Raw genomic sequence first — 57,671 nt, 5'->3', positions numbered from 1 at the left:
CAAAACATGCTTGGGAGTTCTAGAACTATTTCCGATAAAGGAGACGAATGAGTTATTGATTATTGGGAGCTTAGAGGGCGGACTCAAGGTTGGGGATTGTCTGCAATTTTGCAATCCCGATCAAGGTATGGACGCTCTTGGTTCTGTAGTCGTGAAAAAACTCATTAATCAAAATAAGGATGTAGATGTTCTCACGGATGAATCTCTAGCTCATTTGGTAATCGATTTGGAAACTTCCTTGGTTAATCTTAAAAAGGGAAGTGTTCTCTATAGTTATGGTGTCGATGAGGAACAACGGCTATCAAGCTATAGAGATGCTCTTTATAACGCGTTTGTAATTGTCCAAAAAGGTCAAATGTCCAATGAAGACTATCAAGCTGCTAGTCTTGATGATAGCATAGAAATATTGCGCCTCTTTTTATGGGAGTGCCGTCAAAATCAGAAAACTGAAAGTGAAGAAAGCTATCAAGCTAACACTCGAAAGCTAGAACGCCTAGCAGAAATCGTCAAGGACAAGTTGTTAGCAGCAGATTCGATTTACGCGGTCTTTTCAGAAAAAACGGGGGAAGCGTATCTTTTCTCAACGACCTATGATAGAGGTGAAGAGGGTTATCTCTGTTCAGACCCGATGATCATGCTATATACGCCGCGTTGGTATCACCAATTTAAGGAAACCATTGATAGTCGACCAAATTCAGTTGTGAAACTGATTGAAAATACAGCAAATAAAAAAGGAATTGAGAATTTTCTTGGGACAGCCTTTTACTTAAATGGAGCTTTGGGAGCAACCTTTAATACCAAGGAAGTCAGCATTAGTGCTTCTGTTTTGGTTCATAAACCAGATTTTTCGAACCTACCAGAGATACAAGTTCCTGTTATGAATCCTGATATTGTAAGATGGATGCTGTTGATGGGGCAGATGGATAAGCCTACGACAGATGACGAAGAAATAATATATAACCTCTATTATAAATTCTTCTCAGCAGCCATGCCAAAAGCCAAACTCCTCATTCCTTTAAATGCTACTTCGGGATTCCCCGATAAGAGTCAGGGAGTCAACTCCTTTGTATTGAAAGAAGACGCTAAGTTCAGCATCCCAGTCAGAGAAGGAAAAGATGGGCGCAACTCTGTGCCGGTATTTACTGATTGGAAACGTCTGCGAATGGTCTTTGATGAAAAGTGGAATGGCATGATTGAAGAAGCTGGTGGCATGATTGAAGGCTTTGACTATGCCATAAACCCAACTGAATTCTATGAAGCAGGTGCCTATGTTAGCCTAACAGCTTTTAAGGAAATGCAAAAGTTTAGTGAGGAACTAGAAGGCAGAGATAAAGATTAGAGAGTTTCTTTCATTGGGAAACTATATAGTTTTATCTACATCTTACCTGAACCACTAACCTTTTTCAAAGATTTTGAAAGGAAATGGAATGGCGAATAGAAGTTATATTTACTTAAAAAACGGAGATGAAGCTCGTATCTTAACAGAGGGAATTTACACGATACCTTATTTTTGGCAATTGTTTTGGGATGAAGAAGATTTAAAAGCTCCTATTGCTCTCTGGGAAACAGCAGAAGAACTTGAAGAAGATGAAGAACAAGCAGAAAGATTTTACCAAGAGCAGAATGTAGATATCTTGCTTCCTATTGAAAAATTCCAGCAAAACGCCCTCCAAAATCGGTCTTTTTTAGAAGAAAATGCTTCTCAGACCTTACAATTATATGATGCCTTTGTTCGTTATATTCTTGCAAACGTAAAAGATGGTGATGTGCTCGGATTTGATGTCTTAGATGTTGTTTTTATGGACCAAGTGTCTGTTGTTTCTGATAAACTGTTAAAAAATATACGAGCTATTCGGGAAAATCAACCCAAAGATTTAGATTTTTCTTTGACAGAAAAGAACTTAATTGGTCTTGCTATGGGCTTTCCTGATTATTATGCTTCAGAATTATTGCCAGAAGACAATATTCTAGATTCGGTTGCCTATCAGGGTGAACTGAAGAAAATGAACCCCCAAGAAGATAAGAAAGCGATCGATATGACTGGAGCCGATTCACAAGGGAACAAGTCTCGTGTTCTTTTAGTGTTTTGGATTGTGTTGGCACTAGGAATTATGTGGGTTTTATATATTGTTTTTAGCTAATAAATAGAAAAGAGAATACATGAGAATTGCAGATTATAGCGTGACCAAGGCAGTGCTGGAGCGTCACGGTTTTACCTTTAAAAAATCCTTCGGTCAGAACTTCTTGACCGATACCAACATCCTTCAAAAAATTGTGGATACGGCTGAGATTGATAAGCAGGTCAATGTCATCGAAATCGGTCCCGGAATTGGAGCTCTCACTGAGTTTTTGGCAGAAAATGCGGCAGAAGTGATGGCCTTTGAGATTGATGACCGCTTAGTTCCCATCTTAGCGGATACCTTGCGTGATTTTGATAATGTGACGGTTGTCAACCAAGACATCCTCAAGGTGGATCTCAACCAGTACATCGCAGAGTTTAAAAATCCAGAACTTCCAATTAAGGTAGTAGCCAACCTTCCATACTACATCACGACTCCCATCCTCATGCACTTGATTGAGTCTAAAATTCCTTTCCAAGAATTTGTGGTCATGATGCAAAAAGAGGTGGCCGACCGTATTTCAGCTGAGCCCAACACCAAGGCTTATGGTTCTTTATCCATTGCAGTCCAATACTATATGACTGCCAAGGTAGCCTTTATCGTGCCTCGCACCGTCTTTGTGCCAGCACCAAACGTCGACTCTGCCATTTTGAAGATGGTCCGTCGCGAAGAACCAGCAGTAGCAGTCAAGGATGAAGATTTCTTCTTCTCTGTCAGCAAGGCTAGCTTTGTCCACCGACGCAAAACGCTTTGGAACAACTTGACCAGTCGCTTTGGCAAGACCGAAGAAATCAAAGCCAAGCTGGAAGCAGGAATCCAAGCTGCAGGCCTGCAACCTTCTGTACGAGGAGAAGCTCTCAGCTTAGAAGACTTCGCCCGCCTAGCAGATAGCCTTCTAGAAGCAGGAATAAAATAACAGAAAAGACATGAGCTTCATAGCTCATGTCTTGTTTGTTGTAGAAGGAAAGGACGGGATTTGAACCCGCGCGTGAATAAAATCCACTTGCCGGATTTCGAGTCCGGTGCCGTACCGAGCTGGGCCACCTTTCCAAGATGCGGAGAAAGGGATTTGAACCCTCACGCCCGAAGGGGCACATGCGCCTGAAGCATGCGTGTCTGCCGTTCCACCACCTCCGCATAGTTCTATTATACACTTTTTAGGAAAAATGCCAAGGAAAAAAAGGAAGGTGCCCTTTCCCGAATTCTGCTAAAAGACAAGTCATAACAGATACTCCGTCTTCTGTTTCTATCCATTTAAAAAACGAACCTATTCGTTTCTAAAAGTGTCCGGAGAGGTTCACTTTTCGTTTTTTCTTATCAAGCAATCCAGCCTTATTTCTCATTTTTTGGTATAATAGATAGTATTAATCTCAAAGGAGTACGATTTGCAAGGAACAATCGTCAAGGCCTTGGCTGGCTTCTACTACGTGGAGTCAGATGGTCACATTTACCAGACACGGGCTCGTGGAAATTTTAGAAAAAAAGGACAGACTCCTTATGTGGGGGATCAGGTGGAGTTCTCTGCTGAAGAGAATTCAGAAGGCTACATTTTGAGCATTGCGCCTCGAAAAAATAGCCTCGTGCGCCCTCCTATTGTCAATATTGATCAGGCAGTAGTGATCATGTCAGCTAAGGAGCCACATTTCAACGCCAATCTTTTAGATCGTTTTCTAGTTCTTTTGGAGCATAAGGGGATTCATCCCATTGTCTATATTTCAAAACTGGACTTGTTAGAAGATATGGAAGACATCCACTACTACCAAGGAATCTACCAGGCTATTGGCTATGATTTTGTCTTGTCGATTGAGGAACTCTTGCCCCTTTTGACCAATCAAACCACGGTCTTTATGGGGCAGACCGGTGTAGGAAAATCGACCTTGCTCAATAAAATCGCTCCGGATCTGGAGCTTGAAACGGGTGAGATTTCAGATAGTCTGGGGCGCGGTCGACACACGACCCGAGCTGTCAGCTTTTACCATTTAAATGGAGGAAAGATCGCAGATACGCCTGGCTTCTCTTCCCTTGATTATGAAGTGACGACCAGTGAAGACTTAAATCAAGCTTTTCCGGAGATCGCCGATGTGAGCCACTCTTGTAAATTTCGTACCTGTACCCACACGCATGAGCCAGCTTGTGCGGTGAAACCAGCCGTTGAAAGAGAGGAAATTGCACCTTTCCGTTATAAGGATTACTTGCAATTTCTAAGTGAGATTGAAAACCGTCGCGAAACCTATAAAAAAGTTTCGAAAAAAATGCCAAAATAGGAGACACTACAACGATGAAAACAATGAAAATTGCACCCTCAATTTTGAGTGCCGATTATGCCAATTTTGAAAGTGAATTGAAACGCTTAGAAGCAGCAGGAGCTGACTATGCCCATATCGATGTCATGGATGGCCATTTTGTGCCCAATATCAGCTTTGGAGCTGGTGTCGTAGAGAGCATGCGTCCACATAGCAAGTTGGTCTTTGATTGCCACTTGATGGTCACCAATCCTGAACACCATATCGAAGAATTTGCCCGTGCAGGTGCTGACATCATCAGCATCCATGTGGAAGCTACTCCCCATATTCACGGAGCTCTTCAAAAAATTCGTCAAGCAGGTGTGAAGGCTAGTGTCGTGATCAATCCAGGAACTCCTGTAGTCAGTATCAAACATGTCTTGAACTTGGTAGATCAAGTCTTGGTCATGACCGTTAATCCAGGATTCGGTGGCCAAGCCTTCTTGCCTGAAACCATGGACAAGGTGCGCGAATTAGCCGCGCTTCGTGAAGAAAAAGGCTTAGGCTTTGATATCGAAGTCGATGGAGGAATTGATGGCCAAACTATTTCCCAAGCAAAAGAAGCCGGGGCCAATGTCTTTGTAGCAGGCTCTTATGTCTTTAATGGAGATGTTAATGAGCGTGTTCAAACGCTCCGAGATGCTGTAAATGGGTAAGATCGCAATACTGGCAGGAGGGGACAGCACGCTTTTGCCAAGAAATCATGACGCTTATGTAGGCGTTGATGGTGGCTGTTTGAAGTTACTGGAACAAGGCCTGCCATTAGATATAGCTGTGGGGGATTTCGATTCCGTCTCTGAGACTGATTTGAATAAGATCCGTATCCAAGCCAAGCAGGTTATTCAATCCATCCCTGAAAAGAACGATACGGATTTGGAATTGGCCTTGAAAGCAGTCTTTGAAGCCTATCCAGAGGCTATTATCACCGTTTATGGTGCCTTTGGCGGTCGCTTGGATCACTTCTTGTCTAATATCTTTTTACCGACCGATCCAGACCTAGCTCCCTACATGGATCAGATCCAATTAGTCGATGGTCAAAACCGCTTAATCTACAGACCAGCTGGCTGCCATGAGATTCAGCCAGATCCAGCCATGTCCTATGTTGGTTTTATGCCTGTCGGACAAGGCCACTTAGAGATCACAGGGGCCAAGTATCCGCTCCATCAGGATAATTATTTTTTGAAGGCCATGTATGGCTCCAATGAATTTTTGGATCAACCGATTCAAGTGAGTCTTGACCGTGGCTATCTTGTCATTGTTTATAGTAAAGACAGAGGTTAATATGAATATCATTCTGCTTCTGATTGGCCTGCTCAATCTGGGCCTCCTCATCTATCTCTTGCAACGGTCAGATGATACTAGACCGGCTTTACGAGAGATGCTGGAAGACCATGAGGATCATTTGACAGACCAGTTGGACTATCGTTTTGAAAAAGAAAGACAAGCAAGCCAGATTGCCAATCAGCAGTTAGAGATCGCCCTGACAGATCGCTTAACCGAGATGCGAGTGGAGATCCACCAGCAGACGACGGCTCTGCGCGCTGAGATGAACGAGCACTTTACTAAAAATCGGGACAAAACAGATGAGCGTATGCGCCAGATTCAAGAGTCCAATGAAGTGCGGCTAGAACAGATGCGCCAAACGGTAGAAGAAAAATTGGAGAAAACCTTGCAGCACCGCTTGCAGACCTCCTTTGAGACGGTTTCAAAACAATTGGAGTCGGTCAACAAAGGGTTGGGAGAAATGCAGACGGTGGCGAGGGATGTCGGAACCCTTAATAAAGTTCTCTCCAATACCAAGACGCGTGGGATTATGGGCGAATTGCAGCTGGGCCAAATCATTGAAGATATCTTGACTCCAGCCCAGTATGAGCGGGAGTTTGTCACCGTTCCCCAATCCAGTGAGCGCGTGGAATATGCCATTAAGCTTCCGGGGCAAGGAGAGGAACCAGTCTATCTACCGATTGACTCTAAATTCCCACTGGAAGACTACTATCGTCTGGAAGAAGCTTATGAATCAGGAGAGAAAGAGGAGATCGAGCGTTACCGCAAGGCCCTTCTTGCTAGTATCAAGCGTTTTGCTAAAGATATTCAACAAAAATACCTCTTTCCACCAGCGACGACTAATTTCGGAATTCTCTTTTTGCCAACTGAAGGCCTCTATTCCGAAGTGGTTCGCAATCCAGCATTCTTCGATCGCTTGCGTCGGGACGAACAAATTTTAGTGGCTGGTCCAAGCACGCTATCAGCCCTCTTGAACTCCTTGTCTGTTGGCTTTAAAACGCTTAACATCCAAAAGAGTGCAGACGATATTAGTAAAGTGTTGGGATCGGTCAAATCAGAATTCCACAAGTTTGGAGGGATTCTGGCCAAGACCCAGCGCCATTTAAAAAATGCTTCCAATAATATTGATGATTTGCTAACCAGACGGACTAGTGCCATCGAGCGGACACTCCGCCAAATCGAAAGCGATGAGGACCTGCTGGGACTAGATGTATATATAGAAGATGGAGAAGATGATGGTCAAAATTAGCCAAATGAAAAAAGATGAATTGTTCGAAGGATTCTATTTAATCAAGTCAGCAGAAGTGCGTCAAACGCGGGCCGGGAAAAACTACCTCGCCTTTGTCTTCCAGGATGAGACCGGTACGATCGAAGGCAAATTATGGGATGCCCAACCCCACAATGTAGAGAGCTTTACAGCTGGGCGCGTGGTCCATATGTCTGGACGTCGAGAAGTTTACAATAATACTCCGCAAGTCAACCAATTAAACATGCGCTTGCCCCAAGCAGGAGAGCCCAACAATCCAGCAGACTTTAAGGAAAAACCACCAGTAGATCCCAAAGAATTGCATGAATACTTGTCAAACATGATTTTCAAAATTGAAAATCCAGTCTGGCAACGGATTGTCCGTGCCCTCTATGGGAAATATGAGAAAGAATTTTATAGTTATCCAGCTGCTAAGACCAACCACCATGCCTTTGAAGCAGGCCTTGCTTATCATACGGCAACCATGGTCCGCTTGGCAGATAGTATCGGCGATATCTATCCTCAGTTGAATAAGAGCTTGCTCTTTGCAGGGATTATGTTACACGATTTGGCCAAAGTGATCGAGTTGACGGGACCTGAAAATACAGAATACACTGTTCGGGGCAACCTCATCGGCCACATTGCACTCATCGATGAAGAAATCACCAAGGTCTTGCAAGACTTGAAGATTGATGATCAAAAAGAAGAAGTCATCGTCCTTCGCCATGTGATCTTGAGTCACCATGGTTTGCTCGAATACGGTAGTCCTGTTCGTCCAAAGATCATGGAAGCAGAGATTATTCATATGATCGATAATTTGGATGCAGAAATGATGATGATGACAACAGCACTTGGCTTAATTGGTCCTGGCGAGATGACCAATAAAATCTTTGCTATGGAAAATCGTTCCTTCTATAAACCGAATCTCGACTAGTAAAAACAGAGATAAATACGGGAATGATTCTGCCAAAAATAAAATAATCAGGAAAAAACGGCCTTCTGTAAATCAGAATGTTCGTTTTTTTCGCTTCTTATGGTATAATGATAGAAAAAACTACATGGTGAGAAAATGAAATTAAGAAGAAGTGAACGGATGGTCGTGATTTCTAATTACTTGATCAACCATCCCTATGAATTGACTAGCCTCAATACGTTTGCGGAAAAGTATGAGTCTGCCAAGTCTTCCATCTCAGAAGATATCGTGATCATTAAGCGGGCGTTTGAAGAGATGGAAATCGGAAATATTGAGACCATTACAGGAGCTGGTGGAGGTGTTATCTTTACACCGTCTATCTCAGATCAAGAATCCAAAGAAATCGTCGAGGATCTTTGCAAGCAGCTGTCTGAAAGTGATCGTATCCTTCCTGGTGGCTACATTTACCTGTCTGATCTGTTGAGCAATCCAAAGATTTTGAATCGCATCGGCCGCATCATTGCCAAAGCCTTCCGAGATAAGAAGATTGATGCTGTCATGACCGTAGCGACCAAGGGAGTTCCTCTAGCCAATGCAGTAGCCAATGTCTTGAATGTTCCTTTTGTTATTGTCCGTCGTGATTTGAAAATCACAGAAGGGTCAACCGTTAGTGTCAACTATGTTTCAGGCTCAAGTGGGGATCGTATTGAGAAAATGTTCCTTTCAAAACGGAGCCTAAAAGCAGGAAGCCGGGTCTTGATTGTCGATGACTTCCTTAAAGGTGGCGGAACGATTAATGGAATGGTCAGTCTCTTGGCTGAATTCGATTCTGAATTAGCAGGAGTAGCTGTCTTTGCGGATAATGCTGCAACTGACCGGGAATTCTTTGAACACAAATCCTTATTGCGCGTGACCAACATCGATGTAAAAGAAAATAAATTGAGCGTCGAAGTTGGAAATATCTTTGATTAAGAGCAGCAAAGGAGGATCAAAAAGTGAAAAGAATTTTAGATCGATTTGATAATAGTCCTTTGTGGATTCGCTTGGTGACAGTTCTGTCTCTATCCTTTATTTTGGTAGCTGGTTTGTATACCGTTAAAAAGAATACGGCTGCCCAGGTAACGACAGAAATTCAACCTGCTAAAAAAACAGGTTCCCTTCCAGTGAAAAAGGAAACAAAGGAAGAAAAAGAAAAGAAGGAAGAAAAGAAAAATACAGAAGCTGCTGAAAAAGCAGTCGTTCAAATGGAAACAACGCCAAGTCAAGATTCTGTGAACGCTGCCCAAGCTGCTGTGAAGAAAGTCAAAGATGCGACTCAAAAGCAATCGCTTGAGGCCCGTATCCAATACATCGCTAACTATTATGGACTGGCCTATGAGAGTGATACTGCGACAACGCAGCAGACTCAAACAGACGCTAATGCCAACGCAAACGCTAATGCCAATGCTGGAGTAGCTGGAGCTAATGCGACAGTTCAATCACAACAGCAACAACAGTATGCTCCGGCTGCAGATGCAGGGGCAGAAGAACCTGCTCAAGCTGGTCAATAATGAACTTTTTCGATTTCTTTAAAAAATAAAAAAACATCTTGCAATCAAAGTGCCGTCATGTTATAATAATAGACGGTACTTTTTACTTTTGGTCTCTCAAGAGTGTACAGGGACGTGCTGACAAATGTTGCAAAAGTACACACAGATGGTAGCTGTCACCAAGTGTATCATCACCAAAAATAAAAAAATTCACAGGAGAATGTAGATGCCTACAATTAACCAATTGGTTCGCAAACCGCGTAAATCAAAAGTAGAAAAATCTAAATCACCAGCTTTGAACGTTGGTTACAACAGTCATAAAAAAGTTCAAACAAACGTTTCTTCACCACAAAAACGTGGTGTTGCAACTCGTGTTGGAACAATGACACCTAAGAAACCTAACTCAGCCCTTCGTAAATTCGCTCGTGTACGTTTGAGCAACTTGATCGAAGTTACTGCTTATATCCCAGGTATCGGACACAACTTGCAAGAACACAGCGTGGTTCTTCTTCGTGGTGGACGTGTAAAAGACCTTCCAGGGGTACGTTACCATATCGTCCGTGGAGCACTTGATACTGCAGGTGTAAACGATCGTAAACAAGGCCGTTCTAAATACGGTACTAAACGTCCAAAAGCATAAGGAAAGGGGATAAAGAGAAATGAGTCGTAAAAACCGTGCGCCTAAACGCGATGTATTGCCAGATCCGCTTTACAATTCACAATTAGTTACTCGTCTTATCAACCGCGTTATGCTTGATGGTAAACGTGGTACAGCTGCTTCAATCGTTTACGGAGCTTTCGAACAAATTAAAGAAGCTACTGGAAACGACGCTCTTGAAGTATTCGAAACAGCTATGGAAAACATCATGCCTGTACTTGAAGTACGTGCTCGCCGTGTCGGTGGTTCTAACTACCAAGTCCCAGTTGAAGTTCGTCCAGAACGTCGTACAACACTTGGACTTCGTTGGTTGGTAACAATCGCTCGTCAACGTGGTGAACACACAATGGTTGATCGTCTTGCAAAAGAAATCTTGGATGCAGCGAACAACACTGGTGCAGCTGTTAAGAAACGTGAAGATACTCACCGTATGGCTGAAGCTAACCGTGCATTCGCACACTTCCGCTGGTAAGAAAATGATACTAAGAGCGGCAAAGGCCCAAGGCAAAAATAGGAAACTGATGCAGTGTTCGATGAACACAAAGCAGTTTATCTTTTTTGCACCGGGCCTCGCTCGGGTTCAAATCAGTTAACTTGAGCTTTTAGCCCGAGTTCAATTAAGCTTCGTCAGCTCTTGAACCCAATTCAACTCTTCTTACAAGTTGGAACCAAAACTTAGCATGAAAACACTGAAAACGGGTAGGTCCTGCCTATCCGTTTTTATTAAATCATGTTATAATAGAATATAGAAATAAAAAATATAGGAGAAACAAACCTCATGGCACGCGAATTTTCACTTGAAAAAACTCGTAATATCGGTATCATGGCTCACGTCGATGCTGGTAAAACAACTACAACTGAGCGTATCCTTTACTACACTGGTAAGATTCATAAAATCGGTGAAACTCACGAAGGTGCGTCACAAATGGACTGGATGGAGCAAGAGCAAGAACGTGGTATCACCATCACATCTGCCGCTACAACAGCTCAATGGAAAGACACTCGTGTAAACATCATCGACACACCAGGACACGTGGACTTCACTATCGAAGTTCAACGTTCACTCCGCGTTTTGGACGGTGCTGTAACCGTTCTTGACTCACAATCAGGTGTTGAGCCTCAAACTGAAACAGTTTGGCGTCAAGCAACTGAATACGGAGTTCCACGTATCGTATTCGCTAACAAGATGGATAAAATCGGTGCTGACTTCCTTTACTCAGTAAGCACACTTCATGACCGTCTTCAAGCAAACGCTCACCCAATTCAATTGCCAATCGGTGCTGAAGATGACTTCCGCGGAATCATTGACTTGATCAAGATGAAAGCTGAAATCTATACGAACGACCTTGGTACAGATATCCTTGAAGAAGATATTCCAGCTGAATACCTTGAACAAGCTCAAGAATACCGTGAAAAATTGGTTGAAGCAGTTGCTGAAACTGATGAAGACTTGATGATGAAATACCTTGAAGGGGAAGAAATCACTAACGAAGAATTGAAAGCTGGTATCCGTAAAGCTACAATCAACGTTGAATTCTACCCAGTACTTTGTGGTTCTGCCTTCAAGAACAAAGGGGTTCAATTGATGTTGGATGCAGTCCTTGACTACCTTCCAAGCCCACTTGATATCCCTGCAATCAAGGGTGTAAACCCAGATACAGACGAAGAAGAAGAACGTCCAGCATCTGATGAAGAGCCATTTGCAGCTCTTGCCTTCAAGATCATGACTGACCCATTCGTAGGTCGTTTGACATTCTTCCGTGTTTACTCAGGTGTCTTGAACTCAGGTTCATACGTATTGAACACTTCTAAAGGTAAACGTGAACGTATCGGACGTATCCTTCAAATGCACGCCAACACTCGTAAAGAAATTGAAACAGTTTACTCTGGTGATATCGCTGCTGCCGTTGGTTTGAAAGATACAACAACTGGTGACTCATTGACAGATGAAAAAGCAAAAATCATCCTTGAATCAATCGAAGTTCCAGAACCAGTTATCCAATTGATGGTTGAGCCTAAATCTAAAGCAGACCAAGACAAGATGGGTATCGCCCTTCAAAAATTGGCTGAAGAAGATCCAACATTCCGCGTTGAAACAAACCCTGAAACTGGTGAAACAGTTATCTCTGGTATGGGTGAGTTGCACTTGGATGTCCTTGTTGACCGTATGAAACGTGAATTCAAGGTTGAAGCTAACGTTGGTGCTCCTCAAGTATCTTACCGTGAAACATTCCGCGCTTCTACACAAGCACGTGGATTCTTCAAACGTCAATCTGGTGGTAAAGGTCAGTTTGGTGATGTTTGGATCGAATTTACTCCAAACGAAGAAGGTAAAGGATTCGAGTTCGAAAATGCGATCGTCGGTGGTGTGGTTCCACGTGAATTCATCCCTGCAGTAGAAAAAGGACTTCAAGAATCTATGGCGAACGGTGTTCTTGCTGGTTACCCAATGGTTGACGTAAAAGCTAAGCTTTACGATGGTTCATACCACGATGTCGACTCATCTGAAACTGCCTTCAAGATCGCTGCATCTCTTGCGCTTAAAGAAGCTGCTAAGACTGCACAACCAGCTATCCTTGAACCAATGATGCTTGTAACTATCACAGTTCCTGAAGAAAACCTTGGGGATGTTATGGGGCACGTAACTGCTCGTCGTGGACGTGTAGATGGTATGGAAGCACACGGTGCAAGCCAAATCGTTCGTGCTTATGTACCACTTGCTGAAATGTTCGGTTACGCTACTGTTCTTCGTTCTGCAACTCAAGGACGTGGTACTTTCATGATGGTATTTGACCACTACGAAGATGTACCAAAATCAGTACAAGAAGAAATCATTAAAAAAGCTAAAGGTGAAGCTTAATTTACCAATGCTTAAAAACTCTTCCCATTTCGGGAAGAGTTTTTGTTTGTTCCAAAAGTGAATACAAGTAAAAAAGTGCTCCTCCTAGCAATCAAGACTTTGTGAAAAACTTTAATAAAAGAGGCACTGATCTATGATAAATCTTGCTTTTCGTTGGGAAATAGTTGCTTTTTAATGCAATAAAGTATATAATAGAGACTGTTAAAAGATGTTTGGCGCTGTGTCAAGTTACTCTTTTCACAAAAAAATTTTTTGATTTTCATAAGGAGGAAATCACGAATGGTAGTTAAAGTTGGTATTAACGGTTTCGGTCGTATCGGACGTCTTGCTTTCCGTCGTATCCAAAACGTAGAAGGTGTTGAAGTTACACGCATCAACGACCTTACAGATCCAGTTATGCTTGCACACTTGTTGAAATACGATACAACTCAAGGTCGTTTCGACGGTACTGTGGAAGTTAAAGAAGGTGGATTCGAAGTTAACGGTAAATTCGTTAAAGTTTCTGCTGAACGCGATCCAGAACAAATCGACTGGGCTAACGACGGTGTAGAAATCGTTCTTGAAGCAACTGGTTTCTTTGCTACTAAAGCTGCAGCTGAAAAACACTTGCATGCTGGTGGTGCTAAGAAAGTTGTTATCACTGCTCCTGGTGGATCAGATGTTAAAACAGTCGTATTTAACACTAACCACGATATTCTTGATGGTACTGAAACAGTTATCTCAGGTGCTTCATGTACTACAAACTGCTTGGCTCCAATGGCTAAAGCTCTTCAAGATAACTTCGGTGTTGTTGAAGGATTGATGACTACTATCCACGCTTACACTGGTGACCAAATGATCCTTGACGGTCCACACCGTAAAGGTGACCTTCGTCGTGCACGCGCTGGTGCTGCTAACATCGTTCCTAACTCAACTGGTGCTGCTAAAGCAATCGGTTTGGTTATCCCTGAATTGAACGGTAAATTGGACGGAGCTGCACAACGTGTTCCTGTTCCAACTGGATCAGTTACTGAATTGGTAGTTGTTCTTGAAAAGAACGTTACTGTTGATGAAGTGAACGCAGCTATGAAAGCAGCTTCAAACGAATCATACGGTTACACTGAAGATCCAATCGTTTCTTCAGACGTTGTAGGTATGTCTTACGGATCATTGTTTGACGCAACTCAAACTAAAGTTATTGACGTTGACGGTAAACAATTGGTTAAAGTTGTTTCATGGTATGACAACGAAATGTCTTACACTGCACAACTTGTTCGTACTCTTGAATACTTCGCAAAAATTGCTAAATAATTCATGCGTATGATGAGAGGAGGGAAACCTCCTCTTTTTTTGTACTTTTTTTAGGGCTTTCTCATCATATTATAGGAATTGATAAAATAGATTGACAGTGCTAAATAGATTAGGGTATCCTATTCTTGATTGGAGATTTCTAATACAACGAAATGAAAGCGATTACAGGTCGTGGAGAAAGGAGACAATGGAAATCGCTCAAGAAAAAGAAAAAAACCATACAAGGAGGTCAAGATGAAAGGTCATCTATTTGAAAAGAAAGAACGATTTAGTATACGAAAATTCAGTGTGGGAGTTTGCTCCGCATTGATTGGGTTAGCATTTTTAGGAACAGGCGCTGTCTCTGCAGATGAGACGGTTTCTACTAGTGAACAACCCTTGGAAAGCTCTTCAGCAACGACCGATGATGTCAATCATTTGGTGAGAGAAGCTGGCGTCTATACTGCAGATGCAGCGCTTCCTACAGCTGATCCTGTAAAACCAGCTACAGCAGAAGTGGTCACTCCAGAGTCTAGTCCTACAAGTACAGAAGCTAGCTCGACGACTGCAGATCATCCAGCTGTTTCAGAGACTGAAAAACCGAAAGCTGCTGCAGAAAAAGTGGCTGATTTACCAACCAATGAAGAAAAACAATTAAGACCCAAAGAAGTTAAGTTCGATACTTGGGACGATCTCTTGAAGTGGGAACCAGGAAAACGAGTGGATGACGATATGAACAGAGCAAGCGTCCCACTTGCGAGTCGTTTTCAAGGGAAACAAATTAATGAACAAGCCAACCCTGAAGCGAAGATCCAAGCACTGTCAAACATGAACTCCAAAGCCAAGGATCATGCGTCTGTCGGTGGGGAAGAATCTAAGGCCTATGCTTTTGATTACTGGCAATATTTGGATTCCATGGTCTTTTGGGAAGGGCTGGTTCCATCAGCAGATGTGATCGATGCTGCCCACCGAAATGGGGTTCCTATTTATGGAACAATCTTTTATAACTGGTCTAGCAGCATCAAGGATCAAGAACATTTTGCAGAAACTTTGAAAGAAGATAGTGAGGGGTCTAAGACCTTCCCGATCGCGCGTAAATTAGTCGAACTTGCCAAGTACTATGGCTTTGATGGTTACTTTATCAACCAAGAAACAACCGGAAATCTTGTAGAACCATTGGGTCCAAAATTGAGAGATTTTCTTCTTTATACCAAGGAATATGCGAAGAGTCTGAACTATCCGATTAAGTATTCTTGGTATGATGCTATGACCTATGAATATGGCCGTTACCATGAGAATGCGCTGGGAGAATACAACTACAATTTCATGCAGCCAGAAAATGGGGAAAATCCAGTTGATACCTTCTTTGCCAACTTTAACTGGGGCAAATCAGAAGTTGATTATTCCATCAGCACAGCTAAATGGATTCATCGGAATCCTTATGATGTTCTAGCTGGACTCGAGCTCCAAAAAGGAGGCTCTTATAAAACTAATGTAGACTGGAATGCCATTTTAGATGAACATGGCAAGCTGCGTCTATCTCTTGGTCTTTATGCACCTGACACCATTACAGGGCTAGGAAAGACGGGAGAAGGTTACCATACCCATGAAGATCTATTCTGGACAGGTTTCCAAGGAGATCCGACTAAAGGAAAACCAGCAGACCAATCTTGGTACGGTATGTCCAATCTAGTAGTGGACAAAACTCCTATTACAAGTGAAGATTTCAATACTTCCTTCAATACTGGTCACGGAAAACACTGGTTTGTGGATGGCAAGATTTCTAAAGAAGGGGAGTGGAACTACCGTTCTGTTTCTGGCTACCTTCCAACATGGCGTTGGTGGGTAGAGCATAGTGAAGATAGTACACCATTGAAAGGTCGCTATGATTTTGATCAAGCCTACAATGGAGGAAATTCTCTAGCCTTTGAAGGAGATTTAAAAGCCAATAGCAGTCAAAATGTCATGCTCTATTCGACCAAGATTCCTGTGACAGAAACGACAAAATTGAGCGTCAGTCATAAAGGTGGGATCGGAGCAGCCGCCTGGGTAGCTGTTGCCACCAAAGAAGACTACTCTGAATACGAATGGAAAGAATTGACACCGAGTGCGGATTGGTCTACTCAAACCTTTGATTTGGGAAGTTTGGCTGGCAAGACCATTTATGCTGTGAAGATGTTCTTTGACCATGATACGGATGTTAAAGACTACAAATTTAATCTCGGCCAATTGTCGATTACTTCAAACCAAGAGAAACCAGCGACTCCAGCAGAAGTATCCGTTCGAGCAAAACGCCTACAAAATGCGCAAGAAGCAGAAGCAGTCCTCAATTTTAAAGGGGTAGCAGATGCGGATTATTATGAAGTCTATGAAAAAGATGGCGATAACTGGCGTCTCTTAACAGGGTCTTCTGCGACAACCGTCTATCTACCAAAAGTTAGCCGTTCAGCAAGTGCTGAAGGAACCACTCAGGAACTCAAGGTTGTGGCAGTTGGGAAGAACGGTCAACGTTCAGATGCGGGAACTGTAGCCTTTGATTGGGGCATGACCGTGTCAGATACCAGTCTACCAAAAGCTTTAGCGCCAAACGTAGTCATTGGAGCCAAAGTGATCGGTTCGAGCTTCCCAGATGCGGATGGTAGTGAAGGCATTGAAGGCATGTTAAATGGGACCATTACCAGTCTTTCAGATAAATGGTCTTCTGCTCAATTGAGTGGAACCGTCGATATCCGCTTGACACAACCTCGGACCATTGTTCGTTGGGTCATGGACCATGCCGGTGCTGGTGGGGAATCTGTCGACGATGGCAAGATGAACACCCGTGACTTCGACCTTTACTACAAGGACGAAGCCGGTGAGTGGAAATTAGCCAAGGAAGTTCGTGGCAATAAAGCCCATGTATCTGACATTACACTTGATCATCCGATCAAGGCTCAAGACTGGCGTCTCCATGTCATTACGGCAGATAACGGAACTCCATGGCAAGCCATCCGGATTTACAACTGGAAGATGTATGAAAGTCTGGATACGGAAACGGTCAACATCCCGATGAAACATGCTGCAGCGCAAAATCTGGGTAATCATTTTGTCCAAGTCGGCTTCAAAGATGTTCCAGCTAATACTACTCTGACTCTTTATGCCGATAAAGAAGCTACTAATCCAATTGCGACCATGACAGCCGATCAAGCTGGAAATCTGATCTTTAAACCACTGGCTTTTGAATCAACCCCATCTCTTCTCTACTATCGTGCGCAAGAACCTGGCAAAGATATCAGTAATGTTCTAGCAATTGAAGTTCCAAAAAATGATAAAGAAATTGCGGGACTTCAATTTGAAGATGGCTTGACCAAGAAGGTCTACCGGGAAGGCGATGCCCTTTCCTTGAAAGGGGCGACTCTTCGCGTTCATTATAAAGATGGCCAAGCAGATCAACTGGTCAACCTCACCAACTCAGGTGTAGAGATTCATGGATTTGACAGTAGCAAGCTGGGAGAACAACACCTAGAAGTCTCTTACCTTGGTCAGAAATTGGATAAGACCCTCACTGTTTTTGTGGTCAGTGCAGAAGAAGCAGGTGAAAAAGCAGTTGCTGGTCTAGAATTGACCGACAAACCAAAAGTGGAATATATTGTCGGAGAATCATTGGAAAAAGAAGGTGGACGCTTTACAGTCGTCTTTGAAGATGAAACGACCGAAACGCATGCCTTGACAGATGAAGGTGTGGAAGTGACTGGCTTTGATACGACCAAGGAAGGTCGTCAAACCATCACTGTCCATTACAAAGGAGCTAGCACAAGCTTTGATGTCCTCGTCAATCCAAAACCAGCTCTCAACGATGAATACCTCAAGCAAAAATTGGCTGAAGCTGAAGCTGCAAAAGCCAAAGTAGACTTTACTTTTGCGACTCCTGAAGTCAAAGAAGCCTTGCTGGCTGGAATGGCTGCTTCTGAAAAAGTCTTGAAAGAGCATGATACCAGCACACAAGATCAAGTCAATGAGCAGTTGAACCAATTGACCGCTCTCTTGAAAGCCTTGGATGGTCAAGCCAATCTAACAAAAGAAAAAGAAGCTCTCTCTGCTCTGACAACAGAAGCGACTGCTCTATTAGCAAGCAAGCCAAATCACCCTTCTGGTGAAGCTTTGCAGGCACTGGTTGAGAAAAATAAAGAGCTCCTAGCTTCTTCAGAGCTCACTCCTGAAGCGCTTGAAACAGCTAAGACAGGTCTAGAGACCTTGATTGCGCTCCTGAAAGAAGATAAGCCAGCGGTCTTTGTAGACCCTGCAACTGGAGTCGAAGTTCAATTCTCCAACTTAGAGCCAACCGTTGTCAAAGGACTGAAAGTCGCAAAAGTTGAAGCCAATCAGGCAGAAAAAGAAGAGCTGAAGGGTCGAGAAGGAATCGTCTTTGATATTGAAGGCGTGGATGCCAGCGGTCAAGATATTGATACCCACCATCCATCCTTTGTGAAAATCCCTGTGGATAAGGATAAAGAAGTGGAGCAAGTTCTCTTCTTCCCAGAAGGTCAAGCTCCTCAATCCTTGGCCTTTGAGAGAGTAGGAGATGTAGTCATCTTTACAGCTCCTCACTTTACTCACTATGCGATTGTCTATAAACCAGCACAAACGGAAGGACCAGATCAACCGATCCAACCAGAGGAACCGGCTAAACCTGATCAGCCTGTTCAACCAGCTCAACCAAATCAACCAGTCCAACCAGCTGCCCCAGTAACTCCGGATCCAGCTAATCCATTGAAGCCTACAGAGTCTTCTCAAGTGGATCAGTTGGCCCCAACGACTTCTACTCAAGCGGGTCATCAGGAGGAAGAACACAAGGATATGGTCGATCAAGAGATCCATCAGTTGTTAAGTGCCCACCAAGGAGCGAACTCACAGCCAACGGTTCAGCAAGAAACAAAAGATGCAAGCAAAGAAAGTCAATCGGAACACTTGCCAAATACGGCAAGCCTAGAAGCTTCCTTTGCAGCTGAAGCTGTTCTCTTAGCGGCCTTAGGCGGCTTCCTCTTGGCTGGTAAGAAGAAAGAAGAGTAAGTCTTTTACAGGATTCTTTCGTTCACTTAAAAAGTCACTCTCAAAAAACCTCTCTGGTGAAAACCAGAGAGGTTTGATCTTGTATTTAGAAGTGTCGTTCGGATCCTGTGAATTAGAGGGGAAAAGCATTGGATTTTTCTACCTCTTTTACAGCTTTTGTGATATAATTATCATGTATTAAAAAAAGAAGGAGTCATATCTAATGGCAAAATTGACTGTTAAAGACGTTGACTTGAAAGGGAAAAAAGTTCTCGTTCGTGTTGACTTCAACGTTCCTGTAAAAGACGGCGTGATCACTAACGATAACCGTATCACTGCAGCTCTTCCAACTATCAAGTACATCCTTGAACAAGGTGGACGTGCAATCCTCTTCTCTCACCTTGGACGTGTAAAAGAAGAAGCAGATAAAGAAGGTAAATCACTTGCTCCTGTAGCTGCTGACTTGGCTGCTAAATTGGGTCAAGAAGTGAAATTTATCCCAGGTGTTACACGTGGTGCTGAATTGGAAGCAGCTGTTAACGCTCTTGAAGATGGACAAGTTCTCTTGGTTGAAAACACTCGTTTCGAAGATGTTGACGGCAAGAAAGAATCTAAAAACGATCCTGAACTTGGTAAATACTGGGCATCACTTGGAGATGGTATCTTCGTAAACGATGCATTCGGTACTGCTCACCGTGCACACGCATCTAACGTTGGTATCTCTGCAAACGTTGATAAAGCTGTTGCTGGATTCCTTCTTGAAAACGAAATTGCTTATATCAAAGAAGCAGTTGAAGCTCCAGAACGTCCATTCGTAGCTATCCTTGGTGGATCTAAAGTATCTGACAAGATCGGTGTTATCGAAAACTTGCTTGAAAAAGCTGATAAAGTCCTTATCGGTGGTGGGATGACTTACACATTCTACAAAGCACAAGGTATCGAAATCGGTAACTCACTTGTAGAAGAAGACAAATTGGATGTTGCGAAAGCTCTTCTTGAAAAATCAAACGGCAAATTGATCTTGCCAGTTGACTCAAAAGAAGCAAACGCATTTGCTGACTACACTGAAGTGAAAGACACTGAAGGTGAAGCAGTAGATCCAGGATTCCTTGGTCTTGATATCGGTCCTAAATCAATCGCTAAATTCGACCAAGAATTGACTGGTGCGAAAACAGTTGTATGGAACGGACCTATGGGTGTATTTGAAAACCCTGACTTCCAAGCTGGTACAATCGGTGTGATGGACGCTATCGTGAAACAACCAGGCGTTAAATCAATCATCGGTGGTGGTGACTCAGCTGCTGCTGCGATCAACCTTGGCCGTGCAGACAAATTCTCATGGATCTCTACTGGTGGTGGTGCTTCTATGGAACTCCTTGAAGGTAAAGAACTTCCAGGATTGGCTGCTCTTACAGACAAATAATCTAAATAGAATGAAAGAGGCTGGGACACAAGTCCTAGCCTCTCAATTATTTTTAGATTGTCGAGCAAGACGCAGTGGTTGAGTAGGTGGGACGACGAAATCGAATTCTAACGAATTACCGATTTCTGTCCCACTCTCTTTTTTCTTTCTATTGATATCTGTTCTCTCCTTTCTGAAAATATGGTAGAATAATAGAAATAGAAAGATAGGTGACCATGGATTACTTTAAACGACACAAATTTGATTGGTCCAAATTCCGTTTGGGGATGAGAACCTTTAAAACAGGGATTGCCGTTTTTATTGTACTACTTATTTTTGGAATATTTGGCTGGCGAGGCCTTCAGATCGGGACGTTGACAGCTGTTTTTAGTTTGAGGGAAGACTTTGATAAGAGTGTCCACTTCGGGGCTTCGCGTGTCATGGGCAACAGTATCGGAGGTTTTTATGCCGTATTGTTCTTCCTTTTAAAAACGCTCTTTCATGGGGCGTATTGGGTGACTCTGATTTTTGTACCTATTGCGACCATGTTAACCATTATGACAAATGTCGCTATGAATAATAAAGCAGGAATTATCGGAGGAGTTTCGGCAATGCTGATCATTACCCTTTCGATTCCTAACGGAGAAACCTTCTTGTATGTTTTTGCCCGAATATTTGAGACCTTTATTGGCGTTTTCGTTGCGATTTTGGTCAATTCGGATGTGGATCGCATTCGCGATTTTCTCAAGAAACACAAAAAAACTATGTAAGATTATATAACATTTAATCTTGACATAGATTTTTTTTTCGATATAATAGAATAGAAAGAGGAATGGTATGAAGGAAAAGGAATTACGACGCTCGCTGGCAGTCTTTCCGATTGGAAGTGTTATGAAGCTGACTGACTTGACAGCTCGCCAGATTCGTTATTATGAAGATCAGGGATTGATTTCTCCTGATCGGACAGAAGGCAATCGCCGCATGTATTCGTTGGACGATATGGACCGCCTGCTTGAGATCAAAGATTATATCTCAGATGGCTTCAATATTGCGGATATTAAGAAGAAATATGCGGAAAAAGAGCAAGAGCAAACCAAGGTTGTCAGTCAAGAAGAGATCCGTAAGGCTCTTCATCGTGACATTCTTCAGCAAAGTCGCTTCACATCTTCCCCATCGCCATATGGTCAATTTCGTTGATCATTTCATAAGCTTGTAATCTATTTTAAGGAGACAAAAATGTCAATTACTGCTGCAGATATTCGCCGTGAAGTAAAAGAAAAAAATGTTACTTTTATTCGCTTGATGTTCTCTGATATTTTGGGAACCATGAAGAACGTCGAAATTCCAGCTACCGATGAGCAACTGGACAAGGTTCTTTCAAACAAAGCCATGTTTGATGGTTCTTCTATCGAAGGATTTGTCCGTATCAACGAGTCAGACATGTATCTTTACCCAGATTTAGATACATGGACAGTTTTCCCTTGGGGAGATGAAAATGGTAGCGTAGCTGGCTTGATCTGTGATGTCTATACGACAGAAGGGGAACCATTTGCAGGAGACCCACGTGGCAACTTGAAACGTGCCCTTCGTCATATGGAAAAACTTGGATTCAAATCCTTTAACCTTGGACCAGAACCAGAATTCTTCCTCTTTAAGTTGGACGAAAATGGAGATCCAACTCTTGAAGTAAATGACAAAGGTGGCTATTTTGACTTGGCTCCAACAGACCTTGCAGATAACACTCGTCGTGAAATCGTAAATGTCTTGACCAAGATGGGTTTTGAAGTAGAAGCTAGCCACCACGAAGTAGCCGTTGGTCAGCATGAAATTGACTTTAAGTATGACGAAGTTCTCCGCGCTTGTGATAAGATTCAAATCTTCAAGCTTGTCGTGAAAACCATTGCCCGTAAACACGGTTTGTATGCAACCTTTATGGCCAAACCAAAATTTGGAATTGCCGGATCAGGTATGCACTGTAATATGTCTCTCTTTGACCAGGATGGCAACAATGCCTTCTTTGATCCAGAAGATCCACGTGGAATGCAATTGTCAGAAACTGCTTATCACTTCTTGGGTGGTTTGATCAAGCATGCCTACAATTTTACAGCTGTGACCAATCCAACCGTCAACTCTTATAAACGTTTGGTTCCTGGATATGAAGCACCTGTTTATATCGCTTGGGCAGGTCGCAACCGTTCTCCATTGGTACGTGTGCCAGCATCACGTGGTATGGGAACTCGTTTAGAATTACGTTCCGTAGACCCAATGGCCAATCCTTATGTAGCTTTGGCAGTCTTGCTTGAAGTCGGCCTTCACGGTATTGAAAATAAAATCGAAGCACCTGCTCCGATCGAAGAAAATATCTATGTGATGACACCGGAAGAACGTAGAGCAGCTGGAATCACAGATCTCCCTTCTACTCTTCACAATGCCTTGAAAGCCTTGACAGAAGACGAAGTGGTGAAAGCTGCCTTGGGTGAACACATCTACACCAGCTTCCTCGAAGCCAAACGAATCGAATGGGCAAGCTATGCGACCTTCGTATCCCAATGGGAAGTAGACAACTATTTAGATCTTTATTAAGAAACAAGAGTAAAGAGGCTAGGACAAAAGTCCTAGCCTCTCAATTATTTTTGGATTGTCGAGCAAGACGCAGTGGTTGAGTGGGCTCTACTACGCTGATTTCATCAGCTTTTACAGCCCTACTCAACTGTGCGGAGGTGGGACGACGAAATCGAATTCTAACGAATTACCGATTTCTGTCCCACTCTCTTTTTGATCCTCAAAAAGTCATCATAAAACCAGTTGAAACAGTGGTTTCAACTGGTTGTTTTTTAATTTTCGTCATCTGGTGTGAGAATCATTGGGATAATGATAGGTTCACGTTCCGTGCTCTCGTATAAGAATGGGCGAAGGGCATTGACAATCGCACCATTGACGGTTTGGATATTGGCATCTTTGTTCTTCAAGGCGATACGAATAGCATTGAAGAGAATGCGTTGGCTTTCACGGATCAGGTCTCCTGATTCACGCATGTAGATGAAACCACGGCTCAAGATATCTGGTCCTGCCAGAATCATCTTCGATTTGAAGTCAACAGTCGCAACAGCAAGCACGACACCGTCTTCGGAAAGGTCTCTCCGGTCACGAAGAACAGCAGCTCCGATTTCGCCGATGCGATTTCCATCGACATAGATGTCTTGGGCATTAAAGCTTCCTGCAATACGAGCAGAGTTGGCTGTAAGGGCGAGGACATCACCGTTACTCATGATGAAGATATTGTCTTTTTCTACTCCGCAATCACGAGCAAGTCCGGCGTGGATCTTCTGCATCCGGTATTCACCATGGACAGGCATGAAGTATTTTGGTTTGATCAAGCGGAGCATGAGTTTTTGTTCTTGTTGCCCCCCGTGTCCAGAGGTATGGATGTTGTTGATCTTCCCGTGAATGACATCGACACCCGCTTCAGAAATCGTATTGATCAATTTGTTCACACTGGTTGTATTTCCAGGAATCGGGCTAGAAGAGAAGATAACGGTATCTCCTGGTTGGAGTTGCACTTGGCGGTGTGTTCCGTTGGCAATCCGAGAGAGGGCTGCCATTGGCTCTCCTTGGCTTCCTGTACACATGATCAGGATTTCATTGGCCGCATAGTCTTTGATCTCATTTGGCTCGATAATGGTTCCAGCAGGGACCTTGATGTAGCCAAGCTCGATTCCATTGACGATGGCTTTTTCCATGGAGCGTCCAAAGACGACGATCTTGCGACCTGTCTTGACAGCGGCCTCAGCGGCCTGTTGGAGACGGAAGATATTCGAGGCAAAGGAAGCAAAGATGATGCGCCCATGGATGCCTTCGATGATCTTCATGATGGATTGGCCTACCACTTTTTCAGAGTTGGTAAAGGTTGGAATTTCCGCGTTGGTTGAGTCTGAGAGCAGACAGAGAACGCCTTCTTCTCCAAGAGCTGCCATACGATGGAGGTCAGCCGGTTCCCCAACGGGCGTGAAGTCAAATTTGAAGTCTCCGGTACAGACAATCTTTCCTTGGGGGGTGTGAATCACAATCCCTAAAGGTTCTGGAATAGAGTGGGTCGTACGGAAGAAGGTTGCTTTAAGATTTTTAAATTGAAGCTCAGTGTTTTGGTTGATTTCGTAGAGTTTGGCATCGCGAAGAAGGCCATGCTCTTCTAATTTTCCACGGATCAAGGCAAGCGCTAAAGGTCCAGCATAGATAGGGACATTGGCTTGCTTCAAAAGGAAAGGAAGCCCACCGATGTGGTCTTCGTGTCCGTGGGTAATGAGGACCGCTTTGACACGATCAATATTGTCAACGATATAAGAGTAATCAGGGATCACATAGTCGATCCCAAGGAGGTCGTCTTCTGGAAATTTGATTCCGGCATCGACAATGATGATTTCATCTTGGTACTCGATCCCGTAGGTATTTTTCCCGATTTCTCCAAGTCCACCAATGGCAAATACACCAACTTCTTCAGGTTTTAAGGTATAGGCCATGGATTAGTACTCCGTTAGTTCAAAGGCACCTGACTCTTTCTCGTAAGCAAGGTGTTGCTCAGAAAGTGGTGTGATAAATTCAATGTTGAAATCTGTGTTTGCTTCAACCAATTGACGAGCTTGGATGCGTCCTTCGCGTTCATTTGGTGCATCAATATCGAGATAAAGTGCATGCGTCGTTTCACGACGAGGGTTCCGTTCTTTTGTTTCCTGATAAAAAACTTTGTAAATCATGAAGTAATTTTCCTTTCATTATTTCGGTCTATTTGTTAGCTGCGAAGGAGTGCAATCACTAGAGTTTTCTACTCGCAACTAGTTGACCTGATTCGATACAATTAATTATCATTATATCATAAATTCGCCTGTAAGTAAAAGATAGACTGGAAAAGTCAGAGAGGCAAAGACCTATAATAGAGAAGCTTTTGAGAGGTTTTGGATATGAAAATCCTGCACTCTAAGGGAAAGTTTCGCTGGGATTTGAAGGGAATTTGTAGTATAATATAATCCAGTTCAAGAGGAGTAGGAAATGAAATTATTAGCATTTGATACCTCGAGTAAGGCTCTTTCTGTAGCGATTTTAGAAGATGAGACTCTACTTGCAGAAACAACTTTAACCATTAAAAAGAATCATAGTATCACCTTGATGCCGGTCATCGATTTTTTGATGCAACAAATCGACTTGACACCCAAGGACTTGGACCGCATCGTGGTGGCAGAAGGTCCTGGGAGCTATACTGGGCTGCGCATTGCAGTCGCAACCGCAAAGACCTTGGCTCATACTTTAGGGATTGAATTGGTCGGGGTTTCAAGCCTCTTAGCCCTAGTGCCGGATGATCTAGAAGGTTTGGTAGTACCTGTCATGGATGCCCGTCGGAACAACGTCTATGCGGGTTTTTACCAAGGAGATCAGCTGGTCGCGCCAGAAGGGCATTTTCCATTTGAGGAAGTCCTAGAGCGTGCAGCAACGAGTGAGCAGGTCACCTTTGTCGGAGAGGTCACGGCTTTTAAGGAGCAGATTGCCTCTAGCCTGCCAAGGGCTACTTGCTCTGAAACACTGCCAGATGCAGTGAAAATCGGACGTCTCGGCCTCAAACAAGTACCTGCTAGCCTCCATGATTTTGTCCCCAATTATCTCAAACGGGTCGAAGCGGAGGAAAACTGGCTCAAAGACCACACGGAAACAACGACCTCCTACATCAAGCGTCTATGATCAAAGTAGAAATCAAAAAGGGGCGAATTCAGGATGCAGCCGCTATTCTCTCTGTGATGGAAGATGTCTATGAAGCTAGTCCCTGGAAGTTGGAGCAGATCGAAGCCGATTTAGAGCAGGAATCGATCTCCTATTTCCTAGCTGTGGATGAGGGACAAGTCCTTGGGTTTGTCGCCATTCAAGATACTCTCTATGAAGCAGAGGTTTTGCAGATTGCGGTCAAGCGCGCCTTTCAGGGCCGAGGCCTAGCTCAGCAGTTACTCGCGCAGTTGCCGGACCAAAAAGAGATTTTCTTAGAAGTGCGCGTGTCCAATCAACCGGCCCAAGGCCTATACAAAAAAATGCATTTTGAAGAAATTGCACGGAGGAAAAACTACTATCACGATCCGATAGAGGATGCCGTGATCATGAAGAGGAACCCAAATGAAAGATAGATATATTTTGGCTTTTGAGACATCGTGTGATGAGACCAGCGTGGCTGTCTTGAAAAATGACGACCAACTCTTATCCAATGTCATTGCCAGTCAAATCGAAAGTCACAAGCGTTTTGGTGGAGTAGTGCCTGAGGTAGCCTCTCGTCACCATGTGGAAGTCATCACGGCATGTATTGAAGAAGCCCTAGAAGAAGCCGGCATCACAGAAGACGAGGTCACTGCTGTAGCCGTTACTTACGGCCCAGGCCTGGTTGGGGCTCTTTTAGTCGGCTTGGCTGCAGCTAAGGCCTTTGCCTGGGTGCACGGCCTTCCTTTGATTCCTGTCAATCATATGGCGGGGCACTTGATGGCCGCTCAAAGCGTCGAGCCCTTAGAATTTCCGCTCTTAGCCTTGCTGGTGAGTGGAGGACATACCGAGTTGGTCTATGTCAGTGAAGCGGGGGATTATAAGATCGTCGGAGAGACCCGTGATGACGCTGTAGGAGAGGCTTATGACAAGGTCGGGCGCGTGATGGGCTTGACCTATCCAGCAGGACGTGAGATTGATCAGCTAGCCCACCAAGGGGCTGATATTTATGATTTCCCACGGGCCATGATCAAAGAAGACAATCTGGAATTTTCTTTTTCAGGGCTCAAATCGGCCTTTATCAATCTGCACCACAATGCCCAGCAAAAAGGGGAAAGTCTCTCTAATGCGGACCTGTCAGCGAGTTTCCAAGCAGCCGTCTTAGACATTCTCATGGCCAAGACCAAGAAGGCTTTGGAGAAATATCCAGTCAAGACTCTAGTCGTTGCGGGTGGGGTCGCAGCCAACCAAGGTCTCCGTGAACGCTTGGCTTCTGACATCACGGATGTTAAGGTCATCATTCCGCCTCTGCGTCTCTGCGGGGACAATGCAGGGATGATTGCCTATGCTAGCGTTAGTGAATGGAACAAAGAAAACTTCGCAGGCTGGGACCTCAATGCCAAACCAAGCTTGGCCTTTGAAGGAATTGAATAAGAAAAAGGAGCCAATTGGATGTGCAAGGTCCAATGGCTTTTTTGCTGGAATCTCACCAACTAGTAGCGGATTTGCGAGGTGAAAGAAAATTCGGTATGATAGAAGGAATGAAACTGAGGTGGAAGAGAGGAACGAGCGCATGTTAAAGTTACCGAATCGAGTCAAAAAACTAATCTTTGGCATGATTGGCCTAGGCTTTGTATTGAGTTTGTCTTATATGACTTATATCTCTATTTATATAAAACCATATACGTTTATTGATTTGAAAGAAAAAATTGTCGATTATGATTTTATTGAAAATGGGAAGGTAATTGTTACAAAATGGGATTATTCAAATAAACTCGATTATTATATGACAAAGAATAATGGGGGCGTTTTACGATCTTATCCAATTGTTGGGAAAACGAAAATTGTTAAAGAATACCACAAACTAAAGGATATTAATTATATTAAACATAATATTCCGGATGGGAAAGAGTATTGGGGTATTACTATATACAATATAAAAAATAAGAAATTAACTCCTAAGGATTATGATCTTTTTAAAATAACTCGTGAATACAACAAATCATATGTACCAGATAGAATTGACAATGTTATCTATATTAGTAAGGGTAAAGAATTATTGGATATCTACTTTAAAAGTTCCAAGGATCATTATAAGAAGGAAATTATTAAATCCATTGATTTACAATCAGGGAAGGTAATTGATCAAGGTGATGCAACCGAAAAAGAAGTTGTGAATGATTCAACCAACTATATTTCATTTTTACCTATTCATGAGCAGTTAACAATGGCTGATCGTAGAATCTCATTAGATAAAACCAAAAAATTTCCTGAATCCGATGCTGTAATGTTTGATAAGTACCCAAATACTAAAGATTTATTTTCCGAAAATCATTCTATGATAGGGATTTTGGTAGATAGACCTAGTGTGGATACGAACATTCCAATTCTTCAACTTTTAGTGAGTCAAAAAACGAATTTATTTAAAAATGTTACAATACCAGCAGAGTATTCTATAGATGGTCAAGAACATGAGATTCATTCCTATGATGAGTTTAAACAATACTACAACGGACAAGGTGGGGAATTGGCTGAGTAAAGCTTATTCTGGAAGAACGGGAGTCGAAGGAAGCTGAGTTTGACTGCTTTACATGGTCTAGGATGCTATGTTGAAAGTATATAGGAAGTAAATAGAATGTTAGAATATAAAGAAACAAGTATTTTCTGTCACCAACTGGTAGAGTACGATGGCAAAAAATTTCTGTTAGATGCTAGTACCATGAAGCCTAAGCTCTATTATTGGGGGTTGCCAACGGAAGCTATCACTGTTGAGATGATGGAAGTAGATAAAAAAGTTGAAATTCCAGGCACACCCATCAATAAAATAAATGGGGGGACAGCAGCTATCATAGTCCAGCCATTTGTTGGAGTGGTTTATAGTCTCTTAAAAAAGCGATTCAGTGAGTATGCTATTAGTCAGCAAATTTTTCTAAAGATAGTCTTATTTGTGGTTGCCATGCTTATATCTTTTGTGCTCTTTCGATTTTCTATAGAAAAGGCTCGTAAAAAGGTTAAGAATCTATTTCCTACAGCAAGGAAGAGATATAGGGTGACTTTCAAGCCGATAGCAGAAAGAAAGCAAATTTTTGATGCCCCCCTATTAAATGTTGTCTTACTGGCCTGTTTAGCTATGTATTTATTTAATAATAATGGTCAAGAAGGGATCTTTTTAGTGATAGGCGGTATTCTTACAGCTTTTTTATTGACCTTCGAATTTGGTAAAGTTCCAGTTCTTTTAGGAGCTAAAACAGGGAATTTAAGTCTTGATAGTGTAGAAGAGATCATCATTGAAAAAAGTAACTAGAATAGAATGGACAAGAATAAAAGAGTAGAAATCATGAAAAAAACAATCGTTTTGTTAGTGGCGCTTCTATCATTAACAGCATGCGCCCAGTCTCGACAGGAATCAAAAGATTCTTCGCCGAGCAAAACGGAGCAGACTTCAAAAGAATCCTCGTCTGTTATAAATGAAAAAGGCTTGCAATTTGTGGTGGGACCACAGTATGAAGGAACAGAATCAAATGTAATTGAACTAGGGAAGAAATTAACCAAGGAACATCCAGAACTTGGAAATCAAGGAAGCCTATCGATCAACTATACTGGCGCAACTTTCTCGTCCAACCAACAAGAATATGCCGTTTTTCTATTGATTAACAAAGCTGGATTTCAAATTGATAAGGATTTTGAATTTTCATTGAGTTGGAAATATGATGGGCAATTAATTTATCAACATCAACGGATTGGCTATAAAATTAGTGACAGTGGAACATTGCCTGATCAATCTGCCACGATTTTGACCTTGCCAATATCCAGCGAGCAAAAACAAATTGTCGAGAGCATGACACAAGAAGAAAAGATGTCATTAGAAATGTCGGATTTAAAAGTGAATCAGTAGGGGAGAGATAGAAATATATCGAGGGCTTATCCATTCTCTCTCATTGGTCCTTTTTCAAGCTTTTTTCTTGTGTTATAATAGAGCTCAATGATTCAGAAAGGAGTGAGAGAGTGGAAAAAGATTTTTGGCAGGGGGTGAGGGATGCACTGCCGACAGCTCTAGGCTATATCAGTATCGGCCTGGCTTGCGGTGTGGTGGCGTCTCCCTATCTTTCTCCTTTGGAGATGGCCTTGATGAGTATTCTAGTCTATGCTGGGGCGGCTCAGTTTGCGATGATCTCTCTGATTGCGGCCCACTCTTCGATCTTGAATATGGCCTTGACCGTGTGTTTGATCAATCTCCGGAATATGTTGATGAGTCTGCATACGTCCTCTGATTTTAAGGATGCGAGTCTCGCTCATACCATTGGGATTGGAAGCCTCTTGACCGATGAGAGTTATGGGGTTTACTTGAGTGAGAAGTTAAAGACGGATACTATTACAGTTCCTTGGATGCATGGGAACAATCTAGTAGGCTATGTAGCCTGGATCGGTGCGACGGTTATCGGAACAGCTCTGGGATCTCTCCTACCAGATCCAAAGGCTTTTGGGCTTGATTTTGCCTTAGTGGCTATGTTTATTGGGATTTTTGCAGCCCAGTTTCAAGGTATGCAACTGACAGAAAAGACCAAGACCATGCTAATGGTGCTCTTAGCAGTAGCAGTGAGTTTCTTTCTCTTCCTCTTTTTTGTTTCGCAACCGCTAGCAGTGCTAGCTGCGACCTTGATCGGCTGTTTTGTGGGGGTGGTCTGTGATGCGTGTGAATAGTTCTATCTTCATGACCATTCTGGCCTCAGCCCTCGTTACCTGGATTCCTCGGATCTTACCCTTCCTCTTAGTTAAATACAAGGGACTGCCGGCTCCTGTGACCCGCTTTCTCAAATACCTGCCCATTTCCATTATCTTTGCCTTGGTTTTATCGAGTTTAGTAGAGGGGAAAATGGGAAGTCTCCCGCAGTTCCACTGGTTGGACCTCATGGTGACCATTCCTAGCTTCTTTGTAGCCTTTCGTTACAAAAACCTTATGGGAACCGTTTTGTTTGGAATTGTCTTGATCGCTCTATTACGATTGACATTTTAAATGCAAAAATATGTTACAAAAAAATTACAATTGTTACAAAAAAACTTGATATTTGTAATAATTGAGGTATAATGGGAGTCAGAAAGATAAAGAGGTGATCTTATGAAAAAATCAATCTTCCGTTGGAGTGCCGCTGTTCTGGTGGCTGCTTCACTTGGTCTAGCTCTCGGTGGTTGTGGTGCTAAGGATAAAAAGACAGCTTCCTCCTCCGCAAAAGTATCTACCAGTAAGGTAGAGAAAAAAACCAAAAGTAATAGCAAAAAGAGTGCAGCATCTTCTGCTCAAGCAAAAGATACAGCTAGCTCTTCAACTCAAGCCAGTAGCGCGACAGGTACAAAAGACTCTAGTAAGACCGAGAATGCGTCTGCTACGACGCAAGCTACTGTCCCTGCAGAACTAGTGGGAACTTGGGTAGGATCTAGTCCACAAGCGGATGCGATTAAAATGACAGTGGATGCCAATGGAAATGTGACAACAGTGGTAAGCTTCAAAAATGACAGCGAACCGACTCGGACGGCGACCTATACGGCAAGAGCCGTCCAAGCAACTGGAAATATCTACTATTGGAATGTTGAAGGCTTTGATGGGGCTGATGCCTTGCTCCCTGGGATCACAGGCTTAGGTGGAGCAAACTTCCGATTTGAGCCTGGTTTTGTCTTAGAAGAAGGACACTATACACCGATTGTTTTCACAACGGATCTCAATACAGAATTTGACTATACTAAATACAATGATTTCCGCTTTTCATTAACCAAAGAACAATAAAAAGACGAACTCGATGGAAAATCGAGTTCGTTTCAGATTGAAGACAAAGTCCTCTTAAAAACTTTCCTTAAGTGAGTACGGACGTCAGCGAACTTCGTAGAAGTTCCATGACTAATTATTGAGCCAAAGGTCTCAATAATTCCGAGTGCCTGAAACAAAAAGTTTCAGGCACTTTTCTCACAGCGGAAAGTTTCGGCATTTTCTTGATTCATTCTAAGAATTGGACCACATTTATATTTCTTTGTAGAATTACTTAACTTATTTTACTTTAAAATAGTTTGTCATCATTCTAAGACGAGCTCGAACAAATCGAGTTCGTTTTTTAGTAATGAGGGCTTCCTGCTACCCAACCGGTACAGAGGGCGGATGTGATATTAAAACCGCCTGTATGGGCATTGATATCGAGGACTTCTCCTGCAAAGTGGAGCCCAGGAACTAGCTTACTTTCTAGGGTTTTAGGATTGATTTCTTTGAGGCTGACGCCACCCTTGGTTACAAAGGACTTAGCTAGAGACATCTTCCCAGTGACAGGAATAGGCATCTCTTTGATTTTTTGAATGATCTCTTCTGTCTGAGTAGGAGTGAGTTGCTTGGCTTTTTCAGGGAATTCTTGCACCAAGAAATCAGCTAACCGTTCAGGAAGAAGGGTTTTGAGGCTATTTTTAATGGACTTTTCTCGATGCTCTTCTAGAAAGTCTTTTAACGCTTGAGAAGAGGTAGTCGGAAGGAGGTCCAGAGATAAGATTTCCCCACCTTTAACAAAGCTAGACATCCGAAGGGCTGCAGGGCCAGAAAGACCGAAATGCGTAAAGAGCAGGTCATGGGTGATGATGTGTTTGCCGTAGCTGAGGGTCACATCTGTCAGAGAGATCCCTTGGAGGGCCTTGTGTGGGAAGTCTGTCAAAAGAGGACTTTCTGCCGCTTCGAGATCGGTGATGGTGTGTTTGAAGTGGCGGGCAATTTCGTGTCCGTAGCCAGTAGAGCCGGTAGAAGGATAGGATTTGCCCCCAGTTGTGACAATCAGCTTGTCAGCTGTCCATATTTTTTCAGCAGATTTGACGATGAAGACGTCTTCTGGCTTGGTGACAGAGACCACTTCACAGTTGGTGGCAATGCTAGCACCAAGCTCGAGGATCTTATTTTCTAAGGCTTGAATAATGGTGCGAGATTGATCACTAACAGGAAAGACCCGACCATGGTCTTCGACTTTTAGTTTGACGCCATTATCGGTGAAAAATTGGATGATATCATGATTATCAAATTGGGAAAACACACTGTAAAGAAAACGGCCATTTCCAGGGATACCGGCCATCAAATCGTCTAAGGTACCGTTGTTCGTGACATTACAGCGGCCTCCTCCGGTACCTGCAAGTTTCTTACCTAGCTTTTTATTTTTTTCGATCAGTAGCGTAGGTTGGCCATAAGAGGCGCTGGCAATGGTCGCCATCATACCTGCTGGGCCACCACCGATGACAATGGTGTGAAAATGAGTCATGTCGTTCTTCCTTCTCTTGTTTCTTTCATGATTTGCTTTGTCCATTATATCATTTTATGGACGGCTTCGGAAATGAAGGAATCAAAAAACAAGCACCTTTCGATGCTTGTTTTTGAATGATTCTTTGATCAACTCATTACATGATTCCAAGGAAGTAACGGATGAAGAAGAAGGCAAGGACAGCACCAACAAATGGGGCAGTACCTGGTACAAGAAGACCATATTGCCAGTCGTTGTTTACTTTATCTTTGATTGGCAAGATTTGGTAAGCGAAACGAGGTCCAAGGTCACGCGCTTGGTTCATCGCGAAACCTGTAGTACCACCAAGACCCATACCGATAGCCCAAACGATCAAACCAACAGTGAATGGAAGCATTGCTTCGTTGGCATGTTCAGCAGCCATGATAGATGTCAAGAAGATAAATGTTGCGAACGCTTCGACGAAGTAGTTACGTGGAAGGTTACGGCAGTTAGGGTTTGTAGAGAAGATGTTACGGATAGCAACACCATCAATTTGACCTTCAGAAATCTTGAAGTGGTCAGCATACATAAAGTAAGCAATCAAAGCTCCAAGGAAGGCACCGATCATTTCAGCGATTGCAATTGGGAAGAATTGAGCGATTGTCAATTTACCAAGAAGGACTTTAAGCAAAGCCATTGCAGGGTTCATTGAAACGCCGCCAAAGACAAACAAGCAGACAGTGATACCGAATGCCCATGTAGTAATCGCAAATAAGTGTCCAGTTCCAGCATATTTTGTTTTCTTCAAAACGTCGTCACAGTGTACGCCAACCCCGAAGATAATCATCAAAGCTGTACTCATAACTTCTGCAAGTAATTGATGTGTCATGTTAATAAATGTCTCCTAAATTAATAAATATATTTTTGTAATTGGTGATAAACTTCTTGAATCGGCAACTGCATCTCCTTAGCAATACGCTGACAGTCTTCGTATTCAAGAGTCTTCTTAGTGATGGATCCGTACTGATTGATTTTAACCGTAACGGTACCAAATTCTGTATCGATTTGTTCAAATCGACGTTGCATGACCTTGCGGTCAACTTGTTGGTATCGAAAACCAATGGTACTGGTTTCTTTGAACAAGAGGGTTGAAAAATCTTCTAGCTGGCTAGTTTGAATCAAAAGTGTTAACTCAAAACCAGGACGATTCTTTTTCATAACGATGCTACGATAGTAGATATCCAAAGCGCCAGCTTCCAAGAACCGATTTAGAATATAAGCCAGTTGTTCTGGTGTTTGATCATCAATCGTTGTAGTTATTTCAACGATGCGATCATCGGTGTGATGGACGATGGTCGTGCTATGTGAGGAGTCTTCCATCAATAGCGAACCGCGTAAAGCATTGAATTTTCCGGTATCTCTTTTACCAAAGCCATAGCCGACACTTTGGATGGCAAAGTGGGATGGGATCGGTTCAAAGATTGGTGACAATGCTTTAAGGAGGGCTAACCCTGTCGGAGTAATCAACTCCGTTTTAACTGCGAAGTCTTGAGTAATCGGAATAGTCGTTCCTTTTCTCAACTGCATCACAGCGGGAACCGGAACAGGCATTTCTCCATGGGCAACTGAAATGGTCCCACTTCCCTCAGTGAGAGGAGTAGAGTAAACTGTATCGATACCGAGCGATTCCACTAGGATGAAAAAGCTAACGATGTCGACAATGGAGTCAATTGCACCAATTTCATGGAAATGAATCTGTTCGACAGGCATGTTATGCACAGCTGCTTCGGCCTTTGCGATATCAAGAAAGACTCCAAGACTTTTTTCTTTCACAAAAGGACTCAACTGTGAAGCGGCAATCAAATCGTGGATATCCGCATAACTGCGAGCATCCGCGTGGGAATGGTGATGATGGTGTTCATGATCGTGATGATGTTCGTGATCATGATGGTGTTCGTGATCATGATGATGTTCGTGATCATGATGATGTTCGTTATCATGATGATGTTCATGATCATGATGATGTTCATGATCGTGATGGTGTTCGTGATCGTGATGATGTTCGTGATCGTGATCGTGATCGTGATCAAAATCACCTTCAATCCCCGTATCTTTCTCCCCGTGGTGAAGGTGAACATCGAAATCAGTTCCCCAAATTGCGCTTTTTGCGACGCGATGAACGTGGAGGTGAAAACCATCCACTCCCATTTTTTCGAGTTCTGTGTGAAGAAGTTCGACATCTGCCCCAAGGTCCACAAGAAGACCGTTTAGCATATCGCCACTTATTCCAGAAAAAGGTTCTAAAAATAGACTGGTCATCAGTTTTCCTTTCGATTGAGGTTGAGTCGGTTGATCATACATGCTGAATAAGCTGCACCAAATCCATTGTCAATATTGACGACGGTGACTCCAGAAGCACAAGAGGTCAACATACTCATCAAGGTCGTTAGCCCTTGAAGGTTGCTTCCGTATCCAATACTAGTCGGAACGGCAATCACAGGCACATCCACAAGACCTCCAACGACACTGACAAGAGCTCCTTCCATACCAGCAATCACGATGATCACACTGGCCTTTTGGATCTCTTCTAAGCGATTGAAGAGGCGATGGATGCCGGCGACTCCCACATCATAGATTCGGTGAACCGAATGGCCAAAGGTTTCTGCAGTGACTGCAGCTTCTTCTGCAACAGGAACATCACTTGTCCCTGCTGTGACGACCGCAATGTAGTGTTCAGGATCGGCTTCTTCTTTTTTAGAGTTGAGAACGAAGCAGCGAGCTTCTGGATAATAGTGGCCAGTCGGAAAGCGCTGAGAAAGAGCCTCTCCCTTTTGGAGAGAGACCCTTGTTGTGAGGATCGGCAATTCTTTTTCTGAAAGAAATTGCAGGATCCCTTCAATTTGCTCAACTGTCTTTCCTTCGCCGTATACGACCTCAGGGAAGCCGTTGCGACGTTGCCGGTCAGTATCAATTGCTGCATACCCTAGTTCTTTAACCCCGTTGATTTGCTCAAGCGCATCCTCTACTGAGAGATGACCTGCTTGCAAAGAACGGAGTGTCTGTTCTAGATTGGGTTGAAAATCCATGTTTGATTCTATTCAACAACGACAGAAAGTCCGTCGCGGATAACTGTTACTTTAGCATCTTTTCCTTCACGAGCAAAGGCTTTTTCAAGCGCTTCGTCAAATGAAGTTGCAAGTTCCATATGCATACCTTTGATCAATTCAGGATCTACAAGGTCAGATACAAAGATAACATGGTGGTGTACCAAAATACGTGCCAAGATTTGAGAAGTCCATTGGTCTGGGACAGTCTCTAAACGAGGTGTATTGATGGCTTGTTCCAAGAATTCTTTTGGATCTTCTACGTCAGCAAGGTTGCGATAGAAACCTTCTCCACCGTGACCGTCTGCACATCCAGCCACCATGATGATTGTTCCGCCTTCTTTGTTAGAAGCTTCGGCTGCAGTCATCCCTTTAACAGCTTGGTAGATGTTTTGGTCAAGTGGGAAACCACCGTTTGTAGAAATTGTGATGTCGCTTTCGATCTTAGACACACGTGCCAAGTCTGCAACGAAGTCACAACCTACTTTGTGGGCTTCAACCATGTCCCCAGCGAAAGATCCGATGATGTGTTTTTCGCCGTCCAATACAACATTGACGATGAAGGCCAAGTTTGCAGTACGAGCAGCGTAAAGCATATCTTCGTGGATTGGGTTGTGGTCAAGGTTACCAGTACGTGCCTTATCAGAATTGATGAAGTCACCTGAGTGGTTCGCCATGATAGTTTTGTATGAAGCGATACCTGGAAGGACTGATTTACGTCCACCTGAGAATCCAGCGAAGAAGTGAGATTCGATGAATCCTTCTGCTATCAACAAGTCAGCTTCAGCAGCGATTTTGTTGATGATACAGTCACCACCTGAAGGGAGTTGTCCAATTTTAACCATGTCATCGTCGTTTGTTGAAATGTGCATAACGATTTCTTCATTGTCAACGATTTCTTGGCCGTATTTATTGATCAATTCTTCACGAGTTGAAGGACGGTGGAAACCAGTAGCAACCAAGATACGCACGCGTGCATCAGGGTTAACTGAGCGAATACGACGCAAAATGATTGGAGTGATGATGTGAGAAGGAACGGGACGAGTGTGGTCAGAACTGATCAACACGATGTCTTTTTTGCCTTTAGCAAGTTCTTCCAAAGTTGGGCTGCCGATAGGGTTGTCCATTGAACGTTCAACAGTTTCTTCTTCAGACAGTGGGTTATGGAAGTTTTCCGCCTTAGACTCTAACAATCCTGCAAAGTTTTCATCTGGAATCTTTGCAACAATCGATTTTTTGTCGTACGGTAATTTAATTTCTACCATTATTTGCGATCTCCTTTATTAATACTGATACTTATAGTATAATTCTTTTTAAAAAGAGGTGTGCACCAATTGATGTCAACAAATGTTAACTATATTGTTTAAGAACAGGTGTATCATTAGTGTGATTTCAAGAAAGAGCAGATGGGGAGGAAAAACCGTCGTGAATTCAGAATTTTTAGTGAAATTTTTGGAAGAGAGGCGAACGCCGATCGTCAAGAAAAAATACCATAGTTACCTCTCCTATCGTGGGATCAAAGAGGATTACATCTACATCTTGAAAGAAGGTGTGGTCAAGACAAGTGTCATCATGCGTGATGGGCGTGAGTTTAACTTTTCCTATCTAAAAGCCATTGACATTGTCTCTTTGATTCGTGATGAGGTGTCCAACTATACAGACTCACCTTTCAATGTGCGAGTGGAGACAGAAGAAGCAAGTTTTTATCGTATTCCTCGGGTCAAGTTTTGGAATTTTGTCAAAGAGCATAAAGAGCTGCAGGACTATGTGAGGGACTATTATCGTAATAAACTGTCTGAAAGTATGGAGTCTCAGCAGTATATGATGATGAATGGTAAAAAAGGGGCGGTTTGTTTTCATTTGCAAAAACTAAGCAGTTTGTTTGGTGTGGAGCAAGAAGACGGCTTCTTGATTAATTTCAACATTACCAATGAAGATATTGCCGGTTTTTGTGGGATTTCGACGCGAAACAGTGTCAATCGCATTCTCAATGAATTAAAACGAGAAGGTGTTTTGGATATTCGACAGCAAAAGATCGTGATTTTGGATAATGAACGGATTGAAGAATTTATCGGAAGGGAGCTATTCTAAGATGGCAACAGAAGCACAAATCAGAAAAGAAAAAGAAGAAAAATTACAAGATATTTTACGAAAAATCGGAAAGGTAGCCGTTACCTATTCAGGTGGGATTGACAGCTCTTATCTCTTGAAGGTGGCCTTGGATACCTTGGGACCTGACAATGTTATTGCGGCCGTCGTGAACTCTGAGATGTTTTCAAATGAAGAATTCGATCTAGCGCTCGACTTGGCCGATCAGCTAGGAGCACCTGTGCTTGGACTGGAAATGAGAGAATTGAGTGATCCACGGATTGCTGCCAATACGCCCAATATTTGGTATTACACCAAACAATTGATGTACCAAACTATTAAGGAGTCAGTTACAGAACTGGGCTTTAAGCAATTGGTGGACGGTATGATTATGGATGATATCGACGATTTCCGCCCTGGTATCAAGGCTCGGGACGAAGCGGGTGTCCGCAGTGTCTTGCAAGAAGCCGGCCTCTATAAGACAGAAATTCGTCAATTGGCCAAGGAAAGAGGGGTCTCCAATTGGAATAAGGTGCCATCTTGTAGCGTTGCCTCACGCTTCCCATACGGGGTGAAAATCACTTCAGAAAATGTGCAACGGGTTTTTGAAGGGGAAGAGTTCCTTGTAGGACTTGGCTTTGAGCAAGCCCGTGTGCGTGTGCATGGAGACTTGGCGCGCATCGAAGTGGAAGAAGACCATCTGCTTGAAGCCATCCAACTGCATGACAAGATCAATGACTACATGAAAAAAATCGGATTTACCTATGTAGCCTTGGATTTGGCTGGATATAAATACGGCCGGATGAATGATTCATTGGATGAAAAAACAAAAGAAAAAATTATGGCAGGTTAAGCAATGAAGGAAGTGATAAGGTTCTGGTTTGAAGAGTTGAAGCCAGAGGATTGGTTCAAAAAATCAGACGCACTGGATCAAGAAATGCGCGTGCGCTTTGAAGAACTTTATTGGAAGGCCAGTCGTGGAGAATTGTTCAGCTGGCGCGCTTCCGCCCAAGGGCGCTTGGCAGAGATTTTGCTTTTGGACCAAATCCCTCGGAATATTTTTCGAGGGACGGCCCAAGCCTTTATGACCGATTCGCTTGCCTTGGTCTTGGCCCAAGAAGGCCTAACACAAGCTCAAGAATTACCAGTTGTACAAAGAGGCTTTTTCTACATGCCCTTTATGCATTCGGAATCTTTAACCATTCATGAAGAAGCTCTGCGCCTATTTGATCAACCGGGCTTAGAAAAGCGTTTGAAGTATGAGAAGATGCACATGGACATTCTTCAACAATTTGGGCGTTATCCACATCGGAATGCCATCTTAGGACGGCCTTCGACCAAGGAAGAAGAGGAGTATTTGAAAGAACATTCTGGCTTTTAAGGGAAGATGAGGCCCACAGATTTCAAAACTCTTTTCTCTCTTCATGAAATTGCCTGAAACAGCAGGCATGATGTCAGAGTTCCCTCACCTAGGCTTTTCCAAGCGTCTAAAAAATGGTATAATGAACTGTAAATTTCAGAAGTTGGAAGGAATGTCATTACTATGATGAATATGCAAGACTTAATTTAAGATTCTTAAAGTCTTGTTATTTATCAAAATACTGGTATTAAGGGATTTCGCATCCGTTTAAATCAATAAATTATAGATGTGTTACAGTATATTGGACAGTAAATGGACAGTGACAGAGTGTTTGAAGGAGAGTAAAAGAGGCCAAAGTGCCTCTTTTATTATAAGAAATTGATACTTTTATTGTATAACTTGTTATTTTTTAGTTTTATCATAAATTCATACTTTAATAACAGTCTCTATCCTTTAGGTGAAAATACCGATTTTATGGTATAATAAGGATAACTCTATATAAGGAGGTGTGCCATGACTCTTGATGTAAATAAAGAAGAATTAACAATTTTAGGGATTCCCTTTGATAACTTTTCGGATTTTGATACTGTCTGGTATGCTATTGGGTCATCAATGATTGAAAATTATGAACCTACTGTTCAAGATGTGATTGATTTAAAAACTTATGTTATCAACAGACGAAAGGAATTGAATATTGGTTAAAAATCAATACGAAGGATATGAGTACATTGACCCCAATCATCAATATACCTATCCAAATTCTACAGTCTTAATCAACAAACAAAATGTTACAAATATTGAAGAAGCCTATCGGAATGAGCATTTATTCGTTACTAGAAGGCTTGCAGACTTACGCTTGAAAGTCATTGAAGTCTACTCCATTAGTGATATTTTAGCCATTCATAAATATTTATTTCAAGATGTCTATGCTTGGGCGGGACAATTTCGCAAGGTGAATATCTCAAAAAATGGGAATCCTTTTATGTCAATACAATCTTTCAGTACTGCCCAAGCTTATATAAACCGCCTTATTCATACCTATTATCAAACTGCTAATTCAAAAGATGAGATTATTAAACAATTAGCAAAAATTCTTGATAATCTTAATTATTTCCATCCCTTTCGAGAAGGAAATGGACGAACTCAACGAGAAGTTATTCGTTCCTTAGCACTATCAAAAGGATATTCTGCACAAATACGAGTGGAACAAGATGATGAAGTTTACAACCTTTATATGGACGGAACTGTCTATGGAGACTTAGGGAAGCTAGAAGAATTATTTGGTAAAATATTAAAAGAAATATAGATTGTAATACTTGATAATTACAGAGGTGAAATAGGGGTTTACTACACGTCAATAGACGTTAAAAACCTTGATTTAAAGCGATTTTTGAAATTCTAAATTTCACTACATTGCAATAGAAATCAACCGAATCACTACCTTTTTTGAAATAAAAATAATGATTCGGATATTTAAAAGAAGAGGAACTTTAGTGTGAAGCTCCTCTTTTTGTTATTTGTTCTTTTACTTATAAATTGTAATACCTGTTTTGAACACCTCATATTTGAATGAATTTCAATATATGCTTAATATCAATGTTTCCACATGTTTTTAAGAAAGAAATATTTCATCTAATTTGAATAACTTTCAATTGAATGGTGTAGCTAATTATCGAAATATTCTTTGAAACAGGGTTTAAAATATTCAATACTCCTAATGGGCTAAAAGATAATAACAAGTTATTTTAGTCTAATAAACTTCTTGAAATCAGTTCTCCTAAACCACTAACAAAATGATCAAACAAGAATTTAGATTTAGAAACTTTTCAAACTTTAAGAAGCACGCTTTCATGTCCCCGACATCAAAAAAGAAAGGACAAACATATCCTTCCTCGTTGTTAAAATTTTCGTCCCGCACTACAGTTAACAAACATATTAAGATTAGTAGTGAGGAAGTTTCCGACTGGAGAGAGTACTCACTACTTTATCTTATCATGAAAATAATTCAATTTTTTCTTAGTTCAATGACTTGATCGTATCGACTTTCATTATCAATATGGTGAGCAATTTCTAACACCATCATCGGTAGTGAGAAAATCAAGTCTCGAACCATCTGGCTATTTTCTACGTCAAGAGCTGCAGTTACCTCATCTGCTAATAAAATATCCTTTTTACGAAGAAGGAAGCGGGCTAGTTCAATCCGGACTCGTTGTCCGCCTGAAATATTTTCTCCGTTATTAGTGATTACAAAATCAAGTCCATCAGTTAGTTCATGGTCGAGTTTGACCTGTCTCAAAACAGTCTCCAATTCTTGATCTGAAAACTCTTGTCCCAAACTAAGATTGTAGCGAACAGTATCATTAAAGAGAAAAGGATGCTGGCTGATGATACCTACCTGACGAATAAAATAACTTGTTTTTGCTCCATCCCTTGTCCGACAAGTAATCGTCCCATCATCCGCCTTTTCTTCCCCTGTGATCATTCGAAAGAGGGTTGATTTCCCACAGCCACTTGGACCTTTGATGAGAACTTTTTCCCCTTGTTGAATGGCTAGATTAAGATCGCGTATAATCTCTCTACCGTTATAAGATTTACTTAAATGAGAAATTTCTAGTTCTTCTACTTGTGAGATCGAATGATTGTCCGATTCACTATTATCTGCTCGATTTAAAATCCCGAAAATCTTTTCTGCCGTTGTTTTGGCTCCTTGTACTTCAACCACATCATACATGATATTTTGTATAGGACCTACCAGTTGACCAGCGGCAATATACATAGCAACCAGGCTAGCCACTGAAACATGATGACCATGCATGGCAAGGAAGAACCCCAATACCAAGGGGAGTACTTGGCTAAGAAAGACCATGAAACCATTACAAAAGAAAACAATATTATGGGTAAAAGCAAACTTTTGAATGGCTCGTTGATAACGAAGATTGATATTCCAGACGCGCTGAGAATTTTCAGGCAAGGCTTGATTCATCCGCAAGGTTTGAGCCCCTCGAATACTATCAGAGATTTGGTTATGAACGGCTGTTCTTCCCTGAGACATTTCATCCCCTGAATTCTTTAGCTTATTATTCATCAAGAATTGTGGAATGGGACGTAAGATTGTGAAGAAAACAAAGATAGAACCCAATAAAACATTTTGGGCAATGATATAGATCGCCGTAATCAGTGCTCCAAATCCCCAGCATGAAATAGACATATAGCGTTCAAAAAAGTTATCTCCTAGAAATTCCATATCCTGTGTCAGCATGGTAATCTTTTCATCTTCACTATATTCTCTGTCTTCCATTAACTTATGAAATAATGCCGTTCGGATATTCATGTGAATTTCACGTCGAAAGACATTATTTGCATGATTACAAAATAACATAAGACTATACAAAGAGAAATAGACAGAAAAACCAAAGAGGGCAAATTTCCAAATAGAGGAATAGGTAAGGTTATTTTGATCTATCGATAGTGCTTTGGCAACAACCAAGGGTTGCCCTAATGCGAGACCCCCATTTGCCAGTGCTCCAATAATGGTTAGGTATTTTGTTTTTTTATCAAGATATTTAAAGATATTAATCATAAATCTCTCCTAGAAAATAGAACCCTATGGTTGAGAAATATCAGATGTAATCATTAAATCTTATTACATATTATTCTTTGTGATATATTTTACATGCTCATTATACATCTAAGAATAAGTCTGGTCAATGAATATTCAAAAAATTAGAAATGATTAAATCTTTAATAACTAATATTTTAAGTTAAGGCTTTGAATATGCTCTACTTGTCTGTCGGATGAAAATTTGCTTTAGTCAATCTTTACAGAAATGAAATAAAAAGCACCCCCAAAGAAAGATATGAAAACATCTAACTCTAGGAGTACTGCTCAGTTTTGAGCCTTTTTTTATTCATCAAAAAATCCGGATAAGTCCAAGCCTCCGAAGGGGTTGGTAGAGAAGTTCTCTTGCTCTTCAAGGAGGGTGCGACCTTGATCAAATTCGAGGAATTGTTCGTAGACAAGAGCTGTCATGCGGGCGTCTTCTAAGCTATCGTGTGATTTTCCTGCGACTCCCAAAAATTCTGCAACAGTGTGGAGTTGGAGATTTTTAATGCCATGGAGATCAGATGGACGACGTTCGAAAGCCTCGTCAAAGACATCGACAGCGTACTGGTCTTCTAGATCCAGCCCATTTTCAAGTAGGATGGGAAGGTCGCTCTTTTTGGCATTGTATCCGATCAAGGGCTGATCTCCAACGAAGGCCTTGAATTCGCTGAGGACCTGCTCTAGTTGTGGAGCATTTTGGATCTTGTCCTGGGTTATGCCAGTCAGGCCGTTAATAAAGCTTTTTAGAGGCTTATCGGTGTATACGTAGGAGTCGTAGTGGTCGACTTCTTTACCGTCCGTAAAACGTACGGCAGACACCTGGATGATCTGATAGGCGCCTTCGTATTGGTTAAATTCGAGATCAAAGGCGATATAATCTTCTAATGCTTTCATGGGAAATCTCCTGTGGTAGAAAAGAAAAGGGACTGGTAGGATCCAGCCCCGGATTATCGACGGAAAACGCGTGCCCAGAAACCTTTGCTTTCTTGCTCTTGAACTTTTTCATTGGCTTGTTCGAGTTCAAGTTTCAAGGTATCGCGGTCGTTCATTGCTTGTAAAGTCAATTGTTGTTGTTGGTCCAATTGCTTGTCTTTTTCAGCAATTTGAACGTCTTTCACGCGCAACTGTTCATCTTTCTTAGCGAGTTGCTCGTCTTTGGCTTTGAGTTGCTCGTAGAGACGGACGATTTCAGCATTTTTTTCATCCACCAAAATTTCCATCAATTCGCGTTGTTTCACATCATCGCTGACGGGCTCATCTTCAAAAATGGTTTTTTTGTAGATTTCTTCGAGCTTGATCAAGCCACTACGGGTTACAACGGTAACCCCTTTTTCGTTCTTTTGTGTATCTTCTGGAGCCAGCGCCTTGACACGGTTATTGACCGCCTGGCGGCTGACTCCTAAAATTTCAGCAATTTCGCTGACAGTTTTTTCAATCGCCATAACTTCCTCTAATATCTTTTTCTATGAAATACTCTATTAGATAGTAACATAAGTAGGCTAAGCTGTCAAATGAAGGAAAGAAAGGCTACGCCTTGATACCACGATTAGTGGGCCTCTGTCATTTCAGGAAGATGGAGGCTTGATTGTGCTAAGTCAATGGTGAGTTGGTAATCGGTTTGATCACGCACAGTGATTTCAAAGTCCGTCGTGTAAAGGACCAAGCGAAGAGTTGTACCTTTTTCGAGCTTGTAGATGGTTGGTTGGAGATCAAAGTCAAATTCCATCCACTCGCCTGGTTTTACGGCCTCAACCTCTAAGAGGTCATGCCGGTTTTGGAGGTTGAGATAACCTTTCGAAATCACTCGTTGGCCCGCTTCCTTAAATGGCAACTCGGTCAAGTTGTCTAGCATATGGTAGCGACCGTTATCCAGCGTACGGACCGATAAGACTGCAGGATAGGGTTGGAGGTATTTCTTGCTTCCAAGCTCTAAGAGTTGGGCTGAAAGCAGGCCTTTATTGGTGCTGGAGTGAAGTCGCAGGTGAAGGCGAGCTTTCCCATTGAGGTGTAGGTCTTCTTCGATTGGAAGGTCAATGGTCACTTGTTGGGCCTTATCTTGGTAGAGGTCCGTTAAGAAGGTCGGATAAGCCTTGCCATAGCGCTCATAATCTTCTGTCTCGTAGCGGTTTTGGATGACTTTTTCGTCATCTCCCAGGGGGAAGGTTCGCTTTCTTGTTTGGTTGCCAAAATCATCCAAGGAAGTCCAACTTTGTTCTCCTGTATTGTCCTGCCAGATAACAGCAGGCAATTCATAGCTTGAATCGTAGCCCAGTAATTTTTTAGAAAGTAGGGCGTTCATGCTTTCGCGGAAGTCAATGGATTGCCAGTTGTTGAGGTAGACATGGGCACCATTGTGATAGAAGAGGTGTTTCTTGATGCTTGCTGGAAGAGCCTGGAACATATTAAAGACGTGAAGGGGTTTGACGTTCCAGTCTTGGGAGCCATGGGTAAAGACCACCTCTGCCTTGACCCGATTTGCGTTTAAGAGATAATTGCGATCGTGCCAGAACTGATTGTAGTCTCCGAAAGCGCGTTCCAGCTCTTTTTTGACGCGATCAAGATCGGCTTGGTGGGCCGCATTGTGATGTAAATAATCCCCACCTAGAAGGTTGCGCGAATAGGTCAATTCGGCAAGGGAGTCAAAATCTTCACCTGGATAGCCACCAGGACTTGTCACGAGACCATTTTCGCGGTAATAGTTGTACCAAGAAGAGATCCCTGCTTCTGCAATGATGACTTCTAGGCCGTCCACACCTGTGGTCGCAAGACCGTTAGACATGGTTCCAAGGTAGGAGATCCCGGTAGTTGCGACCTTTCCATTAGACCAGTCGGCTTTGACTTGACGCTGGCGTGTGTGATCTGTAAAGGCCCGGCAACGGCCATTGAGCCAATCGATGACATTCTTGTAGGCTTCGATTTGTTGGTAATTTCCATTGGTCATCAGCCCTTGCGAATCTTTTGTCCCCACTCCAGATACATAGAGATTAGCGTAGCCGCGTGGAAGCAAGTAGTCATTGAGGGTATAGCTGGAGTTGATATGGGTTAGGAGCTCTTCGGCCTCCTCTACCTCTTCAGCTTGACCGACAGGTTCGACTACTGTTAATTGAGGTTCTTCTAGTTGAATGGTATGAGGTTCTTTGACTTCCAGGTCGACATTCATATTGTAGAGGGCCTTGTCGCTGGCCTTGTCGTTAGTTCCTTGGTGATAAGGACTTGCGGTCATTACAGCTGGAATCTTGCCTTCATAGCGAGGACGGATGATGCTGACCTTGACCAAGTCTGGCAGGCCATCCTTGTCGGTATCGACCCGGCTTTCGACATAAACGACCTCACGGATAGCATCTTGACTAGTAAAGGTTGCGAGGCTCTTGCCATTAAAATAGTGATACTGGTTGGTCTCAGGAATCAAACCATCGCTGACCAACTGATCAATTAGTAAATTCCCTTTGACTGTTCGAGTATTGAGGAGGTGATAGAGGTTTTCAACCAAGTTTCCATACTCAATCGGAAATTGGACTTCTTTCAAGAAGCTATCCGTATCTTCAAAATCAATAAAATAGTGGAAACCGAGCAACTGGAGAGCTACTGTGTAAAAAATGTTCGGAGACCATTCGCAGTCAGATTGGATATACGTTAAAAAGTCTGTTTTAGAATCCACCACTAGGTTAGAGAGGGGATAATCTGTATCTTTATAGGTGAAGTAAACCTTGCGGACAAACCATTCAAACAGTTCTTTTTCTGGGAGGTGGGTGGGAAGGTCAAACCCAATTTCTTTTAGTTCCTTAAGAATGTCTTTTTGGTCAACAGATAGATAGCTATATTGATTGTATTTCATAGACTGCTCCTTTTATCAGTTTCTTTTTTCTTTACTTCTTATATTATACTTGATAAAATAGTATTTGTCTAAAGACCTTTCGTCTATAAGGAGAAGGAATATTGAAAAAAATATCTTTTGAACAAGTTGCAAGAAGACGGACCTTATTGTTTGGGGTTCTTGCCGTCATTTTTGGGATTCTCATTTTTCGAAACGGCGTTGGTTTCACCAAATTTTCCTTGGATCTATTAGCCATTTACTTTTTAGTTGATGGACTAGGAAGCTTTCTTCTTCGCTTTTTGTTACGTAGCAAGTCTATTTCCTATAGCCACTCTATTTGGTTTATTTTTCTTTCACTTGCGTTGATCTGGTTGAATCGACTGAGTAGTCTGCCCGTAAACTTAGTTGTGATTTGTTTAGGGGCATATCAGTTGGGGAGTGCCATTGTCTATGGGATCACATTTTGGCTTTATAAGGCCAATCGGGTAAAAGGAGGCTGGCTCTATTTATGGGATGCGCTTTTAAACGGTGGGCTTGGTCTAGCAACTGTCTTGGAACCTGGTTCAGATGGGCACTTCCAATTTATCCTCTTGGGGGCTTATCTGGTCTTGTTGGGGATTTCTAATATTCGAGATGGTATTTTATTTGACAAAGACCAACAAGGCCAAGAGTTAAAACGTCGCTTTCGTATTAGCCTACCGGTTATCTTTGCAGCCTTTATCCCTGCTAAGGAGTTAAAACGGTTTAACCAGTTTCTTCAAAAAGGGAGCTCGGCGGGACACACAGGCCCTTATCGATTGGTGAAAAAAGAAGAAGAGGCAAGGGAATTAGAAATTTTGGTTCATACTTCTGACAGCAACTTATTTGGAGCGATTGGGCATGTAGATATTTGTTATCAGGGGAAGGTCATTTCTTACGGAAGTTACGATCCCTTTTCAGAGCGTCTATTTGGGACGATTGGGGATGGCGTACTGTTTAAAGTGGATAAGGAACCATACATCGAACTATGTAAAAAAGAGAGTCAAAAGACGCTGTTTGGCTACAGCCTATCCCTTACCGAAGAAGAGAATCAGGCAGTAGAGAAGCGTCTAGCTGAAATTGATCAGTTGTTAGAACCTTGGGATCCACCTAGGAGGTTACTGGAAGACGGTCAGCCGACCTACGCTTACAAATTGAAATATGATTTAGGGGCTGAGCTATATAAATTTACTTCTTCGCGTTTTAAATCTTACTTTGTTCTGTCTACTAATTGCTGCCTGTTAGCAGATTCCATTGTGGGACAGGCAGGAACGGCTGTATTAGATGTGCGTGGAGTGATTGCACCAGGGACCTATCAGGATTACTTAGAATACGAATTTGAAGCTCCAAACGGGCGGGTCCATACACGAACAGTATACTAAAAAAAGAAAGACAGATTTTTATTTTTGAAAAATCTGTCTTTTTTGCACAAGATTTCTTGTAAAAAGCCAGAAAATCTTTTACAATAAAAAGTGCTTGGAGGAAAGTATGACAGCAAATCAGATCGTAAGAGTGATCCCAGTCTTGAAAGTGAATAACCGAAATGTCAATCAACGCTTTTATGAAGAGACATTGGGAATGAAAGTATTAGTGGAAGAAGGAGCTCTCCTATCTTTAGGAGATGCCTCAAAAGTAGAGAAAATTGTCTTAGAAGAGTCACCGAGTATGCGTTCGCGTAAGGTCGAAGGTCCAAAGAAATTGGGTCGCATCGTGGTGAAAGTGGCACAAGCTCAAGAAATTGATTATTTGTTGGCCCGCCAGCCAGAAACAAGCGCCCTTTACCAAGGAGCTAATGGTCGCGCCTTTGAAGTTGTGTCTCCTCAAGGAGATACCATTTTCGTGCATGCTGAAGAAAATCTTGAAAGCCTAGAACCGTTGGAGAAAGCGCCTCTTGTTGACGTGCCAGAAGATTTCAAAGGTTTGACCAGCTTTGATGTGGACTTTCTTGAGGTCAATGTGGCCGATTTTGCTGAGGCTGAGAAGTTCTATAGCAACTTGCCAGCTTTGGCCCACTTTATCCATTTGCAGGAAGCTCAAGGAGAAGATCTCCAAGTGGAGAACAAGGTGACTTGGGATTTGAGCATGATCAAGGTCGAATTGGCATCTTTTGATGTGGAAGTCGTGAAAGAACGCTTGGGAGAAACTGTCGATTTTGTGCACCGTAAGGGAACTTTCTTGATTGCCAAAGATCCAAGTCAGATTGAACTCTGGTTTGAAGCCAATCAAGATCAGGTCCATATTTCTTATGAAGAATAAGAATGGAGTGATGAGCGTGAATGCAATCATCGAAAAAATTACCGAACAAATCCAAGAAGGCATCTATCCAGGTGCCTCTCTTGCGCTTTACCGCAAGGGTCAGTGGAGTGAGCACTATCTGGGACTAGCGGATCCTGAAAAAGGAGAGTCAGTAGTGGCTGACCTGGTCTATGATTTGGCCAGTGTCAGTAAGGTCGTCGGAGTCGCTACCATCTGTGCCTTTTTGTATGCGAAAGGGGAGCTTCCACTCGATCGCCCCTTTAAAGAGCTTTACCCGCGTTTTGCTCATGAGAAGACGACCATCCGGGAACTCTTGACCCATACTTCTGGGCTCGATCCTTTTATCCCCAACCGGGATCAATTGGATGCGAGACAGTTGAAAACAGCTCTTGAAAATTTGCAGTTGAAAGAAGACAAGAGTTTTCATTACACCGACGTCAATTTTCTTCTGCTGGGCTTTTGGTTAGAAGACAGGTTTCACCAGCCCTTGGATCGTTTATTTGAAGAGCTGATCTTTACACCTTGGAAGATGACAGAGACACGGTTTGGACCGGTCGAAAAGGCGGTGCCAACGGTCCGTGGCCTTGCTTCTGGAAGTGTTCATGATCCCAAAGCGAGAGTATTGGGCTGTCATGCGGGAAGTGCTGGACTTTTTTCAACTGTTGCTGATCTAGAGCGCTTCTTAGAGCATTATCTGAAGGATGATTTTGCGCGTGACTTGTCTCAGAATTTTGCGCGTGAAGAGGGCAAGACCCGCGCTCTCGGATGGAATCTAGAGGGTGACTGGTTGGATCATACGGGCTATACTGGAACCTTCATCATGTACAATCGAAAGAGGCAGGAAGCTGTGATCTTTTTGTCTAACCGGACCTATGAGAAGGACGAACGGGCCCAATGGATCTTAGACCGCAACTCTTTGATGGACTTGATCAAACAAGAATGTGAAAAATAGAAATGGATGGCTGGGATGACGGATCCCGGCCTTTTCTTGTCTGTCCATAAGAAGGAGCTCTTCTGGGTGATTCATTTTTGGACTCCGTCTTAGGTTGGATTTCCTTCAAAAGCATCGCTTTTTTGGCTGATTTATATTAAAATAGTAATGACCTTAGTAGAGCGAGATGAATATGCATAAAGAGATAGGCGTCGGAAAGGCGCATAGTAAAATTATCTTAATTGGAGAGCATGCGGTGGTTTATGGTTATCCGGCTATTGCCCTGCCACTCCATCATATCGAAGTGATCTGCCAGATCATCCCGGCAGACAGTCCATGGATTTTGTTTGAAGATGACACATTGTCCATGGCGGTTTTTGCGTCTCTTGAGCACCTCGGGATTCGTGAGGCCCGGATTCGCTGTCGGATTCAGTCTATGGTACCGGAAAAACGGGGGATGGGGTCCTCTGCGGCGGTCAGTATCGCAGCTATTCGTGCAGTTTTTGACTATTATCAAGAGGAGCTGGACGATGAGACCTTAGAAATCCTGGTCAATCGAGCAGAAACCATTGCCCATATGAATCCAAGCGGTCTGGATGCCAAGACTTGTCTGAGCGATCAAGCCATTAAATTCATCCGGAATGTCGGCTTTTACCCGCTGGAGCTGGGTATAAAAGCGAGTTTGGTGATTGCGGATACGGGGATTCACGGCAATACCCGTGAGGCGATTCAAAAGGTTGAAGCTAAAGGGCAGGAAGTTTTGTCCCATTTCCATGAGATTGGTCAGTTGACCCAGCAGGTAGAAGCGGCTCTGAAAGAAAAAGATCTCATTGGCCTTGGGCAGGCTCTTACAGCTTGTCATGACCACTTGAGAGCCGTTGGTGTCAGCTGTAAAGAAGCAGATCACCTGGTCGCCGTTGCCCTTGAAAATGGGGCCTTAGGGGCTAAAATGAGTGGGGGCGGTCTTGGAGGCTGTGTGATTGCCCTCGTCAAGGATTCTCGTGAAGCAGAAACCATTGCCCATGCATTAGAAAAAGAAGGAGCGCACCATACATGGATCGAAAACCTGTAAAGGCTAAGTCCTATGCCAATATCGCGATTATCAAATACTGGGGAAAAGAAGATGCCAAACAGATGGTCCCTTCGACCAGTTCGATTTCGTTGACCTTAGAGAATATGTATACAGAGACCAGTCTCTCTCCCTTGCCAGCAGATGCGACTGCGCATGAATTTTACATCGATGGGGAATTCCAAAATCCAGCTGAGCAAGCCAAAATTGGAGCTGTGATTGATGGCTTGAAGCCAGCAGATGAAGCAGGATTTGTTCGGGTGGATACCAGCAACAACATGCCAACCGCCGCAGGCTTGTCCTCTAGCTCGAGCGGGCTCTCTGCTCTCGTCAAGGCTTGTAATCGGTACTATGATTTGGGCTTGACCCAGGAGGAATTAGCTCAAAAAGCCAAGTTTGCTTCGGGCTCTTCTTTGCGGTCTTTCTTTGGCCCTTTAGCAGCCTGGGACAAAGAAAGTGGAGAAATTTATAAGGTCCAAACAGACCTAAAACTCGCGATGATCATGCTGGTCCTCAATGACAAGCAAAAGCCTGTTTCCAGCCGCGAAGGGATGAAACGCTGCATGGAGACTTCGACTAATTTCAAAGAATGGATCGAAGAGTCTCGACAAGATTATAAGGACATGCTGGGCTATCTAGTTGCCAATGATTTTGAACGGGTCGGTCATCTGACAGAGCGCAATGCCCTTGCTATGCATGCGACGACTAGAACAGCCACTCCAGCTTTTAGCTACTTGACAGAAGAAAGCCATAAAGCTATGGACTTTGTCCGTGAGCTTCGCGCTGCAGGCCATGCTTGTTACTTTACTATGGATGCAGGGCCGAATGTTAAGGTTCTCTGTTTAGAAGAAGACTTGGATCAGCTGGTACCTTTATTTGATGCCCGCTATCGGACCATCGTATCTAAGACAAAGGACCCTCAAGATGAAGACTAAGTATCAGGTACAGACTGGAGGCAAGCTCTATCTAGCTGGAGAATACGCAGTGCTAACGCCTGGCTATGGAGCCGTGATTCAGTTTATTCCCATTTATCTGTCAGCTACTATCCAAGAATCTAGAAGCTATCAGCTAGTCTCAGATCTCTTTGGTTACCAGGTGGATTTGACCCCAAATAAGGACTACGCCTTGATTCAAGAGACCATTCAGCTTATGGAAAAGTGGCTGAAAGATCAGGGGATAGCCCCTAAACCGTTTGATCTTCACCTAAGAGGGACGTTGGGCGAAGAGAGGAAAAAGTATGGGATTGGTTCCAGCGGAAGTGTGGTCTTGCTCGTGATCAAGGCCGTGGCTGCTCTGTATGAGTTAGACTTAAATCCAGATCTGCTCTTTCGACTAGCAGCAGTGGTCTTGGTGCAAAGAGGGGACAATGGTTCCATGGGCGATTTGGCTTGTATTGCCTACGAGGACTTGATTTATTACCAATCCTTTGATCGGACTTGGTTGCATGAAGTCTTAACTTTTCAGCCCCTTTCACAAGTTTTAGACCTGGATTGGAACTACCAGATCCGCTTGATCCAGCCAGCCATCTCTTATGATTTTCTGGTTGGTTGGACCAAGGAACCAGCGATTTCAAGTGATTTGATCCGCCAGGTCAAGGGAGCGATCAAGGAAGATTTTCTTCAGGAGAGCCAGAGTGCAGTGAAGAATCTTGAAAAAGGCCTCCGTGAAGGGAACCAAAAGGAAATTGAGACCAGTATCAAACGTGCCGATAAGAATCTAAAGTCTTTGAACCCTTTGATCTATACCCCAGCTCTAAAAGAGCTGCAAGAAGCGACAGAGGGGCTTTCTGCCTGTGCCAAATCCAGTGGTGCTGGAGGAGGCGACTGTGGAATCGCCCTTAGTTTTGACCCAGTTGAGACTCAGACCTTGATAGAGCGCTGGAAGGAAAAGAATATTGAAGTCATTTACCAAGAAAGGATGGGAGATTCGTGAGCGAAAATCGAAAAGACCAGCATATTCGCTATGCCTTGGAGCAAAGCTCCTCCTATAATAGCTTTGATGAGATCGAGCTGATTCACCGATCCCTCCCCCTTGTGGATCTAGCGGAGATTGATTTGACAACCCATTTCGCAGGGCGTGATTGGGAGGTCCCTTTTTATATCAATGCTATGACAGGCGGGAGTAAACGGGCCAAAGAGATCAATCAAAAGTTGGCAGCAGTAGCCGAAGCCTGTGGGATTCTCTTTGTGACTGGCTCTTACAGCGCAGGGCTGAAGGATCCGAACGATCAATCGTATGCGGTCAAAAAAGACCATCCTCATCTTCTTTTAGCAACCAACATTGGCATCGATAAAGAGCCAGATTTGGGCTTGCGGACAGTGGAAGAGCTACACCCCCTCTTTCTTCAAGTCCATGTGAATCTGATGCAAGAGTTGCTCATGCCCGAAGGGGAGCGGATTTTCCACACTTGGAAAGACCATCTCAAGAGCTATGGGCAGGGCTTTCCAGTGCCTGTAGTCCTGAAGGAAGTTGGCTTTGGTATGGATCCCAAAACAGTTCAGGCAGCGCTAGATGCTGGGATCAAAACCGTCGATATTTCTGGTCGTGGTGGCACTAGTTTTGCCTATATTGAGAATCGTCGTGGTGGCAATCGCGCTTATCTGGATGATTGGGGACAGTCAACGGCGCAGTGTCTCTTACAGTTACAGGATCAGATAGATCAGGTTGAGGTCCTAGCAAGTGGGGGCATTCGTCATCCCCTTGATATGGTCAAGGCCTTGGTCCTTGGAGCACGTGGCGTAGGACTTTCCCGCGTTTTTCTTGAGATGGTAGAGACTAAGAGTATTGAAGAAGTAATCGTCCTTGTCCAAGGCTGGAAAGAAGACCTCAGATTGCTCCTTTGTGCGCTCGGTTGTCAGAACCTGAAAGAGCTCCGTGAAGTCGACTATCTCCTCTATGGAAAATTGTGGCAAGCGAATCAACAGAGAAAATGAAGAAAAATCATTTTAGAAACTTTCCTTAGGTGAGTACGGACGTCAGCGAACTTCTACGAAGTTCCATGACTTAGTTTTGAACCTAAGGTTTCAAAACTCCCGAGTGCCTGAAACAAAAACGTTTCAGGCACTTTTCTCACAGCGGAAAGTTTTCGTATATTATGATTCATTTTGAAAATTAGAACTCTTTTATAGTTCTTTGAAGAATCACTTAACTTATTTTACTTAAAAATTAGTTCCTATTCGTTTAGGATTGGCAAAATAAGCCAATTCTTTCTTTTTTTTAAAAAGTGTTCTCCTCAAAAATTCTGATAGTTTACGAATTGTTTACGGTTGCTGGAATCGCTTGCAAAATAGGCTTGTAAAAGAGTATACTAAATAAGGAAAAACATTTTTAAAAAGGAGTTTAGGATGAAGAAGCACTATTTTCGATCAGCTGTAGCAGCCTTGCTTCCGCTTTTGTTGATTGCTCAACCTGTTGAGGCTTGTACAGGGTTCATCATCGGGAAGAAACTGACGGCCGACGGTTCGACCTTGGTAGGGCGTACCGAAGATTTAGAACCCAACCATAATAAAAATTTTGTGGTCAGAGAGCGTGTCTACAATAAAAAAGGAGCCATTTTTGAAGATGCTGCCAACGGTTTTCAATATCCCTTGCCAGAGATTAGCTATAAGTATACAGCGGTCCCGGATGTCACCCCTGATCAAGGGATTTTTGACGAAGCAGGATTCAATGAATATGGAGTTTCCATTTCTGCCACTGTATCTGCTTCAGCAAATGACAAGATCCAAAAGGTGGATCCCTATGTCAAGGATGGCCTCGCAGAATCGGGCTTGACCAGTATCGTTCTCCCAAGTGTGAAAACCGCAAGAGAAGGGGTTGAACTCATTGCTAAAATCGTCGAAGAAAAAGGCGCTGCAGAAGGAAATATTGTGACTATTGCCGATAAAGAAGGCGTCTGGTATATGGAAATCCTATCTGGCCATCAATATGCAGCGATTCTCTTCCCAGAGGATCGATTTGCGGTCTTTCCAAATACTTTCTTCTTAGGGCATGTCGATCTGTCAGATACCGAACGCACGATCGCCTCAAAAGATCTTGAAAAAGTCGCCAAAGAAGCCAATAGCTATAAGGAAGTGGACGGAAAATTCCACGTTTCTCAATCCTATAATCCGCCTTTGCAAGAAGCAGATCGCTCACGGGTTTGGTCGGGAATCAAATCGCTAGACCCAAGCTCTCCTGTTAAATATGACGATGCGTCCTTTGACCTTCTTCATACAACCGATCGAAAATTAACCCTCCGCGATGCTATGAATCTCCAACGCAATCGTTTGGAAGGAACCAAATATAAACCACAGGATCAAATGGAGCTGGATGGAAAAGGCATTCCGAAAAAAGGGGAGTTTGATGCGGTTTATAAATACCCTATTTCCAATCCAAATGTCATGGAGGCCCATATTTTCCAACTGAAAGATGAGGTCCCAGCGAGTGCAGGTGGAGGCACCATGTGGCTGTCGATGGGTAGTCCACGAAATGCTCCATACCTACCCTACTATGGAAATATTCTCAACACCTATCAAGCCTACCAAGAATTAGGGGATCATTACAATGATCGCTCTTGGTATTGGACCATTTCAAGAATCAATGACCTTGTGGCCAAGTATCCAGATTTATTCGAAGATGGGGCGATTCGTACTGAAATGGAACGATTGGAGTCTCAGTGGATGGTCGAACAAGATCTGAGTGATCAGGAACAAATTGCCCTTGCTTCTCAGCCTGAAGAAGCGAGTAAGAAGGCAACAGAGGAAGGAATAGCGAGAGCTGAGAAAACCTTTGAACGCTTGCAAGAAATTAGAAAAGAAGCAGAACAAAAGGTAGCAGATGAACACGGAAAAAGTGCTCTGCAAGATCTAGATGACGAAGAAGATGCTGCTTATGAAGAGAAAATTGATCTGGTTGATTTTGACTATGATTACATTTTAGCAGCAGGCTTGTTCGGAGCAACCCTTCTAGCAATTGTGATCTACCTAATTCGCTCAAAGAAACAAAAGGGAGGAAAACAAGATGACTAAAATTCAAAGAGCCTCGATCTATCTCTTTCTACTATTTGCAGGAATTGGCTTGGAGTTTGAACTCGGTCATCTTTCTCAACAAGAATTTAGCCAGTCTGCAGGCAGAGACTTGGTCTTGAACTTGTCTGTTTTAGCTGCTATTATTATCCCACTCTATCTCTTTTCAAAACGATTGGCCAAGCAGTTGTCTGTCCCAACCTATCTCTTATGGATTGCTATGTTTGGGGGTGCCTTCGTAGCAGGCTGGTTGAGCTTTTCAGGTAATAGCTTGATTGATATTATGAATAGCCATGTGATCAAGGATGCCACTGTCTTTAACAAGTGGACCGATGCCTTGACAGCCCCATTCTCAGAGGAATTCTTTAAGGCTCTGGTTGCCTTTTGGGTAGTTTTGATGGTTGGCAAAAAGGATCTGAAATCGATTCTAATTGCGGGCTTGGGCTCTGGTTTTGGTTTTCAAATCATTGAGGATTTAGGGTACGTTGCCCGCCAAACAAAAACTAGTCAATTAGCCGCCGTTACTGAGGCCATTAATCGTATTTCTGGTGGGTTAGCTTCACACGCCCTCTATACAGCTGTTGTATCCGTTGGTGTCTTCCTCTTGTTGTCTCAAGTGACCCAGCAAAAGGCAAAACTCTTTGGACTCTGGTGTGTTGTCTCGACAGTAGCCAATCACTTCTTATGGAATTCTCCGTTTTATGAAACAGACCATCGGATCAATCTTCTCGTCGGACTGCTCTTTGCCGTCCAAGTAGGGACCTTTATCGAAGTGGTGCTCTATACCAAGAAAAAGCCCGATCTGCCATTTTTAAAACAATAAGAAAAATTTTTCAAACACAAAAGAGAGTGGGACAGAAATCGGTCATTC

Annotated in this window: 53 protein-coding genes and 2 tRNA genes (1 of these 55 only partly in view); 42 read left to right on the top strand and 13 right to left on the bottom strand. The window is 42.9% G+C overall.

Features of this window, described 5'->3' with window-relative positions; translation table 11 throughout:
- From HMPREF2685_RS09940 to rsmA, 3 genes are all read left to right on the top strand, one after another.
- On the top strand, nt 1-1,339 hold the 3' portion of the coding sequence (locus HMPREF2685_RS09940) for an SseB family protein (protein WP_070466651.1). Its footprint begins 71 nt before the window's first position; 1,339 of the gene's 1,410 nt are visible here — the last part of the coding sequence; its start codon lies beyond the left edge, outside the window; it ends in the stop codon at nt 1,337-1,339.
- An 88-nt stretch (nt 1,340-1,427) separates the two neighbouring features.
- Nucleotides 1,428-2,141 (top strand): hypothetical protein, encoded by a 714-nt coding sequence (locus tag HMPREF2685_RS09935; RefSeq protein ID WP_024055120.1) that lies wholly within the window; start codon nt 1,428-1,430, stop codon nt 2,139-2,141.
- Nucleotides 2,142-2,160: 19 nt separating this feature from the next.
- Nucleotides 2,161-3,036 carry a 16S rRNA (adenine(1518)-N(6)/adenine(1519)-N(6))-dimethyltransferase RsmA gene (gene rsmA, locus HMPREF2685_RS09930; RefSeq protein ID WP_024055119.1) on the top strand — a complete coding sequence of 292 codons (876 nt, stop codon included), beginning with the start codon at nt 2,161-2,163 and terminating at the stop codon, nt 3,034-3,036.
- 45 nt (nt 3,037-3,081) lie between these two features.
- On the opposite strand, the gene HMPREF2685_RS09925 is transcribed toward rsmA, so the two are convergent.
- Both HMPREF2685_RS09925 and HMPREF2685_RS09920 read right to left on the bottom strand, forming a co-directional pair.
- Nucleotides 3,082-3,170 (bottom strand) — tRNA-Ser (locus tag HMPREF2685_RS09925).
- A gap of 4 nt (nt 3,171-3,174) precedes the next feature.
- Nucleotides 3,175-3,257: transfer RNA gene (locus tag HMPREF2685_RS09920), tRNA-Leu, on the bottom strand.
- A 248-nt stretch (nt 3,258-3,505) separates the two neighbouring features.
- Between HMPREF2685_RS09920 and rsgA the strand changes: the two genes are divergently transcribed.
- The 16 genes from rsgA (at nt 3,506) to glnA (ending at nt 23,174) form a co-directional block, all read left to right on the top strand.
- Nucleotides 3,506-4,384 (top strand): ribosome small subunit-dependent GTPase A, encoded by an 879-nt coding sequence (rsgA, locus tag HMPREF2685_RS09915; protein WP_024055290.1) that lies wholly within the window; start codon nt 3,506-3,508, stop codon nt 4,382-4,384.
- 14 nt (nt 4,385-4,398) lie between these two features.
- Entirely contained in the window at nt 4,399-5,058 is a 660-nt protein-coding gene (gene rpe, locus HMPREF2685_RS09910) for a ribulose-phosphate 3-epimerase (RefSeq protein ID WP_070466649.1), read from the top strand.
- Complete coding sequence (locus HMPREF2685_RS09905) at nt 5,051-5,683, top strand: thiamine diphosphokinase (RefSeq protein ID WP_049506567.1); 633 nt, start codon at nt 5,051-5,053, stop codon at nt 5,681-5,683. Before rpe ends, HMPREF2685_RS09905 begins: the two co-directional genes overlap by 8 nt.
- A gap of 1 nt (nt 5,684) precedes the next feature.
- A complete protein-coding gene (locus tag HMPREF2685_RS09900; RefSeq protein WP_049506568.1) occupies nt 5,685-6,935 on the top strand; it encodes a DNA recombination protein RmuC in 1,251 nt (416 codons plus the stop codon).
- Entirely contained in the window at nt 6,922-7,866 is a 945-nt protein-coding gene (locus HMPREF2685_RS09895; protein WP_021153975.1) for a 3'-5' exoribonuclease YhaM family protein, read from the top strand. Before HMPREF2685_RS09900 ends, HMPREF2685_RS09895 begins: the two co-directional genes overlap by 14 nt.
- Before the next feature lie 135 nt (nt 7,867-8,001).
- Entirely contained in the window at nt 8,002-8,817 is an 816-nt protein-coding gene (gene purR / locus HMPREF2685_RS09890) for a pur operon repressor (RefSeq protein ID WP_003012466.1), read from the top strand.
- Nucleotides 8,818-8,840: 23 nt separating this feature from the next.
- The gene (locus HMPREF2685_RS09885; protein WP_070466645.1) at nt 8,841-9,395 is read left to right on the top strand and encodes a hypothetical protein; all 555 of its coding nucleotides are present in this window, start codon (nt 8,841-8,843) and stop codon (nt 9,393-9,395) included.
- A 205-nt stretch (nt 9,396-9,600) separates the two neighbouring features.
- Nucleotides 9,601-10,014: a 30S ribosomal protein S12 gene (rpsL, locus tag HMPREF2685_RS09880; RefSeq protein WP_001142332.1), complete on the top strand. Its 414-nt coding sequence runs from the start codon at nt 9,601-9,603 to the stop codon at nt 10,012-10,014.
- A 19-nt stretch (nt 10,015-10,033) separates the two neighbouring features.
- Entirely contained in the window at nt 10,034-10,504 is a 471-nt protein-coding gene (gene rpsG / locus HMPREF2685_RS09875) for a 30S ribosomal protein S7 (RefSeq protein WP_003003105.1), read from the top strand.
- A gap of 306 nt (nt 10,505-10,810) precedes the next feature.
- The gene (gene fusA, locus HMPREF2685_RS09870) at nt 10,811-12,892 is read left to right on the top strand and encodes an elongation factor G (protein WP_003003071.1); all 2,082 of its coding nucleotides are present in this window, start codon (nt 10,811-10,813) and stop codon (nt 12,890-12,892) included.
- Nucleotides 12,893-13,171: 279 nt separating this feature from the next.
- Nucleotides 13,172-14,182 carry a type I glyceraldehyde-3-phosphate dehydrogenase gene (gap, locus tag HMPREF2685_RS09865; protein ID WP_070466643.1) on the top strand — a complete coding sequence of 337 codons (1,011 nt, stop codon included), beginning with the start codon at nt 13,172-13,174 and terminating at the stop codon, nt 14,180-14,182.
- 234 nt (nt 14,183-14,416) lie between these two features.
- Nucleotides 14,417-19,210, top strand: a complete 4,794-nt coding sequence (locus HMPREF2685_RS09860; protein WP_070466641.1) for an endo-beta-N-acetylglucosaminidase — start codon at nt 14,417-14,419, stop codon at nt 19,208-19,210.
- A gap of 202 nt (nt 19,211-19,412) precedes the next feature.
- A complete protein-coding gene (locus HMPREF2685_RS09855) occupies nt 19,413-20,612 on the top strand; it encodes a phosphoglycerate kinase (protein WP_003008876.1) in 1,200 nt (399 codons plus the stop codon).
- 215 nt (nt 20,613-20,827) lie between these two features.
- A complete protein-coding gene (locus HMPREF2685_RS09850; RefSeq protein WP_070466639.1) occupies nt 20,828-21,361 on the top strand; it encodes an FUSC family protein in 534 nt (177 codons plus the stop codon).
- A 67-nt stretch (nt 21,362-21,428) separates the two neighbouring features.
- Complete coding sequence (locus HMPREF2685_RS09845; RefSeq protein WP_003008872.1) at nt 21,429-21,788, top strand: MerR family transcriptional regulator; 360 nt, start codon at nt 21,429-21,431, stop codon at nt 21,786-21,788.
- 39 nt (nt 21,789-21,827) lie between these two features.
- Entirely contained in the window at nt 21,828-23,174 is a 1,347-nt protein-coding gene (gene glnA, locus HMPREF2685_RS09840) for a type I glutamate--ammonia ligase (RefSeq protein WP_023919214.1), read from the top strand.
- Nucleotides 23,175-23,425: 251 nt separating this feature from the next.
- Here the strand turns inward: glnA and rnjA are convergent, their stop codons facing one another.
- Both rnjA and HMPREF2685_RS09830 read right to left on the bottom strand, forming a co-directional pair.
- Nucleotides 23,426-25,108, bottom strand: a complete 1,683-nt coding sequence (gene rnjA, locus HMPREF2685_RS09835) for a ribonuclease J1 (protein WP_070466637.1) — start codon at nt 25,106-25,108, stop codon at nt 23,426-23,428.
- A gap of 3 nt (nt 25,109-25,111) precedes the next feature.
- Nucleotides 25,112-25,342, bottom strand: a complete 231-nt coding sequence (locus tag HMPREF2685_RS09830; RefSeq protein ID WP_021153967.1) for a DNA-directed RNA polymerase subunit epsilon — start codon at nt 25,340-25,342, stop codon at nt 25,112-25,114.
- Between the two features lie 292 nt (nt 25,343-25,634).
- Here HMPREF2685_RS09830 and tsaB point away from each other — a divergent pair, with 292 nt between their 5' ends.
- The 9 genes from tsaB (at nt 25,635) to HMPREF2685_RS09785 (ending at nt 32,097) form a co-directional block, all read left to right on the top strand.
- On the top strand, nt 25,635-26,318 hold the full coding sequence (gene tsaB, locus HMPREF2685_RS09825; protein ID WP_070466635.1) for a tRNA (adenosine(37)-N6)-threonylcarbamoyltransferase complex dimerization subunit type 1 TsaB: 684 nt from the start codon (nt 25,635-25,637) through the stop codon (nt 26,316-26,318).
- Nucleotides 26,315-26,752 (top strand): ribosomal protein S18-alanine N-acetyltransferase, encoded by a 438-nt coding sequence (rimI, locus tag HMPREF2685_RS09820; RefSeq protein WP_023919208.1) that lies wholly within the window; start codon nt 26,315-26,317, stop codon nt 26,750-26,752. Before tsaB ends, rimI begins: the two co-directional genes overlap by 4 nt.
- Nucleotides 26,742-27,752 carry a tRNA (adenosine(37)-N6)-threonylcarbamoyltransferase complex transferase subunit TsaD gene (tsaD, locus tag HMPREF2685_RS09815; RefSeq protein WP_023919206.1) on the top strand — a complete coding sequence of 337 codons (1,011 nt, stop codon included), beginning with the start codon at nt 26,742-26,744 and terminating at the stop codon, nt 27,750-27,752. Before rimI ends, tsaD begins: the two co-directional genes overlap by 11 nt.
- Nucleotides 27,753-27,891: 139 nt before the next feature.
- Complete coding sequence (locus HMPREF2685_RS09810) at nt 27,892-28,857, top strand: hypothetical protein (protein WP_070466633.1); 966 nt, start codon at nt 27,892-27,894, stop codon at nt 28,855-28,857.
- 96 nt (nt 28,858-28,953) lie between these two features.
- Nucleotides 28,954-29,622, top strand: coding sequence for a DUF443 domain-containing protein (locus HMPREF2685_RS09805; protein WP_070466632.1), 669 nt, complete (start codon nt 28,954-28,956; stop codon nt 29,620-29,622).
- A gap of 33 nt (nt 29,623-29,655) precedes the next feature.
- Nucleotides 29,656-30,213 carry a membrane lipoprotein lipid attachment site-containing protein gene (locus tag HMPREF2685_RS09800; protein WP_261710650.1) on the top strand — a complete coding sequence of 186 codons (558 nt, stop codon included), beginning with the start codon at nt 29,656-29,658 and terminating at the stop codon, nt 30,211-30,213.
- 110 nt (nt 30,214-30,323) lie between these two features.
- On the top strand, nt 30,324-31,019 hold the full coding sequence (locus HMPREF2685_RS09795; RefSeq protein WP_070466628.1) for an AzlC family ABC transporter permease: 696 nt from the start codon (nt 30,324-30,326) through the stop codon (nt 31,017-31,019).
- Nucleotides 31,006-31,332: an AzlD domain-containing protein gene (locus tag HMPREF2685_RS09790; RefSeq protein WP_371609001.1), complete on the top strand. Its 327-nt coding sequence runs from the start codon at nt 31,006-31,008 to the stop codon at nt 31,330-31,332. The genes HMPREF2685_RS09795 and HMPREF2685_RS09790 overlap by 14 nt, the downstream gene beginning before the upstream one ends.
- 102 nt (nt 31,333-31,434) lie before the next feature.
- Nucleotides 31,435-32,097, top strand: a complete 663-nt coding sequence (locus HMPREF2685_RS09785; RefSeq protein ID WP_049507503.1) for a hypothetical protein — start codon at nt 31,435-31,437, stop codon at nt 32,095-32,097.
- A gap of 322 nt (nt 32,098-32,419) precedes the next feature.
- On the opposite strand, the gene HMPREF2685_RS09780 is transcribed toward HMPREF2685_RS09785, so the two are convergent.
- The 5 genes from HMPREF2685_RS09780 to larA all read right to left on the bottom strand — a co-directional run bounded on the left by HMPREF2685_RS09780 (nt 32,420) and on the right by larA (nt 37,922).
- Nucleotides 32,420-33,592, bottom strand: coding sequence for an aminoacetone oxidase (locus HMPREF2685_RS09780; protein WP_070466626.1), 1,173 nt, complete (start codon nt 33,590-33,592; stop codon nt 32,420-32,422).
- A gap of 136 nt (nt 33,593-33,728) precedes the next feature.
- The gene (gene larD, locus HMPREF2685_RS09775) at nt 33,729-34,442 is read right to left on the bottom strand and encodes a D/L-lactic acid transporter LarD (protein ID WP_024056458.1); all 714 of its coding nucleotides are present in this window, start codon (nt 34,440-34,442) and stop codon (nt 33,729-33,731) included.
- 20 nt (nt 34,443-34,462) lie between these two features.
- Nucleotides 34,463-35,872 (bottom strand): nickel pincer cofactor biosynthesis protein LarC, encoded by a 1,410-nt coding sequence (gene larC, locus HMPREF2685_RS09770; RefSeq protein ID WP_070466624.1) that lies wholly within the window; start codon nt 35,870-35,872, stop codon nt 34,463-34,465.
- Nucleotides 35,872-36,639: a nickel pincer cofactor biosynthesis protein LarB gene (gene larB, locus HMPREF2685_RS09765; RefSeq protein WP_070466622.1), complete on the bottom strand. Its 768-nt coding sequence runs from the start codon at nt 36,637-36,639 to the stop codon at nt 35,872-35,874. The genes larC and larB overlap by 1 nt, the downstream gene beginning before the upstream one ends.
- An 8-nt stretch (nt 36,640-36,647) precedes the next feature.
- Nucleotides 36,648-37,922 carry a nickel-dependent lactate racemase gene (gene larA, locus HMPREF2685_RS09760; RefSeq protein WP_049489292.1) on the bottom strand — a complete coding sequence of 425 codons (1,275 nt, stop codon included), beginning with the start codon at nt 37,920-37,922 and terminating at the stop codon, nt 36,648-36,650.
- Between the two features lie 160 nt (nt 37,923-38,082).
- On the opposite strand from larA, the gene HMPREF2685_RS09755 reads away from it, so the two are divergent.
- The 5 genes from HMPREF2685_RS09755 (at nt 38,083) to HMPREF2685_RS09735 (ending at nt 41,411) form a co-directional block, all read left to right on the top strand.
- Entirely contained in the window at nt 38,083-38,748 is a 666-nt protein-coding gene (locus tag HMPREF2685_RS09755) for a Crp/Fnr family transcriptional regulator (RefSeq protein ID WP_049489291.1), read from the top strand.
- Nucleotide 38,749: 1 nt separating this feature from the next.
- Nucleotides 38,750-39,598 carry an ATP-dependent sacrificial sulfur transferase LarE gene (gene larE, locus HMPREF2685_RS09750; RefSeq protein ID WP_049489290.1) on the top strand — a complete coding sequence of 283 codons (849 nt, stop codon included), beginning with the start codon at nt 38,750-38,752 and terminating at the stop codon, nt 39,596-39,598.
- Nucleotides 39,599-39,601: 3 nt separating this feature from the next.
- Nucleotides 39,602-40,126 carry a DUF924 family protein gene (locus HMPREF2685_RS09745; RefSeq protein WP_021153949.1) on the top strand — a complete coding sequence of 175 codons (525 nt, stop codon included), beginning with the start codon at nt 39,602-39,604 and terminating at the stop codon, nt 40,124-40,126.
- A gap of 492 nt (nt 40,127-40,618) precedes the next feature.
- Entirely contained in the window at nt 40,619-40,807 is a 189-nt protein-coding gene (locus HMPREF2685_RS09740) for a hypothetical protein (protein WP_014713950.1), read from the top strand.
- Nucleotides 40,800-41,411 carry a Fic/DOC family protein gene (locus HMPREF2685_RS09735; RefSeq protein ID WP_070466620.1) on the top strand — a complete coding sequence of 204 codons (612 nt, stop codon included), beginning with the start codon at nt 40,800-40,802 and terminating at the stop codon, nt 41,409-41,411. Before HMPREF2685_RS09740 ends, HMPREF2685_RS09735 begins: the two co-directional genes overlap by 8 nt.
- A gap of 699 nt (nt 41,412-42,110) precedes the next feature.
- Here the strand turns inward: HMPREF2685_RS09735 and HMPREF2685_RS09730 are convergent.
- The 4 genes from HMPREF2685_RS09730 to HMPREF2685_RS09715 form a co-directional block, all read right to left on the bottom strand.
- Entirely contained in the window at nt 42,111-43,685 is a 1,575-nt protein-coding gene (locus tag HMPREF2685_RS09730; protein ID WP_070466618.1) for an ATP-binding cassette domain-containing protein, read from the bottom strand.
- 324 nt (nt 43,686-44,009) lie between these two features.
- Nucleotides 44,010-44,603 (bottom strand): 3'-5' exonuclease, encoded by a 594-nt coding sequence (locus HMPREF2685_RS09725; RefSeq protein WP_070466615.1) that lies wholly within the window; start codon nt 44,601-44,603, stop codon nt 44,010-44,012.
- A gap of 53 nt (nt 44,604-44,656) precedes the next feature.
- The gene (locus HMPREF2685_RS09720; protein WP_003008835.1) at nt 44,657-45,151 is read right to left on the bottom strand and encodes a DUF536 domain-containing protein; all 495 of its coding nucleotides are present in this window, start codon (nt 45,149-45,151) and stop codon (nt 44,657-44,659) included.
- Between the two features lie 104 nt (nt 45,152-45,255).
- On the bottom strand, nt 45,256-47,544 hold the full coding sequence (locus HMPREF2685_RS09715) for a Xaa-Pro dipeptidyl-peptidase (RefSeq protein ID WP_070466613.1): 2,289 nt from the start codon (nt 47,542-47,544) through the stop codon (nt 45,256-45,258).
- A 101-nt stretch (nt 47,545-47,645) separates the two neighbouring features.
- Here HMPREF2685_RS09715 and HMPREF2685_RS09710 point away from each other — a divergent pair, with 101 nt between their 5' ends.
- The 9 genes from HMPREF2685_RS09710 (at nt 47,646) to HMPREF2685_RS09670 (ending at nt 57,623) form a co-directional block, all read left to right on the top strand.
- Nucleotides 47,646-48,923 carry an HdeD family acid-resistance protein gene (locus HMPREF2685_RS09710; protein WP_023919173.1) on the top strand — a complete coding sequence of 426 codons (1,278 nt, stop codon included), beginning with the start codon at nt 47,646-47,648 and terminating at the stop codon, nt 48,921-48,923.
- Between the two features lie 106 nt (nt 48,924-49,029).
- Complete coding sequence (locus tag HMPREF2685_RS09705) at nt 49,030-49,797, top strand: CppA N-terminal domain-containing protein (protein WP_024055030.1); 768 nt, start codon at nt 49,030-49,032, stop codon at nt 49,795-49,797.
- Nucleotides 49,798-49,807: 10 nt separating this feature from the next.
- Nucleotides 49,808-50,749 carry a serine hydrolase domain-containing protein gene (locus tag HMPREF2685_RS09700; protein WP_070466612.1) on the top strand — a complete coding sequence of 314 codons (942 nt, stop codon included), beginning with the start codon at nt 49,808-49,810 and terminating at the stop codon, nt 50,747-50,749.
- A 172-nt stretch (nt 50,750-50,921) separates the two neighbouring features.
- Complete coding sequence (mvk, locus tag HMPREF2685_RS09695) at nt 50,922-51,800, top strand: mevalonate kinase (RefSeq protein WP_009731693.1); 879 nt, start codon at nt 50,922-50,924, stop codon at nt 51,798-51,800.
- Nucleotides 51,782-52,732 (top strand): diphosphomevalonate decarboxylase, encoded by a 951-nt coding sequence (gene mvaD / locus HMPREF2685_RS09690; RefSeq protein WP_070466610.1) that lies wholly within the window; start codon nt 51,782-51,784, stop codon nt 52,730-52,732. The genes mvk and mvaD overlap by 19 nt, the downstream gene beginning before the upstream one ends.
- Nucleotides 52,722-53,729, top strand: coding sequence for a phosphomevalonate kinase (locus tag HMPREF2685_RS09685; protein ID WP_070466608.1), 1,008 nt, complete (start codon nt 52,722-52,724; stop codon nt 53,727-53,729). Before mvaD ends, HMPREF2685_RS09685 begins: the two co-directional genes overlap by 11 nt.
- The gene (gene fni, locus HMPREF2685_RS09680) at nt 53,726-54,730 is read left to right on the top strand and encodes a type 2 isopentenyl-diphosphate Delta-isomerase (protein WP_003008820.1); all 1,005 of its coding nucleotides are present in this window, start codon (nt 53,726-53,728) and stop codon (nt 54,728-54,730) included. Before HMPREF2685_RS09685 ends, fni begins: the two co-directional genes overlap by 4 nt.
- A 411-nt stretch (nt 54,731-55,141) precedes the next feature.
- Nucleotides 55,142-56,803: a C69 family dipeptidase gene (locus HMPREF2685_RS09675; protein WP_070466606.1), complete on the top strand. Its 1,662-nt coding sequence runs from the start codon at nt 55,142-55,144 to the stop codon at nt 56,801-56,803.
- Nucleotides 56,796-57,623, top strand: a complete 828-nt coding sequence (locus tag HMPREF2685_RS09670) for a PrsW family glutamic-type intramembrane protease (RefSeq protein WP_070466604.1) — start codon at nt 56,796-56,798, stop codon at nt 57,621-57,623. The genes HMPREF2685_RS09675 and HMPREF2685_RS09670 overlap by 8 nt, the downstream gene beginning before the upstream one ends.
- Nucleotides 57,624-57,671 lie beyond the last annotated feature (48 nt).

Origin of the sequence: Streptococcus sp. HMSC074F05 (assembly GCF_001808725.1) — a bacterium.
In the GTDB taxonomy this organism is placed as follows: domain Bacteria; phylum Bacillota; class Bacilli; order Lactobacillales; family Streptococcaceae; genus Streptococcus; species Streptococcus parasanguinis_I.
This window is presented reverse-complemented; position numbering and strand designations above follow the sequence as displayed.

What these genes read in the sequence shown, in the direction of transcription:
- HMPREF2685_RS09935 (WP_024055120.1), top strand. Translation starts at nt 1,428, where the DNA reads ATGGCGAATAGAAGTTATATTTACTTAAAAAACGGAGATGAAGCTCGT.
- rsmA (WP_024055119.1), top strand. Translation starts at nt 2,161, where the DNA reads ATGAGAATTGCAGATTATAGCGTGACCAAGGCAGTGCTGGAGCGTCAC.
- rpe (WP_070466649.1), top strand. Translation starts at nt 4,399, where the DNA reads ATGAAAACAATGAAAATTGCACCCTCAATTTTGAGTGCCGATTATGCC.
- HMPREF2685_RS09905 (WP_049506567.1), top strand. Translation starts at nt 5,051, where the DNA reads ATGGGTAAGATCGCAATACTGGCAGGAGGGGACAGCACGCTTTTGCCA.
- HMPREF2685_RS09900 (WP_049506568.1), top strand. Translation starts at nt 5,685, where the DNA reads ATGAATATCATTCTGCTTCTGATTGGCCTGCTCAATCTGGGCCTCCTC.
- HMPREF2685_RS09895 (WP_021153975.1), top strand. Translation starts at nt 6,922, where the DNA reads ATGGTCAAAATTAGCCAAATGAAAAAAGATGAATTGTTCGAAGGATTC.
- purR (WP_003012466.1), top strand. Translation starts at nt 8,002, where the DNA reads ATGAAATTAAGAAGAAGTGAACGGATGGTCGTGATTTCTAATTACTTG.
- rpsL (WP_001142332.1), top strand. Translation starts at nt 9,601, where the DNA reads ATGCCTACAATTAACCAATTGGTTCGCAAACCGCGTAAATCAAAAGTA.
- rpsG (WP_003003105.1), top strand. Translation starts at nt 10,034, where the DNA reads ATGAGTCGTAAAAACCGTGCGCCTAAACGCGATGTATTGCCAGATCCG.
- fusA (WP_003003071.1), top strand. Translation starts at nt 10,811, where the DNA reads ATGGCACGCGAATTTTCACTTGAAAAAACTCGTAATATCGGTATCATG.
- gap (WP_070466643.1), top strand. Translation starts at nt 13,172, where the DNA reads ATGGTAGTTAAAGTTGGTATTAACGGTTTCGGTCGTATCGGACGTCTT.
- HMPREF2685_RS09860 (WP_070466641.1), top strand. Translation starts at nt 14,417, where the DNA reads ATGAAAGGTCATCTATTTGAAAAGAAAGAACGATTTAGTATACGAAAA.
- HMPREF2685_RS09855 (WP_003008876.1), top strand. Translation starts at nt 19,413, where the DNA reads ATGGCAAAATTGACTGTTAAAGACGTTGACTTGAAAGGGAAAAAAGTT.
- HMPREF2685_RS09850 (WP_070466639.1), top strand. Translation starts at nt 20,828, where the DNA reads ATGGATTACTTTAAACGACACAAATTTGATTGGTCCAAATTCCGTTTG.
- HMPREF2685_RS09845 (WP_003008872.1), top strand. Translation starts at nt 21,429, where the DNA reads ATGAAGGAAAAGGAATTACGACGCTCGCTGGCAGTCTTTCCGATTGGA.
- glnA (WP_023919214.1), top strand. Translation starts at nt 21,828, where the DNA reads ATGTCAATTACTGCTGCAGATATTCGCCGTGAAGTAAAAGAAAAAAAT.
- rnjA (WP_070466637.1), bottom strand. Translation starts at nt 25,108, where the DNA reads ATGGCCTATACCTTAAAACCTGAAGAAGTTGGTGTATTTGCCATTGGT.
- HMPREF2685_RS09830 (WP_021153967.1), bottom strand. Translation starts at nt 25,342, where the DNA reads ATGATTTACAAAGTTTTTTATCAGGAAACAAAAGAACGGAACCCTCGT.
- tsaB (WP_070466635.1), top strand. Translation starts at nt 25,635, where the DNA reads ATGAAATTATTAGCATTTGATACCTCGAGTAAGGCTCTTTCTGTAGCG.
- rimI (WP_023919208.1), top strand. Translation starts at nt 26,315, where the DNA reads ATGATCAAAGTAGAAATCAAAAAGGGGCGAATTCAGGATGCAGCCGCT.
- tsaD (WP_023919206.1), top strand. Translation starts at nt 26,742, where the DNA reads ATGAAAGATAGATATATTTTGGCTTTTGAGACATCGTGTGATGAGACC.
- HMPREF2685_RS09810 (WP_070466633.1), top strand. Translation starts at nt 27,892, where the DNA reads ATGTTAAAGTTACCGAATCGAGTCAAAAAACTAATCTTTGGCATGATT.
- HMPREF2685_RS09805 (WP_070466632.1), top strand. Translation starts at nt 28,954, where the DNA reads ATGTTAGAATATAAAGAAACAAGTATTTTCTGTCACCAACTGGTAGAG.
- HMPREF2685_RS09800 (WP_261710650.1), top strand. Translation starts at nt 29,656, where the DNA reads ATGAAAAAAACAATCGTTTTGTTAGTGGCGCTTCTATCATTAACAGCA.
- HMPREF2685_RS09790 (WP_371609001.1), top strand. Translation starts at nt 31,006, where the DNA reads ATGCGTGTGAATAGTTCTATCTTCATGACCATTCTGGCCTCAGCCCTC.
- HMPREF2685_RS09785 (WP_049507503.1), top strand. Translation starts at nt 31,435, where the DNA reads ATGAAAAAATCAATCTTCCGTTGGAGTGCCGCTGTTCTGGTGGCTGCT.
- HMPREF2685_RS09780 (WP_070466626.1), bottom strand. Translation starts at nt 33,592, where the DNA reads ATGACTCATTTTCACACCATTGTCATCGGTGGTGGCCCAGCAGGTATG.
- larD (WP_024056458.1), bottom strand. Translation starts at nt 34,442, where the DNA reads ATGACACATCAATTACTTGCAGAAGTTATGAGTACAGCTTTGATGATT.
- larC (WP_070466624.1), bottom strand. Translation starts at nt 35,872, where the DNA reads ATGACCAGTCTATTTTTAGAACCTTTTTCTGGAATAAGTGGCGATATG.
- larB (WP_070466622.1), bottom strand. Translation starts at nt 36,639, where the DNA reads ATGGATTTTCAACCCAATCTAGAACAGACACTCCGTTCTTTGCAAGCA.
- larA (WP_049489292.1), bottom strand. Translation starts at nt 37,922, where the DNA reads ATGGTAGAAATTAAATTACCGTACGACAAAAAATCGATTGTTGCAAAG.
- larE (WP_049489290.1), top strand. Translation starts at nt 38,750, where the DNA reads ATGGCAACAGAAGCACAAATCAGAAAAGAAAAAGAAGAAAAATTACAA.
- HMPREF2685_RS09745 (WP_021153949.1), top strand. Translation starts at nt 39,602, where the DNA reads ATGAAGGAAGTGATAAGGTTCTGGTTTGAAGAGTTGAAGCCAGAGGAT.
- HMPREF2685_RS09740 (WP_014713950.1), top strand. Translation starts at nt 40,619, where the DNA reads ATGACTCTTGATGTAAATAAAGAAGAATTAACAATTTTAGGGATTCCC.
- HMPREF2685_RS09730 (WP_070466618.1), bottom strand. Translation starts at nt 43,685, where the DNA reads ATGATTAATATCTTTAAATATCTTGATAAAAAAACAAAATACCTAACC.
- HMPREF2685_RS09725 (WP_070466615.1), bottom strand. Translation starts at nt 44,603, where the DNA reads ATGAAAGCATTAGAAGATTATATCGCCTTTGATCTCGAATTTAACCAA.
- HMPREF2685_RS09720 (WP_003008835.1), bottom strand. Translation starts at nt 45,151, where the DNA reads ATGGCGATTGAAAAAACTGTCAGCGAAATTGCTGAAATTTTAGGAGTC.
- HMPREF2685_RS09715 (WP_070466613.1), bottom strand. Translation starts at nt 47,544, where the DNA reads ATGAAATACAATCAATATAGCTATCTATCTGTTGACCAAAAAGACATT.
- HMPREF2685_RS09705 (WP_024055030.1), top strand. Translation starts at nt 49,030, where the DNA reads ATGACAGCAAATCAGATCGTAAGAGTGATCCCAGTCTTGAAAGTGAAT.
- HMPREF2685_RS09700 (WP_070466612.1), top strand. Translation starts at nt 49,808, where the DNA reads ATGAGCGTGAATGCAATCATCGAAAAAATTACCGAACAAATCCAAGAA.
- mvk (WP_009731693.1), top strand. Translation starts at nt 50,922, where the DNA reads ATGCATAAAGAGATAGGCGTCGGAAAGGCGCATAGTAAAATTATCTTA.
- mvaD (WP_070466610.1), top strand. Translation starts at nt 51,782, where the DNA reads ATGGATCGAAAACCTGTAAAGGCTAAGTCCTATGCCAATATCGCGATT.
- HMPREF2685_RS09685 (WP_070466608.1), top strand. Translation starts at nt 52,722, where the DNA reads ATGAAGACTAAGTATCAGGTACAGACTGGAGGCAAGCTCTATCTAGCT.
- HMPREF2685_RS09675 (WP_070466606.1), top strand. Translation starts at nt 55,142, where the DNA reads ATGAAGAAGCACTATTTTCGATCAGCTGTAGCAGCCTTGCTTCCGCTT.
- HMPREF2685_RS09670 (WP_070466604.1), top strand. Translation starts at nt 56,796, where the DNA reads ATGACTAAAATTCAAAGAGCCTCGATCTATCTCTTTCTACTATTTGCA.